52 protein-coding genes (1 of these 52 running past the window's edge) are annotated in these 56,459 nt (G+C 67.0%); 10 read left to right on the top strand and 42 right to left on the bottom strand.

Annotated features, from left to right (window positions below):
• Positions 1-41: 41 nt before the first annotated feature.
• From ACJH6I_RS23825 to ACJH6I_RS23875, 11 genes are all read right to left on the bottom strand, one after another.
• A complete protein-coding gene (locus ACJH6I_RS23825; protein WP_406784580.1) occupies positions 42-356 on the bottom strand; it encodes a hypothetical protein in 315 nt (104 codons plus the stop codon).
• Positions 353-1,114, bottom strand: a complete 762-nt coding sequence (locus ACJH6I_RS23830; RefSeq protein ID WP_406784581.1) for a hypothetical protein — start codon at positions 1,112-1,114, stop codon at positions 353-355. Before ACJH6I_RS23830 ends, ACJH6I_RS23825 begins: the two co-directional genes overlap by 4 nt.
• On the bottom strand, positions 1,114-4,311 hold the full coding sequence (locus tag ACJH6I_RS23835) for a hypothetical protein (RefSeq protein ID WP_406784582.1): 3,198 nt from the start codon (positions 4,309-4,311) through the stop codon (positions 1,114-1,116). The genes ACJH6I_RS23830 and ACJH6I_RS23835 overlap by 1 nt, the downstream gene beginning before the upstream one ends.
• Complete coding sequence (locus ACJH6I_RS23840; RefSeq protein ID WP_406784583.1) at positions 4,308-4,685, bottom strand: Fis family transcriptional regulator; 378 nt, start codon at positions 4,683-4,685, stop codon at positions 4,308-4,310. The genes ACJH6I_RS23835 and ACJH6I_RS23840 overlap by 4 nt, the downstream gene beginning before the upstream one ends.
• 237 nt (positions 4,686-4,922) lie before the next feature.
• The gene (locus tag ACJH6I_RS23845; protein ID WP_406784584.1) at positions 4,923-5,276 is read right to left on the bottom strand and encodes a hypothetical protein; all 354 of its coding nucleotides are present in this window, start codon (positions 5,274-5,276) and stop codon (positions 4,923-4,925) included.
• Between the two features lie 29 nt (positions 5,277-5,305).
• A complete protein-coding gene (locus tag ACJH6I_RS23850) occupies positions 5,306-5,671 on the bottom strand; it encodes a hypothetical protein (RefSeq protein WP_406784585.1) in 366 nt (121 codons plus the stop codon).
• A 68-nt stretch (positions 5,672-5,739) separates the two neighbouring features.
• Positions 5,740-6,063: a hypothetical protein gene (locus tag ACJH6I_RS23855; protein ID WP_406784586.1), complete on the bottom strand. Its 324-nt coding sequence runs from the start codon at positions 6,061-6,063 to the stop codon at positions 5,740-5,742.
• Positions 6,064-6,121: 58 nt separating this feature from the next.
• The gene (locus ACJH6I_RS23860) at positions 6,122-7,189 is read right to left on the bottom strand and encodes a hypothetical protein (protein WP_406784587.1); all 1,068 of its coding nucleotides are present in this window, start codon (positions 7,187-7,189) and stop codon (positions 6,122-6,124) included.
• A 147-nt stretch (positions 7,190-7,336) separates the two neighbouring features.
• On the bottom strand, positions 7,337-7,582 hold the full coding sequence (locus tag ACJH6I_RS23865) for a hypothetical protein (protein WP_406784588.1): 246 nt from the start codon (positions 7,580-7,582) through the stop codon (positions 7,337-7,339).
• Positions 7,575-8,447: a ParA family protein gene (locus ACJH6I_RS23870; protein ID WP_406784589.1), complete on the bottom strand. Its 873-nt coding sequence runs from the start codon at positions 8,445-8,447 to the stop codon at positions 7,575-7,577. The genes ACJH6I_RS23865 and ACJH6I_RS23870 overlap by 8 nt, the downstream gene beginning before the upstream one ends.
• A gap of 128 nt (positions 8,448-8,575) precedes the next feature.
• Positions 8,576-10,249 carry a ParB/RepB/Spo0J family partition protein gene (locus ACJH6I_RS23875; RefSeq protein ID WP_406784698.1) on the bottom strand — a complete coding sequence of 558 codons (1,674 nt, stop codon included), beginning with the start codon at positions 10,247-10,249 and terminating at the stop codon, positions 8,576-8,578.
• 609 nt (positions 10,250-10,858) lie between these two features.
• Here ACJH6I_RS23875 and ACJH6I_RS23880 point away from each other — a divergent pair.
• The 6 genes from ACJH6I_RS23880 to ACJH6I_RS23905 are packed head-to-tail and all read left to right on the top strand — an operon-like array spanning position 10,859 to position 18,087.
• The gene (locus ACJH6I_RS23880) at positions 10,859-11,104 is read left to right on the top strand and encodes a hypothetical protein (protein ID WP_293016974.1); all 246 of its coding nucleotides are present in this window, start codon (positions 10,859-10,861) and stop codon (positions 11,102-11,104) included.
• A 25-nt stretch (positions 11,105-11,129) separates the two neighbouring features.
• A complete protein-coding gene (locus ACJH6I_RS23885) occupies positions 11,130-11,948 on the top strand; it encodes an ESX secretion-associated protein EspG (protein WP_406784590.1) in 819 nt (272 codons plus the stop codon).
• Between the two features lie 26 nt (positions 11,949-11,974).
• Positions 11,975-13,723, top strand: a complete 1,749-nt coding sequence (locus tag ACJH6I_RS23890; protein WP_406784591.1) for an AAA family ATPase — start codon at positions 11,975-11,977, stop codon at positions 13,721-13,723.
• Positions 13,724-13,725: 2 nt separating this feature from the next.
• Positions 13,726-15,138, top strand: a complete 1,413-nt coding sequence (gene eccD / locus ACJH6I_RS23895; protein WP_406784592.1) for a type VII secretion integral membrane protein EccD — start codon at positions 13,726-13,728, stop codon at positions 15,136-15,138.
• Positions 15,138-16,514: a type VII secretion-associated serine protease mycosin gene (mycP, locus tag ACJH6I_RS23900; protein ID WP_406784593.1), complete on the top strand. Its 1,377-nt coding sequence runs from the start codon at positions 15,138-15,140 to the stop codon at positions 16,512-16,514. The genes eccD and mycP overlap by 1 nt, the downstream gene beginning before the upstream one ends.
• Positions 16,515-16,557: 43 nt before the next feature.
• On the top strand, positions 16,558-18,087 hold the full coding sequence (locus tag ACJH6I_RS23905) for a hypothetical protein (protein ID WP_406784594.1): 1,530 nt from the start codon (positions 16,558-16,560) through the stop codon (positions 18,085-18,087).
• A 103-nt stretch (positions 18,088-18,190) separates the two neighbouring features.
• Here the strand turns inward: ACJH6I_RS23905 and ACJH6I_RS23910 are convergent, their stop codons facing one another.
• From ACJH6I_RS23910 to ACJH6I_RS23960, 11 genes are all read right to left on the bottom strand, one after another.
• The gene (locus ACJH6I_RS23910; protein WP_293016980.1) at positions 18,191-18,478 is read right to left on the bottom strand and encodes a WXG100 family type VII secretion target; all 288 of its coding nucleotides are present in this window, start codon (positions 18,476-18,478) and stop codon (positions 18,191-18,193) included.
• 44 nt (positions 18,479-18,522) lie between these two features.
• Entirely contained in the window at positions 18,523-18,834 is a 312-nt protein-coding gene (locus tag ACJH6I_RS23915) for a WXG100 family type VII secretion target (protein WP_406784595.1), read from the bottom strand.
• Positions 18,835-18,914: 80 nt separating this feature from the next.
• The gene (locus ACJH6I_RS23920; RefSeq protein ID WP_406784596.1) at positions 18,915-20,258 is read right to left on the bottom strand and encodes a PPE family protein; all 1,344 of its coding nucleotides are present in this window, start codon (positions 20,256-20,258) and stop codon (positions 18,915-18,917) included.
• 21 nt (positions 20,259-20,279) lie between these two features.
• Entirely contained in the window at positions 20,280-20,597 is a 318-nt protein-coding gene (locus tag ACJH6I_RS23925) for a PE family protein (protein ID WP_406784597.1), read from the bottom strand.
• Positions 20,598-20,786: 189 nt separating this feature from the next.
• Positions 20,787-24,980, bottom strand: coding sequence for a type VII secretion protein EccCa (gene eccCa, locus ACJH6I_RS23930; protein WP_406784598.1), 4,194 nt, complete (start codon positions 24,978-24,980; stop codon positions 20,787-20,789).
• Between the two features lie 17 nt (positions 24,981-24,997).
• Positions 24,998-26,500, bottom strand: coding sequence for a type VII secretion protein EccB (eccB, locus tag ACJH6I_RS23935; protein ID WP_406784599.1), 1,503 nt, complete (start codon positions 26,498-26,500; stop codon positions 24,998-25,000).
• On the bottom strand, positions 26,497-28,329 hold the full coding sequence (gene eccA, locus ACJH6I_RS23940; RefSeq protein WP_406784600.1) for a type VII secretion AAA-ATPase EccA: 1,833 nt from the start codon (positions 28,327-28,329) through the stop codon (positions 26,497-26,499). The genes eccB and eccA overlap by 4 nt, the downstream gene beginning before the upstream one ends.
• Positions 28,326-28,634, bottom strand: coding sequence for a hypothetical protein (locus ACJH6I_RS23945; RefSeq protein WP_406784601.1), 309 nt, complete (start codon positions 28,632-28,634; stop codon positions 28,326-28,328). The genes eccA and ACJH6I_RS23945 overlap by 4 nt, the downstream gene beginning before the upstream one ends.
• 168 nt (positions 28,635-28,802) lie before the next feature.
• A complete protein-coding gene (locus tag ACJH6I_RS23950; RefSeq protein ID WP_406784602.1) occupies positions 28,803-30,395 on the bottom strand; it encodes a PPE domain-containing protein in 1,593 nt (530 codons plus the stop codon).
• A 21-nt stretch (positions 30,396-30,416) separates the two neighbouring features.
• A complete protein-coding gene (locus ACJH6I_RS23955; protein WP_406784603.1) occupies positions 30,417-31,310 on the bottom strand; it encodes a hypothetical protein in 894 nt (297 codons plus the stop codon).
• A 269-nt stretch (positions 31,311-31,579) separates the two neighbouring features.
• Entirely contained in the window at positions 31,580-32,251 is a 672-nt protein-coding gene (locus ACJH6I_RS23960) for a type VII secretion target (RefSeq protein WP_406784604.1), read from the bottom strand.
• Here ACJH6I_RS23960 and ACJH6I_RS23965 point away from each other — a divergent pair.
• Positions 32,250-32,585 (top strand): hypothetical protein, encoded by a 336-nt coding sequence (locus ACJH6I_RS23965; RefSeq protein WP_406784605.1) that lies wholly within the window; start codon positions 32,250-32,252, stop codon positions 32,583-32,585. The genes ACJH6I_RS23960 and ACJH6I_RS23965 overlap by 2 nt on opposite strands.
• A gap of 29 nt (positions 32,586-32,614) precedes the next feature.
• Here ACJH6I_RS23965 and ACJH6I_RS23970 read toward each other — a convergent pair whose 3' ends face one another.
• From ACJH6I_RS23970 to ACJH6I_RS24060, 19 genes are all read right to left on the bottom strand, one after another.
• On the bottom strand, positions 32,615-32,860 hold the full coding sequence (locus ACJH6I_RS23970) for a hypothetical protein (protein WP_406784606.1): 246 nt from the start codon (positions 32,858-32,860) through the stop codon (positions 32,615-32,617).
• Between the two features lie 8 nt (positions 32,861-32,868).
• Positions 32,869-34,695, bottom strand: a complete 1,827-nt coding sequence (locus ACJH6I_RS23975) for a bacterial transcriptional activator domain-containing protein (protein WP_406784607.1) — start codon at positions 34,693-34,695, stop codon at positions 32,869-32,871.
• A 17-nt stretch (positions 34,696-34,712) separates the two neighbouring features.
• Entirely contained in the window at positions 34,713-35,615 is a 903-nt protein-coding gene (locus tag ACJH6I_RS23980; protein WP_406784608.1) for a hypothetical protein, read from the bottom strand.
• A complete protein-coding gene (locus ACJH6I_RS23985; RefSeq protein WP_406784609.1) occupies positions 35,612-35,809 on the bottom strand; it encodes a hypothetical protein in 198 nt (65 codons plus the stop codon). Before ACJH6I_RS23985 ends, ACJH6I_RS23980 begins: the two co-directional genes overlap by 4 nt.
• A 1-nt stretch (position 35,810) precedes the next feature.
• A complete protein-coding gene (locus ACJH6I_RS23990) occupies positions 35,811-36,218 on the bottom strand; it encodes a hypothetical protein (protein WP_406784610.1) in 408 nt (135 codons plus the stop codon).
• A gap of 14 nt (positions 36,219-36,232) precedes the next feature.
• Positions 36,233-39,001 carry an FtsK/SpoIIIE domain-containing protein gene (locus ACJH6I_RS23995; protein ID WP_406784611.1) on the bottom strand — a complete coding sequence of 923 codons (2,769 nt, stop codon included), beginning with the start codon at positions 38,999-39,001 and terminating at the stop codon, positions 36,233-36,235.
• Positions 39,001-39,588 (bottom strand): hypothetical protein, encoded by a 588-nt coding sequence (locus ACJH6I_RS24000; RefSeq protein WP_406784612.1) that lies wholly within the window; start codon positions 39,586-39,588, stop codon positions 39,001-39,003. The genes ACJH6I_RS23995 and ACJH6I_RS24000 overlap by 1 nt, the downstream gene beginning before the upstream one ends.
• Positions 39,589-39,590: 2 nt before the next feature.
• Positions 39,591-39,899: a hypothetical protein gene (locus tag ACJH6I_RS24005; RefSeq protein ID WP_406784613.1), complete on the bottom strand. Its 309-nt coding sequence runs from the start codon at positions 39,897-39,899 to the stop codon at positions 39,591-39,593.
• 14 nt (positions 39,900-39,913) lie between these two features.
• Positions 39,914-41,062 carry a C40 family peptidase gene (locus ACJH6I_RS24010; RefSeq protein ID WP_406784614.1) on the bottom strand — a complete coding sequence of 383 codons (1,149 nt, stop codon included), beginning with the start codon at positions 41,060-41,062 and terminating at the stop codon, positions 39,914-39,916.
• Between the two features lie 3 nt (positions 41,063-41,065).
• Entirely contained in the window at positions 41,066-41,707 is a 642-nt protein-coding gene (locus tag ACJH6I_RS24015; RefSeq protein WP_406784615.1) for a hypothetical protein, read from the bottom strand.
• Positions 41,707-42,381 (bottom strand): hypothetical protein, encoded by a 675-nt coding sequence (locus tag ACJH6I_RS24020; RefSeq protein WP_406784616.1) that lies wholly within the window; start codon positions 42,379-42,381, stop codon positions 41,707-41,709. The genes ACJH6I_RS24015 and ACJH6I_RS24020 overlap by 1 nt, the downstream gene beginning before the upstream one ends.
• Before the next feature lie 46 nt (positions 42,382-42,427).
• A complete protein-coding gene (locus tag ACJH6I_RS24025; protein ID WP_406784617.1) occupies positions 42,428-43,564 on the bottom strand; it encodes a hypothetical protein in 1,137 nt (378 codons plus the stop codon).
• Positions 43,564-45,453 (bottom strand): hypothetical protein, encoded by a 1,890-nt coding sequence (locus ACJH6I_RS24030; RefSeq protein ID WP_406784618.1) that lies wholly within the window; start codon positions 45,451-45,453, stop codon positions 43,564-43,566. Before ACJH6I_RS24030 ends, ACJH6I_RS24025 begins: the two co-directional genes overlap by 1 nt.
• Positions 45,450-45,983 (bottom strand): hypothetical protein, encoded by a 534-nt coding sequence (locus ACJH6I_RS24035; protein WP_406784619.1) that lies wholly within the window; start codon positions 45,981-45,983, stop codon positions 45,450-45,452. Before ACJH6I_RS24035 ends, ACJH6I_RS24030 begins: the two co-directional genes overlap by 4 nt.
• Positions 45,984-46,088: 105 nt before the next feature.
• Positions 46,089-48,590, bottom strand: a complete 2,502-nt coding sequence (locus ACJH6I_RS24040; RefSeq protein WP_406784620.1) for an ATP-binding protein — start codon at positions 48,588-48,590, stop codon at positions 46,089-46,091.
• Between the two features lie 33 nt (positions 48,591-48,623).
• Positions 48,624-49,127: a hypothetical protein gene (locus tag ACJH6I_RS24045; RefSeq protein ID WP_406784621.1), complete on the bottom strand. Its 504-nt coding sequence runs from the start codon at positions 49,125-49,127 to the stop codon at positions 48,624-48,626.
• A complete protein-coding gene (locus ACJH6I_RS24050; RefSeq protein WP_406784622.1) occupies positions 49,124-49,447 on the bottom strand; it encodes a hypothetical protein in 324 nt (107 codons plus the stop codon). The genes ACJH6I_RS24045 and ACJH6I_RS24050 overlap by 4 nt, the downstream gene beginning before the upstream one ends.
• A gap of 2 nt (positions 49,448-49,449) precedes the next feature.
• Positions 49,450-50,481, bottom strand: coding sequence for a hypothetical protein (locus ACJH6I_RS24055; protein ID WP_406784623.1), 1,032 nt, complete (start codon positions 50,479-50,481; stop codon positions 49,450-49,452).
• Positions 50,475-50,675 carry a hypothetical protein gene (locus ACJH6I_RS24060; RefSeq protein ID WP_406784624.1) on the bottom strand — a complete coding sequence of 67 codons (201 nt, stop codon included), beginning with the start codon at positions 50,673-50,675 and terminating at the stop codon, positions 50,475-50,477. The genes ACJH6I_RS24055 and ACJH6I_RS24060 overlap by 7 nt, the downstream gene beginning before the upstream one ends.
• 613 nt (positions 50,676-51,288) lie before the next feature.
• On the opposite strand from ACJH6I_RS24060, the gene ACJH6I_RS24065 reads away from it, so the two are divergent.
• The 3 genes from ACJH6I_RS24065 to ACJH6I_RS24075 all read left to right on the top strand — a co-directional run bounded on the left by ACJH6I_RS24065 (position 51,289) and on the right by ACJH6I_RS24075 (position 53,916).
• Entirely contained in the window at positions 51,289-52,005 is a 717-nt protein-coding gene (locus ACJH6I_RS24065; RefSeq protein ID WP_406784625.1) for a hypothetical protein, read from the top strand.
• Entirely contained in the window at positions 52,002-53,363 is a 1,362-nt protein-coding gene (locus tag ACJH6I_RS24070; RefSeq protein ID WP_406784626.1) for a cutinase family protein, read from the top strand. The genes ACJH6I_RS24065 and ACJH6I_RS24070 overlap by 4 nt, the downstream gene beginning before the upstream one ends.
• A gap of 232 nt (positions 53,364-53,595) precedes the next feature.
• Positions 53,596-53,916: a hypothetical protein gene (locus ACJH6I_RS24075; protein WP_406784627.1), complete on the top strand. Its 321-nt coding sequence runs from the start codon at positions 53,596-53,598 to the stop codon at positions 53,914-53,916.
• Positions 53,917-54,568: 652 nt separating this feature from the next.
• Here ACJH6I_RS24075 and ACJH6I_RS24080 read toward each other — a convergent pair.
• On the bottom strand, positions 54,569-56,459 hold the 3' portion of the coding sequence (locus ACJH6I_RS24080) for a hypothetical protein (RefSeq protein WP_406784628.1). 137 nt of this gene lie beyond the right edge of the window; only the last 1,891 of its 2,028 coding nucleotides appear in the window; the start codon falls outside the window, past its right edge — the gene reads right to left on this strand; it ends in the stop codon at positions 54,569-54,571.

Raw genomic sequence — 56,459 nt, forward strand, 5'->3', positions numbered from 1 at the left:
TGCCCCAGATTCAATGAGAAAGACACGCACTTACCCCAGATTCAATGAGAATGCCCCAGAATCAATGAGAACGGACAGTACAGGTAGCGCCTTTCCTGTTCCTCTTCGGCCGTGTCGGGGGCGCGTTGCAGTTGCCTGATGCGATCGGGTGGGACCCGTGCCGGGGTCCTGCTTGGTGGCCCGTCCGGGTTGTGGAGCCAGCGGCGGACCGTCGCGGGTGTGACGTCGACGTGGGCGGCCACAGCGGCGACATCGACCGGGCCGCGGGCTGATGGCCCGTAGCACTCAATCAGCATGTCCACCAGTCGTTTTTGCGTCCAGCGTGGACCTTTGACCGGCTTGACCCCATCGGTCAAGGGCGCTCCTCGAACTTGATGTCGTGGATGTCGGCAAAGTCCCAGATGTCGTCCACGCCGTGGTAGCGGCCCTCGTTCATGTAGTCGTTTCCGCGGTCGGTGAGCCACCGTTGGAAGCCGTCGTCGCCGTCCTCTTCGTAGGCGCGCAGCATCGCTTGGACGTCGGTGGTGTCGAGGGGCTGGTAGATCGTGCGGTCACGCCAGTAGGTTTGACTCTCTTTGACGGGCCCCTGATAGCCGTACACCGACACGTAGATCGTGCCGCCGCGCTCGGATGCCTTGCCCAGGGCGCTTTTTCGGAATTCATCAGCAGCAGCTTTGCGGCCGCGCTTTGTCGATGTCACGCGCCGTGCAGCGGTCCTCAGCGATGAGAGGTGCTCATCCGAGGGTTTCTGTGTGCCGGCGGCCCACCGTCGAACAGTGCCCTGCGATACTCCGAGGGCGTCTGCGGCTGCTTTGGCGTTGACCGCGCCGCCGCGGGCTCCGCGCCCAAACACGGCCTGTAGTAGTCCTTTCGGTGTGGCTTCATCCGATCTGTCGGCGTCGACTCGTCCGGTGAGACTGCGCAGGACCCGGTCAGAGAATTTGGCTTTACTTTTGCGGATCACGTCGCGGACCGCCTTTTTGGATACGCCGAGGGCTCGTGCCGCCGCATCGACATTGACCGTTTGCCGACCGCCGGCGGAAGCGTCTTCGGTGCGGTAATCGGAGAGGGCCCCCGTGGTGAGACCGGAATTCTTCCGGCGTCCGAAAGCCATTACGCCTCCTCGTTATTGGCAGTCAGGCCGTGGGCCCGGCGCCAGTCGTCGATGGGGTCGAGCTCCTGCTTTCCCTGGTAGCCCCGCCCGTTCAGATACTTGAGCTGGTCGGCGAGCAGTCCTGATCGTTCCGGCTTGTACTGGCCGAAGCCGCGGCCGTAAGTCTTTGGACCTCCTGGCCACGCCTTGTCCGGATCAACTTCATTCGATGTGTAGAACACCGTGTCTTTGAGCACGGCGACCGGGAAGCGTCCGGTTTTCACGCCAATTTCGTTGATGCGGTAGACGATATTGGCGTTGGCCTTGGCCATCACGTGCAGTCGGCGCTCGGGGTTGTAGCCCGTCTTCCCTTTCAGGAAGGTATCTGATCCGATGATGCCGACGCCGCTGTTGCGGACAACCTTTGACTGATTGCGGGCCGCTTGGCAATCGGGGTCGTCGGTATCGAGGATGGTGCTGGCGTCGCGGAGTCGCTCATACCACTGGAGCAGAACCCGGCCGTGCTGTGGCCAGGTGTAGGACTCCAGAATTTCTGGCTCATAGCCTAGTGCGATGGCCCGCTCCAGTCTCGGCGAGCACACCCATTTGGGTTCAGTGAACTTGTACCCGTGGGGATTTAGCACGTAGGGCTGGCGCCAATCCTCTTGGTCGGGAATGAGGGTCAGGTGGTAGGCCGGTACCCGCGGATCGAATGGTGCTCCCTGCGGATGGTGGGTTGGGGCGCCGATCGGCAGTTCTGTTCCCGCGATGCCGGCGACGTATGAACCGCCGCGGTCGTACGCGTGCAGGAATGTCATCGCCCGTTCTTCGTCGGTGGGCTCGCGCGACCAGTTGAAGTCAGCTTCGACGTCGCCGATGTTGAACGGTGGCTCCGTTGTTGACGGGGCCATCACCACGTTCTTCCAGTCCTGGGGCGACCAGGACTTGGGCCGTGCCTGCAGCATGAGATCGATCGCGGTGACACTCGAGCTGATCTTCCATGGAAATTTCAGTGCTTCGGCGAGCAAGTCCAGGCGGCGCGCAAGCTGCGCCGCTGTGGGGTCTCCCGCGAAGATCGGCATGGCGACGTCGTCACCGAGGCCGGCAGTGAGGACTACCCACACCCCTTTGCGTTCGTCGCCTTCGCGGTAGACGCGGGTCCATGCCCCCAGTCCCGCCGGTTCCCCGTCGGCGATGCCACCGAAGCGCCATCCGTCGTCAAGTGCTTTTCCTACGAACGGGATTCCTGCGGTGAGCGTGCGCAGCGACTTCGATGGCTGTTGGTAGTCGATCGAGTCGACATCGACGCCGACGGCTTCGCAAACTTCGACGCTGAGCCAGATTTGGCCGGGCTCGGTGAACGTCTCGGAGACTCGGAAGCCGAGGTTGTGGGTGTAGGCCAGCTCGGCGACCTGCCCGACATGGGTGATCGGCTCGTCGAGCTCCACGCGGGTTCCGTCGGCCAGCCAGAGACCGTCGGTGTCGAGCACTGCCGCCGGCGTTCCACCCAACGTCGCCTTGGGTTTGGCCTTCGTGCGGCGCGGGCCGGCAGGTTTGTCTGGTTGTTCTGGCCCCTGATCTGAGGTGTGCGTTGATGCATCAGGCGCGGCCGCGGTTGTTTTCTCTTCGCCGGCCACGGGTTCGGCTTCGCCGTTGTCGGCAGCAGTGGTTTCGGTTTCCGTTGCGGGAGTGTGCTGTTCGGCGGGGGCAGTGGGTTGATCGCTGGCGACGATGTCGATGCCGAGCGCGTCGGCCAGTGCTTCGCCCACTTGGCTGGTGGTCTCTGCGAGCAGCACTGCCAGGATCGTTTCGCCGGTCAGTTCTGCGCGGGCGGTGACGGTCAGTCGGCCGAGCCGGGTGTGGGTGTCGGACAGGTCAACGGGGCTGCCGTCTTCGGCTGGGGCTGGGCCGTAGATCATCGACGTTCCCTCGATGTACACCGGCCACGCGTGGTATTCGCGGGAGATGCGCATCGCGGCCCGCCGGCCACGCATCCGGTTGTGGGTGGCGATCGCCGCGGCCCAGGCTGGTTGGTAGTGGTGCCGCAGGCTGTCGTCGGTCCAAATGTCCGGATTGGCCAGGGCATTGAGGTAGTCGGCTGCCGCCGTGTCCACCAGTGCCAGCAGCGCCGGGTCGTCGGCGAAGGTCTCGCGGGCCTCCCGCATCCGGGTTGCCCACGCTTCCAGGACGCGGGCTTTCTGGTGCCACACAATGGCTTCGGTGATGCCGAGCTGCTCGATAGTCAGGCCGGCGCCGCCGTCTCGGACGGCGTTGGTCAGGCCGTCGAGGTCTTCGGTGGTCAGCCATGCCTGCACGCGGTGGTCGGGGGCCATGAGGGGGTGCGGCAGCGGCAGGGTGTCGGGCAGCGTCAGTTCGCTGGCGGCCGGCAGGTCGGCCAGCCAGAGACCGAACGCTCGTTTCGGCGCCGCGGCGGCCGCGGCCGCGGCGTCGCCGTCGAGTGCCTCAGATTTCCCGTATCCGAAGGTGAGCATGCCCGCAGACGCCAGTGCGGGGGCCATCTGGGCTATCCGGACAATTTCGTCACTGTGGCGAAACTCGTTTTCCAGCTGGTCCGCGGTCATCGCCCAGGCCGGTTGAACTCGGACTTCGGGTGTCGCCCACGAAGGCAACAGCCCCGGTGCCGACACCACAGCGCCGCGCTTTCCCGCACGACTGGCCATTACATGGTCGGCCAGCACGGCTCCCGACACCGCACCCGTGGTCTCGGGAAGCACTCCCAGCGCGGAATACCAGCAGCCCAGGCGACGGCCGAGTTCGCCGGCGTCATCGGCGACCGCGGTCTCCCCCGCTGCCAACCATGGCTGCGGTTCGGCGAGTACTTCGACGACGACGCGGCCGGTACCGCTGCCTCGCGCGAGGATGAGTGCCGGGCCTGAGCCTTTGCGGAGTTCCCATCCGTCGTCGACGAGCGGGGCGAGCACACTGCCGAGGTGTGCTCCCGGATCCGCGTCGGTGTCGTCGGCTGCGCCGGCCAGTAATGCGACCGCGGCGCCGGCCACCCACACGCGGGCGGGCCTGGGTTCTTCACCGCTGCCGGGAATCGGTTGCAGGCCACCATGTTTCCCGGCGGCCCAGGCGATGAGCTTGCCGAGTTTGTCGGCGCTGTCGACGGGATCGGTCAACCGCCGGCCCGCGACGGTGAACGACCCCGCCGCGGTCAGGATCAGGACGTGGCGCCCCAGGTCGGCGCCGCTCATGATGTCCCGTCCCGGTAGGGGCGCAACCGGGCACTGGCCCCCTGCTGAGTCATACCGAGGACGGCTCCGATCTCGGCGTAGGTAGCGCCGGCGTCATAGGCAGCCGAGGCTGCCGGCCGGTCGTCGAGGCCCGCGGCCCGCAGCAGCGCCGCGCGGGTGAGTTGGACGTCTTTGGTCTCCGCGGCCACTCCGCGTTCGACGCTTTTCATCAGGCGTGCGCGCTGGGCGGGGCTGACTTTGCGGCGCGCGACGCGTCGTAGCCAGATGTCGACGGCCGCTTCCAATGAGGAATCGGCCATCTTGGCGGCGAAGGTTCCGGCATCTCGTTGTGCCGCAGCGTGAATCAAGGCGACTGTCGGATCACCGGTGGTCATCAGCGCACCCTTCCTGCTGCGGTCTTCGTTTCCCGGCGATGCTATCGAGCGGCACGGACACGTACAAGCATTGCTTGTGCGTGTTCACAACTATTACTTGTGCCGCTGCTGTGCCGCGTCAGCTGCAGTCCCCTGCCCTGTGTAACCGTGGCAATGACTGTTGCCCGTGCCGGTCGGGAGGACGCTTGGTTAATCGGTGCTAATCCCCTTGTTGCGCAGCATTATTCGTTGATCTGGCTAGACCCGTCCGTCGATCCGGAGTCGCAGCGTGGCCCAGGTCTGCTCAGCCAGGCCGGTCTTATCAGCCGGGCCGGTCAGCTCCCACACTGGGTGTGCCCAGTCGTCCTCGTCGTACTGTTCGGGTTGTACGCAGGTCAGGGTGAGCGGTTCTAGCCGCGGCGGGCTGCCGGGGACGTAGCGGAACACCGTCGGTGGCTCGGTATGTCCGTAAGTGCTGGCTTCGATGTCACGCGTCAGCAGCGGGGCGAGCTCGTCCAAGTTGACCATGCTCGCCGGGATGTGGACCGGGGTTCCGTAATCGACGATGAATCGCTCGCTCGACCGGTCGATGAGGGTTTCGTTCGTTTCCACGTTCGTTTCCATGACTCGCCGTTTCCTTGTTAGGTGTCGTGTCCCTGCGCCGGAGCCGGGGTGTGTGGCGCCGCGGAGCGGCGGAGGTCGCGTAGGTATGCCCAGAAGCCGATGTAGCCCAAGAGCACGGTGGCGCTGAGGACGGCGATTCCGTCGACGAACAGTGTCGCGACAGTGTCTCCGATCGTTGTCTCGGTCCATGGCTGGGTGCTCAGGCGCATGGTCGCGATCACGATGGCGCCCACGCCGATCAAGCCGGCGAACATCAGGAGCACGACGGTGGCCAGCTGCCGGCGGCGTTGGCTGCGACCGGTCGCCTTCGACGACCACGCCAGGCACACCGACCCGGCGAGCATCAGTGCAACGGGTGAGAGCATCAGCGCTTGTTCGGACATGGCCTTAGTGTGCCCCCGCCCTCGGACATGTTGGGCAATCTCTCACTCCCCCGGCGGGACGGTCGGCGTCAGTTGCCGTCCATCGCCGCGTCCAGGGCGTCCCACCCGGTGTCGGACAGGCGGCCTTTGCCGTTGCCGGCGGCAAGCATGGCGGCCGCCATGTCGGCGAGGGTGTCGCGGGTGGAGCTGAATTCGTAGTCGAGGTTGGGTTCGGCGACCCGGACCCGCTTGGGCAGGTTTCCGGAGAGGATGCCTTGGACGATGGTCACGAGCGTGGGTTCGCCGCCGAGCAGGCCGCCGGCGGTTCCCCCGGGCTCGGTCGGCAGTGGGTTGCCCTTGGTGGTGTAGGTGACCTTGCCGCGGGGCGTGCTGAACGTGATGTTGGTACTCATGGCGCGTCTGGGTTTCTCCTACGGGGCGGCGGCGGGGCGGGCTGGCGCGGTTGGCGCGTTATGGCGCACTCAGGAGTAGTCCGTTGGTGGTGTCGGTGAGGCTCTGGCGCAGTGTCGCCAGCCGTGCGGCGAGGTGGGCGTTGAGGTCGGCCAGCTCGGTGGTGGCCTCGTGGACGTCCCCGCGGTGCAAGGTGTTGCCGGCGGCATCGATGTGCAGTTGGCGCACCGCGTCGTCGGTGATGCGGTGGCTGCTTTGGTCCAGCGCCGCGATCTCGGTAACGACCTTGTCGATCGGTGCGAGTTGGGCGCGGTAGTCCTGGAGTTGGCGCACGAGCTCGACGAGGGTTTCCCACGCGGCCGTTGCCGCGTCGATGATCTCGTGGTTGCGGCGGGCCACCGAGTCAGCGGGGTCTTTCGTGGCCGGCGGGACGAGGTTGGCGCGGGCGCGCCAGATGCGGTGCGCGCGCACGTAGATGTCGTTGAGGGTTGATGGCAGGTCGACGCGGACGCGGTTGATGTCGAACAGGCTGCTGTTCCATGCGGCGCTGGAGCGGATGTCGCGGCCGATCAGTTGGGCGACGGCAACCAGGTGCGGTTCGCGCCAGACCAGGGCCGCGGCGCCGGGCTGCATACGCCACAGCCACCGCTTGTGCCATTCGCGGCGCAGGGTGTCCGCGCTGGCGTAGCGGTCGAGTTCTTCGGGCACGGCGGGCCAGTCCAGCGCGGCGGCGTCGAACGCGGCGATCTCGTCGTCGGTGTACACCCACTGCGGTTCCGGGCGGTGCCGCCAGTGAAGCCAGTCGGTGGCCCGTGCCAGCCGGCCCCGAGGGACGGTCAGTGCCCGGGAGACGGAGATGTCGGTGAGGTCGTCACCGTGCTGGGTCGCTTTACGTTGAAGGGCGATAGGCAGGGCCGCTGGGTCAACGGCGTTCGAGCGTGGAAGGGCGGCCATGATGTCAGTCGCGCTGTAGGTGTACGGCAGGGGCGCACGGACCGCATCGTCGATCGGTGGGTGCAGCGGCACGCTGCTGTCCCGCACGTAGTCATCGACGTCGGGCCACTCCCCCCGCTGGTCGCTGCCGGGTCGCTGGAGAGCCGCGTGGGCCCTCTCTGAACGGTTTTGCACACGTCCACTATGGGTGCTCAGTGCGACACCACGGACAAACGCTCACCCAGGGCTGAGGCGGCCGGCACGGCGGGCGGCGTTAGCCCCTGGTGGGCCGCCGAACTCCACGTATCGAGCCGGGCCCTGCCACCGACGCAGAGTGCCCCGTCACCGGCGGCCGGGGTCCAGCGGCGCGGTGTCGGGGTAGATCTCCTGACCGTTGTTGTAGTCGCGGGCGATCACGGCGAGCTGAGCCATGATCGCCTCCCGCAGGAACTGCGCGATCGTGTAGGACCGGCCGGTGACGCGCCGCACGATGCGGACCGCGGCCCGTGCCCGCAGATGCAGGTCTCGAGGGATGTTGACCTTGCTCAGCCCGTCCACTTTGGAGGGCTTGGCGGTCTCGTCAGGCATTGACGGCCGCGTGGAACATCCCCTGGCCCTTCATGTGGGTAATCACTTTCCAGTAGTCCTGGGTGACCTCTTTGGCGCGGTACCCGTACAGCGGGACGGGTAGGTAGTTGGTGTAGGCCTCGTCGACGATGGAGCTGCGTCGGACCGGCGGGGTGACCTTGGCGCCGAACCCTTCGTGCAGGAATTCCATCTGCTCCTTGTAGACCGCTCCGGTCGCCGGCACCGCGCACGGCACGATGGCCAGCAGCGGAATGTCGATCCGGAACGTCTTTTTGACGATGGCAAGCTCGCGCATCAGGGCTTGAATGCCCTCTGATTCCTTCCCTGAGGGCTTGGTGCAGGTGATCAGGCCCCAGGCGCCCGCGGGGCCTTCTTCGTCGATTGAGGACGCAATCAAAGCAGTTGTGACCAGCGCACTGTTCGAACCCGGGGAATCGATGAGGGTGACGTCGACCGGCTTGGCGGCCTCCAGCGCGTCTCGCAGACGCATCACTCCCCCGACCACCGCCGGCAGCTCGACCATCAACTTGTCCAGGGTCGACCGTGCGGCCGGGACGATGGTGAGGTTCTCGATCAAGCCCTCGGGGTCCGTGTCGTCGTATTCGGGTTCGCCGTCGTTGCTGTAGCCCAACAGAACCCTCGCGGGCCGTTCGACGTCGTTGATCTTGGCCTCCAGCCGCAGCACGTCGGCGATAGTGGCGCCCTTGATATCGGGGTAGCCCAGCCAGGTTGAGGCGTTGGCTTGGGGGTCGAGATCGATGATGCGAACGCGCAAACCTGTGTGGGCGAGGATGACTCCGAGGGTGACGGCGGTGGTGGTTTTTCCGACGCTGCCGGACATGTTGGCGACCGTGTATGTGGCCATGAGCGGTTGTTCTCCTAACGCTGAGAGCTAGTGGCCGGTGATGCAGGCTGCATCACTCAGGACGTGGCTGGACCGGTGATGCATGGTGCATAACGACTGACGGGTGCTGGTTGGTGATGCACGGTGCATCACCGGCTGGCGGTGTCGAGCTGGGCTCGTTCGTAGGCCGTGGGCTGGTATCCGACTCGCTCGATGAGCAGTTCGACGTGGCTGACGGCGTCGTCATCCCACGCCTTGTCTTTGAGTTCGGCGGTGTGCAATTCGGCTGCAGCGACGGCACGGTGGAAGGCCCGGGCGTTGCGGGCCTTCTCCCCCGGCCCTTCGGCGCTGGCGTCCCAGTCACGCAGGAGCGCATTGACTGCCGAGGTTTGGCTGCGCGCGGCGACCCCGGACAGGTACTGGCGGACCAGAATCTTGAGGAGTTCGGCGTTGCTCGGTTGGTGGGTAATCAGTGCCGCGCAGGACTCTCGACGGCGCTTCTGGGCGGCCGCTGAGGCCGCTGCGTCGGCTCGCTTCTGTTCGGCGATCGCCGCCTCTTCGTGGTCGATTTCGTCCGGGTCGTCGTCGAGGTCGTCGTACTCCCCCACGCTCTCCCCCGCGTCGGAATCATCGGCGTCGACCTTGCCACCGGCCTTGGCCGCCGGCGCACCGGGACGCTCTGCGGCCGCCGCGGAACGCTCGGCCTGACCGTTGGTGGCGGATTCCACTGCGCGCTCTTTCGTCGGTGCCGGCGCGGCTGGACGGCGGTACAGATCGAGCTGTCCGGTGTTGGTGTTGATGGCACCTAGGACGTCGTCGCCGGCGTTGTACTCCCCGCGGCTGATGCGGTGATCGACGTAGCCGTCGCCGAGTTCTGTGCGTGGGTCGTCGACGAGGTCGATGCCCAACTCGACTGCTTCGGCCCGGGCGTCACGCTCGGCGATGACGCGTTCGGCGGCCCGTGATGCCGACCAGTTCTGCTGCAGCACGAGGCGCTGCGCTTCGATCTGTTCGGCCCGGCGTTCCTCGGTGTCTTGTCCGGGGTCCTTGCTTTTCTGCCAGCGGCGCAGTGGGCCGTATGGGAGCTTGCCGGCCAGGGCCGCTGCTTCGGTGGGCGGCAGCTTGCCGTCGCCGACGGCGGCGCGGACTTCGGGGGCCAGCAGGTTCAGCGCCAGCTTGCGCTGAACTGTGGACTGATCGACGCCCAGTCGATCGGCGATCTGACGCTGACTCAGGCCCATGTCGGAGTACCGCGCGTACAGGTCACCTTCGGCGAGGTCTGAAAGGTCTTTTCTCCCAAGGTTTTCCGTGGCCATGGCGTCGATGTCGCCATCGTCTTCCATGATGCCGTCGTCGACGACGGCTGGGAGGGTGTCACGGCCCGCCTCGAGTGCGGCGGCCCGTCGACGGTGCCCGTAAACGAGGACGTAGCGCGCATCAGGGGAAATCCCTTCTGCTGCACCGGGTCTCACGGCTGCGAAGGATTCGCGCGGGACGACCAGGACGGGGAGGCGGACGCCGTTGGCTTTGACGCCGCGTAGGAGCTCGTCCCATTTCGGGTCTCCGGGTTGCGGCTCGGAGCGTGCGTGGTCATTGAACGGGTGCGGTGCGATCTCGGCGACGCGGATTTCGACGACGCGGTGCGCTTCGTCGGCCGCGACGGCAGACATGCCGGCGATGAGGCCGGTGTCGCCCGTCTCTTCGGCGGCGATAGTGGGGGAGAGGTCCATATCGCTGGCGGTATCTCCGCCGGCGAATTTTGCAAAGCGGTTGGCGGTCTTCTTGCCGACGGGCTTCGCGGGGCGGCGAGCCCGGGTTGTCATTCCTGCCACTTGTGACTCCTTCCTAAATGCCGGTATTAGGCTATAGGCGTTGTAGGGGTGGGGCTCGGATCTTCGGGGGCGTGTCGGGGCTGGATGTCAGGTGATGCACGCTGCATCACCTGAACAGCCGGTTGCGTGCTTCGGCAGCATGTTCGTCACGTGACGTTTCGGGGGGTAGGTAGATGCATGGTCCCCATCAGCGCGGCGAAACGCTCTGATGGACTTCCTTGGTGCGGCCCAATTGTGGCAGCCCGGTTGGACACGTGCCATAGATCGCCATCCGCCCAGCCCAGATTGTCGTCCGACGCCGTTGCGTGCGCGCATACCCACGTATGCGGCGCGTATGCGCATATGCCATCACGCGGTATGCGCATCGCTCGATATTTCGATATGCGCTTTCCGCCGATTTGTGTAGGTAGCCCTTACGCCAAGCAGGCACACTGGACTCAGTCGGTTTGACACATGCGGCTATTCGCGCACGACCGACAAACGGGGGTAGGGGATCGATATGGACTGTTGCGTTACGCGATCTATTTGTCGTGTCCGGGTTCTGTGCTCTACTGCGGGCACGTGGGGTTGGACCCAGAAAGGGAAGGGGTGAAAGCCACGATGGCCACCGAGGATTCAAAACGGGAGACCGCCGGTAGTGCCCTCGTCCGCGAGCTGTCCCAGAATGCCGTGGAAGCAGCGGACAAGAAAGAGGCGACCACCCTTCGACTGAGGGGCTCCACCCTGCGCCGGCTCAAAGAGCAAGAGCGGCGGTGGAATACCTCCATGTCGCTGATCACCGAGCGGGCACTGTCGCCCGTGCTGGACGAGCTCGAAGCCGCCGAACTGCCCGACATAAAGGAATGAACTGACCATGACTAGGTTCGAGGCGGTGGAGATCACCGCGCAGCAGGCGTGGTTCCTGGCCGAGCACCTTCACGCCGGCAGCTTCCCCTGGAAGCTGGCTATCACTGCTCCCTATTTCGATCCCGCCGAGCGCGACGAATTCAACGCCAAGACCCAGGCCGAGCTCGTCGCATCCGGTGTCATCGATACCCATGAGAACGTTAAAGCCGCTGTTGCGCAGGCGATTCGGACAACATGCCATGCATCCCAGTGGCTGGAATGGCTGACTGTGACCAGCACCGACAACCAGCAGGTCCTGCGTGGTGTCCTGGCCCGGTCCTCCGATTCCGATGCCGTGGTCGCGCTTCGCTACGCGCAGATGGTGACGTTCACACCAATGCAGCTGACACACAGTGAAGCCATCGTGCCGATCATCACCTCGGGCCTGCCCGACGATGTGCGACCTGCGCGTTTCAACGAGTTCGAACTGTCCATGGATATCGGGAAGTCAATCGACTCCCGCATCGGGCGCGGCGCGGACATCGTCGATACCTTGACCGACCTGGGCGTCCCCGAACAAGACGCCGAGATCATGGAGATAGCCCGCACCGGCGAGCGGGTCACCGTGGAGCTCACGGCGCACCAGGCCACCAACGGCTCCCGCCACCAGACCGACGTCAGTGTCAACCTCATCAGCACCGAGGTCGGCCTGATCCTGGTCAGCCCGGTTCCAGGCACCCCCCGCCAGGGCGGCGTGTCGGTGTGGGCACCGGGCGAACCATTCGCTATTGCGATGGCCGTACGTGAACTGATCAGCCGATTGCCTTCCGGCACTTGGTTTCCCGCAGAGAACTTCGACATCTGACCATTAACTGGAATGGACAAACAATGATGAGCACACCACCTGATTTCTTCACCTCCAACGACGACAACGACCCCCACCGCGACGCAACCGGTGACACTGACGCGAATGTGGCCGGCGCCCCGGCCGATGAGGGTCAGCACCGCCAGCCTGAGCCCGGGGACAGCGGACCGCTGCACCGCGCAGCGCCGCACGTGGGGGAGCTGCGGCAGCCTCCGCAGCCTCCGCAGGCGCCGCAGCCTCCGCAGGCGCCGCAGCCTCCGCAGGCGCCACAGCCTCCGCAGGCGCCGCAGCCTCCGCAGGCGCCACAGTGGCAGCCCTCGCCGAGCCAGAGCGGCCCGATCCCGCAGGTGCCCCCGGCCGATCCCCAGGCACCGCAGCGGCCTTACCAGACCGGCCCGCAGGCGCCGTACCAGCCTGTCCAGCCACACAACCCTGGCCTACGGCCGACTCCGCCGCCCTACGGCGCGGCCCCAGCCCACGGCGCACCGCAGCCCGCCCAGCCTCCGACCGGCGAGCCGCGCAACAACACCGGCCAACACCGCCTCGCGCAGCAGGGCTTTGTCTTTCCCACCCCGCCGCAGCCACCGCGCGACCCTTCGGCGCCACGGGCAGACCGCCGCGTCGACGACGAATACGATTCCGAAAAGACCACGACCATTTCGCCCCAAGCCATAGCTCAGGCCCGCGAAATGGCCGGCGTTGGCGAGTTTTTCGACACCCCGACCCCGAACACCGCACCACAGCAGCAAGACTCGGGATCGGCACCCCACCCATTGCTGGGTAGTGCAGGGGGCGCGCCGTTCAATCCGGTGGGCTACGTCAGCGGCTCGGACCCCGCCCAGATCGTGACCACGTCGCGACACATCGACCCGACCGGGTGGCGAAAGGCCGTGTCGGTGATGTCATTTGGGCTCATCAAGCCAGGACCGAGCGCCAAGCAGGTCGAAGCCGAAGAGCTGATCCGCAGTATCCGCGCCTCCCTGGTCAACGTCTTCGTGGTGGCCTTCGTCAACTCCAAAGGCGGCGTCGGCAAGACAACGATGGCGGTAGCCACCGGCAACGCGATCGCTCGCGAGCGCGGCGACCGAGTGATCGTCGTCGACGTCGATACCGATCAGGGCAACCTGTCTGACCGCTTCTATGAGCACGGGGGAGCCACGGCCAACATCCAAGGGTTCGTGGCGATGGAACCACAAGCCACGGGTGTCTACTCGATGATCCGTCGATACACCGTGCAGAACGATGACCGCCTCGAAATGCTGTCCTCGCAGAACAATCCGACCTCGAACTACCGACTCACCAGCGTCGATTTCGAGACGACGATGAAGACCTTGCGTTCGCACTACAACGTGATCATCTTGGACTGCGGCACCGCGATCACCGCCCCCCTGTTCAAGGCGATCGCCAAACAGGTCGACTGCCTGGTCGTGGTCGCCTCGCAAGACAGTCCCGGAATCAACGGCGCTGGCCGAACCCGGCAGTATCTGGCCGCCCACGACATGGGGTGGCTGCAGCCGAAGACGGTTATCTTGCTCAACCAGCAGAGCCCGCAGAAACCCAAGGTCGATATCGAGGACGTCGCCGCGCAGTTCCGAGACGGAGGCGCCGAACACGTGCTGACGGTGCCGTTCGATGACCACCTCAACGAGGGCGGCGCGATCGAGTTCACCCGTATGAAGAAAAAGACACAGAAGGCCGTCACGAAAGTAGCGGGTGCGGTCGCCAGCTTCTATCCGACACGGCAGCAGCCTCAGGCTGAGGGGATGGGGTACTGACAATGGATCCTGCTGTTGCCACCGGGTTGGTGCGCGTCAAGGTTGTGGGGGAGGACAACTCGGCCGATATCGCGCTGCCGACGGGGCTGCCGATCCGTGAGTTGATTCCACGGATACGCAAGACACTGGCCTCGGGCCGCGACGACGATGACCTGCCCGAGCGCGACAACGTCATCGCGTTGCGCCCGTATTCGCTTGCGCCGCCGGGGTCTACGCCGTTCAGCCTGGATGCGACGTTGGAGGCGCTGGCGGTCGACGACGGCGAGCTGCTTCTGCTGCGCCAGCTGCCGCCGGGGCCTACCGCGCCGCCGGTGGTTGAGAACATTGCCGATGCTGCCGCGATCCACTCGGCAAGCCAGTTCAAGCCGTTCACGCAGTCACTGCTGCCCGCGGTCGCTCAGATCGTGGTGCTGGTGCTGGGAGCGTTGGTGTGCGGCCTGGCGTTGGTCACGTGGCACGGTCATCACCGGTGGTGGGCGGCGATCGGCCTGGGTGTTCTGGCCGTGGTGTACATCGCGGCCACTGGGGTGCTGGCTCGCCGGGGCGAACCGGTGGCCGCGGCCCGTATGGGTGTGGCCAGCACGGTCCCGTTGGCGTTGGCGCTGGCGGCGGCCCTGCCGGGCGATGGGGCCGCTCCTCGGGTGTTCTTGGCCGCGGCCGGCCTGGCGGCCTGGTCGCTGGTGATGTTGACGTTGACCGCGACGTGGATTTCCACGTACACGTCGATGATCGTGGTGTCCGCCTCGCTCGCGTTGTTGGCGGCGTTGCGCATTGTGGCCCATCTTCCGTACGTGACGCTGGGCTGCGTGCTGATCACGATCTCGCTGTTGACGGCCCGGTCCGCTCCTACCGCTGCCGCGGTGTGGGCGCGGTTCCCGCTGCCGAACGTGCCGGCCCCCGACGAGGATGATCCGCCGCCGCTGTCGCTGTCCGAGATCGAGGCACTCCCGACAAAGGTGGCTCGTTCCAACGCCTATCAGAACGGCATGATCGCCGCGTCGGTGATCATGACCGTGATCGGCTCGGTCATGGTTGTGTGGCTGCCGGCTGCCCCGTCGCTGTTGGCCTGGTGGTTGATGATCGCCACGGTGATGGTGACGGTGTTGCGGATGCGTGTTTGGGATTCGGCGGTGCCGGCGTTGTGGCTCCTGTCGGCCCCGTTCGTCGCCGCGGTCGCCCTGTCTGCGTCCTTCGCGTTCAGCGGGCATCTGCTGGCCGCGGTCTATGCGGCCGCGGCGTTGGTCGGGCTGGTCACGCTGCTGCTCGTTGCCACCGCGCTCAAGCCGGGGGCGCTGACGATCCCTCAGCGCCGGTACCTCACTCTCTTTGAGGAAACACTGTTGGCGACGATCTTTCCGGCCATGGTGGTGCTGACCGGCCTCTACAGCCTGATCCGTAATCGGGGGGCTCTGTGATGTTTCGCCAGATCGGTTCTGTCGCAGCTGCTGTGGCGCTGCTGGTGCTGAGCAGCCCGCTGCCGGAAGCGGCCGCACTGACCCAGCCGGTGGTCGATCCCGCGGCGCTGCCTGCTGACGGGGCCCCGTCGCCGTCGCAGGAGTTGCGGTTCAACGGTGCGTGCGCGTTCTACGGCGCGCTGCCGGGCTTCGATCCCCACGTTGTCCCGCCCAGCCAGGCGATGCTCAACTTGCCTGAGGCGTGGAAGACCTCGCGGGGGAGGGGAGTGGCGGTCGCGGTCATCGACTCCGGTGTCCGGCAGCAGCCGTTGCTGCCCAATGTCACCGGCGGCGGTGACTACATCGACCCGGCCGCAAATGGCCTGACTGATTGCGACGGCCACGGCACTGCGGTGGCCGGGATCATCGGGGCCCAGCCCGGGCCGGACGGGTTCGCCGGGGTCGCCCCGGAGGCCGCGATCGTATCGATCCGGCAGAGTTCGGCGCAGTGGTCACCGAAGATGCCCTCGGGCAGCGATCCACAGAAGGCCAAGACCGCCGGCGATGTCGCGACCCTGGCCCGCGCGATCCGCCACGCCGCGGACATGCCGGGGGTGCGGGTCATCAACATTTCCCTCACCGACTGCATCGCCCGGTACAAGGAGGTCGACCAGGCCGCGCTCGGCGCCGCGGTGCGCTACGCCGCCGTCGACAAGGATCAGGTGATCGTGGCCGCGGCCGGTAACGCCGGGGAGAACAATTGCGACTCGAACCCGCTGACCGACCCGAACAACCCTGGTGATCCCCGCAACTGGGCCGGCGCCACCACCATCTCCACCCCTTCGTATTGGCAGCCCTATGTGCTGTCGGTGGGGTCATTGACGCCTGAGGGGCAGCCGTCCGGCTTCACGATGGCCGGGCCCTGGGTGGGGATCGCCGGGCCGGGCGAACAGATCGTGTCCCTGGGCAATGCTGACAATTCCGGCTTGGTCAACGGGCTTCCCTCGACCAAGGAACCACTGGTACCGATCAACGGGACCAGCTTCGCGGCCGCGTACGTCTCTGGGGTGGCCGCTCTGGTGCGTTCGGCGTTCCCCGATCTGACGTCCCGCCAGATCGTCAACCGTCTGGTCGCCTCGGCGCACAACGGCCCACGCTCGCCGTCAAACTTGGTGGGCGCCGGGGTGATTGACCCTGTGGCCGCATTGACTTGGGATATCCCCAAGGGCGATGCCAAGCCGGTGAACGCGCCCGTGGTACGCGTCGCGCCCCCGGCACCTCCGCCACCGGATAACCGTTTGCCCTACCTGATCGCCTTCGGCGGCGGCTTCCTTGCCCTGGCCGCGGCCGTCGCCTTCGTCGCTGTGATTGGAATGCGCCGTGGCAACACACGTTAGCCAGCAATCCCGCTTCATTCCCGCCGCGCCGAGCTGGCGCCGGGTGAGCATCTTGGTGACCCTGCTGATGCTGGGGTGGGCTGCTCTGGTGCCCGCCGGCCGCACAACCCAGTGGTGGCACTACCTGATCGGCGGCGTCCTGATCGTGGCATTCCTGGGGTCCTGGCACGGCCAGCACTTGTCGACCACCGTGCACCGCTGGGCGCCCATGGCGCTGTACAACAACCGTCAGCGTAAACGCGGCACGCCGAATCGGCGGCGCCGCAATGAATCCCCGAATGACGCCGTGCCACCGGCGCCGCGCTCGGACACGCTGGAGGCGCGGATCGTCATCCACCTGCGGCCTCATCCGCACGGCTTGACGACACCGTCGGACACCACCGACCAGCTGCCGTGGGAGTTCGTCACCAGCTGGCTGAACCGCTACGGTGTGCGCGCTGATGAGCTGAACATCACCTCGATCACTCGCACCCCGCCGCCCAGTGGTCTGCGCGTCGATGCGGCCTCGCTGTTGACCAGCCGGACTCCGCAGCACCGTGAAACCTGGCTGTCCTACACCTTGCGGGCCGACCAGAACATCGGGGTGTTGACCGCACATCGCACCACCATGGGCACGCCGGCCGGCGACGACGGCGGTGACGGTGACCGTGAGAGGCCGAAGGCGCCGCAGCGGGCGGCACTGGCCGATACCACCGCGCGCCGGCTGCTCGCTGAGCTACGCGAGCGGGGGTGGCTGGCCACTATCGACGACACCGAAGCGGTGCCGCGGTTCGTCCCTTCGACCGCCACGGTGCGTCGCGAGACGTGGACTGCCACTGAGTACAACGACGGATTCCGGGCGATCTACGCGGTCGAGTCGGGCGCCCTGCAGACGGTTCTGGAGGCTCTGCCGGCGCTGGGTACCAAGGCCCTGTGGGTGAGCGTCACGATCGCTTCACGGGGCAGTCAGCCCACCACCGTAGCCGCCTGCGTCGGCACGCTGACCGGGACCAAGCCCGACCGTAACCCGTTGCCGGGGTTGGCCGGTTTCCACGGTCTGCACCGCCACGTCGCCGCGGCGATGACCGCCACCGGTATGGATTACGAGCTGCCGACCACGCAGGTCGATCCGGCCGAGTTGGCTTCGCTGCACTGGCCGACGTCGGCGCCCGGCGTCCCGATCGGCTTCAATCGGCAGCGGCAGCCCGTCTATCTGGGTCTGGCTTCGCCGGAGCCGGTGCGCATCACGGTCACTGGTACTCGAGAATTCCATGTCGGCGTCGTGGCGCGTCTGGCGTTGTCCGGCTTGCCGATCGCGCTGGCCACCTCCGATGTCCGGCAGTGGGGCCCGCTGGCCAACCACGGTGCACCGCAGCAGTTCAGTCTGCCGCCGACACTGCCGCCTGCGGATGCGATTGTGGTGACCGACGGCAGTATCGAGGCGCCGGCCAGTCAGGTCACGGTGACCCTTCGTCGGCCGCAGGCCTCCAAGGCGCCGGCGACGACCATCGTGATCACTCAGGACCTCAAGCACGCCAATCTGTTTCAGATCACGACCCCGCAGGGGCATCAGATGTTGAGCACGCGCGTCTGATGGAGATTCCTGCCAGCTGTTGAGTGCTGTAGCCACGCGAATGGGGCGGTCACCGTAATCGGTGACCGCCCCATTTCTGTAGACGAGCTCTGCGGCTACGGGGTTAGACCCACTTGCCGCCCTCGGCCGCATCGCGGCCCTGCATCGTCAAGGTGTTGTTCTCGTGGGCGTCGGTCATCGCCTTGTAGGCGGTGACGAGCTCGTCGAGAGTCGAGTTCCACTGCTGCTGCCAAGCCTGGTAGCTCTGGCCGGTGTCGCCGGTCCAGCCGGCGGCCAGGGCGCCCTGCTCGCTGGCGATACCCGAACCCACCGACCGCAGTGCGGCGCCGTAGCCGTTCATTTCGCCGGCGTGGGCGAGCATCGCCGGGTAGTTGAAGAGAATTTGCGACATCTGTTTGTCCTTTCAGAGGTGAGAGTCTGTGCCCTGCAGGCGGATTAGACGGGCAGTGCGCCGCCGGCGGATGCGATGTCGGACGCGCCGGCAGCATCCTGCGCGGTGTAGGTGCCGGCACCCTCGTGGATGTTCGCGCCGGCGACGTCCAGCAGGGTGTTGATCTTGCCGGCCGCTTCGACGAAGCGGGTGTGCGCGACCTGGAAGGCGACGGCGGAGTCGCCCTGGTGGGTGGCCTGTGCCTGCTGCGCGGAGGCGTCGGCCTGGGCGATGGTGCTGCGCATCAGGCCAGCCTGATCGGCGAAGCTCGACGAGGAGCTGACCATCTGCGGAACGTTTGCGTCAAGCAATCCCATGGTGAAAGTCCTTTCCTGACTAGGGATTTCGGAATGGTGTTGAGTTGTGTTCGATTCGCGTTAGGTGTGCGCGGCTGGTGTCAACGGGCCATCGCGAAAGTCCCCCCGTCAACGTCGTCGTCTTCGTCGAGCGCGTCATCGGCATAGGTGTCGACCGCTTCCGACCGGCTGTTGCGCTTGCGGTGCGCCCCCGAACCCATCATGCCGCCACCGGCGCCGCTGCCGCTGGCACCGGCACCCGAAAGTGGTGTTGCCACAGGGGAAATCCCGCGTGTGGCGCCGCCGGCCATCTCGGCTGTCGTTGCCGGCGAGGCACCCCAGGTGGAGGGCATCAGTGGCCGTGACGGGCCCGAGCCGAACGCCCCGCCGGCCAAGCTGGTCATCCCGGCCGGGTTGAAGCCTTTGATGGCGCCGGTGCCGGGAAATCCGACGGGCATCGCCGCGCCGGGTTGACCGCCCAGTCCTGACGCCCCGTGGCCGCCCATCTGGGTCAGCAGCTGACCGAGGGCCTGTGGGGCACTCTGCAGCATCTGGGGGGCCTGGGTGGCCAGCTGGGCGGGCTGTTGGATGGCCGAGGCGGCCGCCTGAGGCGCGCTGCTGGCCATCGAGGCGGCTTGCTGCATGAAGTTGGTGGCAGCGTTCTGGGTGCCGTCTTTGAGCTGGTCTTGCTGCTGGGCGTTGTCCTGCGCCGACGTCTGAGGCCCGGGCGCCTTGTCCGCGATCGACAGTGGGCTGGTTGCGGCTTTCTTCACCAGCAGCGCGTTGCTCATGGTGTCGGCGCCGGTCAGCGAGGCCCCGCCGGCCGCGGCTTCCCCTTGGGTGAGGAAGGACGCCGCGGTGGCTGCGATGTTGCCGGATTCTCCGACACCGGGGATGAGGGTGATCGGGGACGGTGGCGTTTCCACGATGGAGTCCAGGCCTGCTGTTGAGGCGCCGTCCCAGCCCGCCATCACGTCGCCGGCCTGAATCCACATCCGCTGGTAGTCGGCTTCGTTGAGGCCGATCGGAATCGTGTTCACCCCAAAGAAATTGGTGGCGTTCAGCGTCGCGTTGACGACGTGGTTTTCGATCAGTTCAGGCATCGTTGGCATGGCCGCCACCGCGGTGCCGTAGGCGGCGGCAATCTGTCCGTGTGCCATTGCCGCGCCGGTAGCTTTGGCCACCACGGCGGCCAACCACGCCAGCATCGGCTGGTGGGCCGCGATGAACTGTTGAGCGGACGGTCCCTCGTAGTTGGCCTGGATGTAGGACAGGATTCCTTCGAGTTCGCCGATCGCACCGCCGTACTGGGCGGCCAGGTTCGTCCAGGACGTGCCCGCCTCGATGATGCCCGCGGCGGTGCCGCCGGTGGTCAGAAGTGTGGAATGCACTTCCGGCGGCAGGGCGTGCCAGATCGGGGGTATCGGTGGTGCTGGTGCCAGCATCGGTTCTGTTCCGGCCTGTCGTTAGATGCCGACGCCGCCGGCGGCCGTGTAGATCGCGGCGCCTTCGGCATCGCCGATTTGGTAGCTGATCGCGGTTTCGGCGACGCCGGCCGAGGAGCTGGTCAGCTGCGCATTGCCCATGGCGGCGGTGGCCTGGTGCTCGGCGCCCTGAGCGATCAGCGACATCGAGGTCTTGATCGACGGGAGATCGGAGCCGGGCGGCAGGATCAGGCTGGTGGCCACCGCGTGCTCGGCGTTGGTGGCGATCAGTCGGCCGGTCAGGGCGGCGACCTGCGCCGATGCCGAAGCTAGAACTTCTGGAGTTACGTCAAGAATCATGAGTGAAGCGTCCCCTCTGTTTTGCTGCCAGTTCAATTATCGCCGCCGGTAGACCCCCGGCCTGACGCTTTTTTGCTGGTCTGGTACTCCCCGAAAACGACGGTACCGTCAGCAAACGACACATGCCAGACATTGCAGCACGCGGATTTAGCACCAAACCACCGCTGTAGTGCTCATTTAACATGCCGGTTACATTCCGTGTGGTGCGGCCAGTTGGATGTAGTCGCAGTTCTCTTCGCGTGAAGCGATCAGATATCCACGTCCAGGCGCCAACAGCTCGAACTTCACGCCGCGAACCTTGTCGGTTTGCGCCGACGACCCGAGCAGAATCCTGTCGGCGTTCTGCGCGTGGAATGCCCCGGGCAGGGTGCTGGCGTTCATCTCCAGGTGGCCCAATCCGGTGGCCCGGTGGGTCACGATGACGCGCAGTCCGACATCGCGGGCGGTCGCCAGGTGCCGCAGCAGCGGTTGGAAGACCGGCACCAGCTGTCCGACCGGCTGGACTCCGGCCGGGGCGCCGGCGGGCACCGGGGCGTGAACGGTCACCTGTGCGGGGATCACGTCGACGTCGTCGATGAACAAGTAGATCTTCGGACCATCGAATGTCCACTCGTGCAGCTCATCCCAGCCGGCTCCGGAATTCACCTTCGGTTTTCTGTTGTCGCAAATTTGTCCGATCGCGGCGATCATGCGCGCCATGCCCTCGGCGGTCGTTTCGTAACTGTCTTCGCCCGGCACCAGCAGCGACGTGAGCGATCTGAGTTCACGCCGGGGGCTGAACACTGCGACGATCGCGTCATCGTGGTCGCGGCGGCGGGCCACCACATTGCGCACCATGTTGTCGATGAACGGCGTCTTTCCATGGTGGTCGTCGCCGTATACCGCCAACAGCGGGGACTCCGCGAAGTCGAACACCTGAGGTTGCAGGTCGCGGCCGCGGATACCCACCGCGTACTTCTCCCCGCCCAGGTTCTGGGGCAGTGACGCCGCCGGCAGCAGGGTCGGCAGCAGCTGCGGCGCCGGCACCGGCCGCGCCCCCTTGTGCCGATCCACCAATGCGGCCACGGTGTCACGAACTTTGACGTCCAGCTTGTCCATGCTGGCTTGGCCATCGGTGCGACCGACGGCGAACCGGATCACGTCCCCCGTCTTGGTGATGCCTCGACCGGGCATCCCGGCCGGGATGCGGTCTTGTGGCCGCAGCAGCTTGTCGTCGACCGAGCCCTTCACCTGGGATGTGTTGGCATTGGCCAGCTTGAGCTCGTAGTAGACCGCCATCGTGTTGGTGACCTGTCCACTGATCCTGACCCAGTCTGCGGCAGTGATCACCACGTGAATCCCGTTGCCGGCGGCGGCCAGGCGTTCAAGGTTCTTCTCGTGGGGGTTCCGCGGATGCATGATGTCGGTGTTGTCGGTATAGAAGTTCTCGTAGCCGTCGATGATGACGAACAGATCGATGGGGTAGCCGTCGTCGAGCGCGGCCTCACCTGCCCGCCGCCGGCGGCGGTATTCGTCTACTGAGCCGATGTTGTGCAGCTCGAAAATCCGCCGGCGTCCGGCCGCTACTGCATCCAGGTCGGTGAACAAACGCCGGTTGAGCTGGTCACGGTCTTTTCCACCGATTGCCCCCACATGCGGCAGGTCCCGAACGGCTCCCAGCGCGGGACCGCCATAGGCGAACGGGAAGAATCCGACTTCGGTCGGTGCATACCGCGAGGCGGCGGACAGGATGAAACTCTGTACCACCATTGACGTTTCGTCCTTGTTCATGCCCAGCACGAACATGTTGCCGGTGCCGTCGTCGCAGCTGTAGGTCAACAGGCCGTGGGTGAGCCGCCGTGGCATATCGATCTCGCCCAGCGGCCACCAGGGGGCATCCGAGCGCGGCGGCAACGTCTGCGCCTCGGCGAGCACCTTGTCCAGTGGAATCGGGTCGTCCAGGGGCGGTGCCCACAGCTGGGGGGCTTTCTTACCGTAGTGCGCGGCCAGCTGCGGGCCGACCGTCAGCACCAGGGAGCGTTCCTCACCTTTCTTGAAGAACGACTCCGCTTCGATCTCTTCCTCGATCACTGTCGCTTCGTCGGGCTGCACCCGGCCGGCGGTGAAGACCCGCGCCCGGGGATCAGCCGAGATCACCCGGCGTGTGATCGTGGTGGGCGGCTCGTAGCGCGCGGGCAGCATGAAGCTGCGGAATTTGACCGGTTCAGCGCCCGGGGCGCGCACGAAATAGCCTGTGCCCTTGGTGTTTTTGCTGTCGGGGATGTGGAAGGCATCGCCGTAGCCGATGACCTGCCGCGAGATCGAGTCGGAGGCCACTTTGAGGGCGATCCTGTACTGGGTGTTCTTGTCGATGTCCTTGATCTTGCCGACGTCCAGGGTCTGGCTGGCGAACAGGAAGTAGATCCCCTGCGAGCGGCCCTTACGGGTCACCTTGTCGAACACCTCAGCCATGTGGGGGTGATCTTCGAGCAGCAGCGAGAACTCATCGACCCACACCAGCATGTACGGCACCGGTGGCAGGTGGGCACCGGCCGGGGTCGCTCGGGCCTCGTTGTATTCGACGATCGACTTGAACGGTTCGCCCCGTACCTGCATGCCGGCGTCGTAGAAGATGCGGCCGCGCTGGTCGAGCAGACCCAGCAGGGTGTCACCGAAACGGTTGACCTCGGACTTTTTCTCTTCCAGGTTGGTGATGATCGCCGCGACATGCGGGTAGCACGCGAACGCCTCGAATCCCGCGCCGTCTTTGAAGTCGGTGAGGATCGCCTGCACGACGTCGGGGGAGTGCAGCGCAAAAACACCCAGCGCCAGCGACGCCAAGGTCGTCGACTTGCCGGACCCGGTCATGCCGATCATCAGGCCGTGCGGCCCGAATCCACCATCAGCGGCGTCTTTGAGATCGTGCATCAGGGGGGCGCCGTTGGGCTGCAGTCCCATCGGCACCTTCAAAATGGGCTCCAAGATGACCGGCTCGCCGGTACCCACGGGCAGCATTCGGGGCTTCCATAGGGAAGCGACGTCGATCTTGGCGGCGTTGTCGATCCCCAGCATGGCCAGCATCGTCTGCGCCGCTGCTGAGTCGGCATCTTGACCGCCGGCTGGGGCACTGTCCCACTTGGACATCCGTCGCGCCAGATGATCGATCACGGGCATGCCCAGCGTGTCGGGCTCTGAGCAGAACGCTTTCCAGCGGAACTCGCGCCACTGATCCATCTGCAGCGCGGCGCCGTCGCTGTACGGGTTGATCTGCATCCGCAGCACCAGTTCCCGTTCATGGGGCGCGTAGTCGCGGTCGGGGCCGGAGCCATCGCGGTAGGCGATCACCGTGACTCCATCCAGGGCAGACAGGCGTCGCACTACGGCCAGCGGTGCGGCCGGATCGTCGATGATGATCACGAAGTGCTTGTGCGACTTGGTGACCCCGGACGCGTCGACCGCACCTTTTTCGTCGACGACTTTGGCGCGGCTTTTGAGCAACGGGTCCAGCGCCGCCGCCACCTCGCTCAGGTTGTCCGACAGGTACCGGGCCGGTCCCGCCCCGTCGATGTCCTGACTTTCCGCGTGGGGCAACCACTTTGCCCAGCCCCACTGCTTCTCCAGCGTGTCCTTATCCGGCGCGACGACTGCCAGGCCGAGGTTGTTCGGGTTGTGCCAGCTGACCATCTGTGCGCTCCAGGCGCGCAGCGCGCCACGAAACGCTTCCCGGTCGCCGTAGAACCCGATCAGGCCACGCCCGGCAAGGTCAATTGCCTTGGGGCAGTGGGGAACTACCTGTTGAACTGCACGTAGGTGTTGCAGGGCCAGCTTGGTCACCGGCTCGGAATCGAGTTCGGAGGACTCGACGGGTTTGACCCTGATTTTGTTGGCCAGGCGGACCTCGTCACGGCCCACCCGCACCATCAGGAAATCCGGATCCGTGATGCCGCGTTCCCACAGCCGTGGCGTGTCGAACACCGCTTCCAGCGCATCAGGGTCAGGGTGGGACCACTCGGCAGCCGCACGCTGTGTCGAGGCGGCCTCGCGGATGAGTTCGGATTTGCCGGACAGGTACCGCAGATATTCGGCCCGTTCGGAGTCGATCTTCGGTGTGGTCACGTCATCTTCGGTGGCGCCCTGCGCACTCACCGAGGAGTACAGGCCCAGGCCCATCATGGCCATCATCAGCAGATACATCGGGTTCATCTGCCGGAACCCCATGTAGATCATCATGCCGACCATGCCGACCATCACCAGGCCGAACACCCAGGGCAGGGCCTTTTTGACGGCGGGCTGCGGGATCAGCCGGGGCAGCTCCGGCGGCGGGTCCAGCATGAAGTCGGGGGCTTTGTTCGCCTCCCATCGCGGTCCTTGAATCCGGCGACGCGCCTTGTGTTGAGTTCGCATCAGAGATCGTCTTTCGATCAGTGCGCTACCAGCGCATCGGTTTTGGACAAGGTGGGGCCGGCGGCGAACAAGCTGAGCACCGACCAGGGGATCGGCAGCGGCTCCGCGGTTAGGCCGAGGGCTTGGGCTGGGGTGGTGGGTTGGTTCTTCTCGGATTCCAGCCCGTATCGCACACCCAGGTCAGAGACCCAGAACTCGGATTCTTTGGTGGTCGACGTGGGCTGCTGCCCGGTGACCTGCACAAGGAAGCCAGTTCCCTTCGGCAGCAGCACTTTTGCTGCACCCCCGGGAGGGGTCAGGGGCTTGGCGTCAGGGGCGACCGGCACGCTCGGACCGGCCAGCAACGTCAGGCTCGAGGTCGGCGCACCGGCCAGCTTCACCCACTGACCGCAGGTCACCGGGTCGGTCGCCGGATCGAGCACCTGCAGCGGACTGGTGGGGTAGCTGTCGACGGCGACCACATCGGTCTTGGGGGCCTTGCCGACTTGGTCGGGGGTCAGCGCTGGCGGCTCGATCAGCCCGTAGGCGTTGTTGGCTCGCAAGATGGCGGCCACCACCGCGGAGATCGGCTGAATGCCCTCTGGGCCCACCACGTAGTACCGCAGCGCGTTGTTCTCCTGGTGATCGACGACCACCGATCCGATCAGCGGTGCGGCCTGGCCCGGGACCGGCCACGGGAACCGGGGCGGGTCACCGGCGTTGGGGATGAACGGCACCACCAGTGGAGGCGATTCCGGGATCAGATTGAGCAGTGTGCGGTTGATTGGCCGTGCCACGGGAGTGTCGACGCTGATGCCGACCGCCGACGCCACAGGTGCGTTGGCCAGGTCGATCTTGCTGCGCTTGTTGCCCCAGATCAGCCAGGTGCTCTTGCCGCCGTCGATGCTGGCCAGTACCGCCGTGTTGGCGGCCATGGCGCTGGCGTGGCCAGGCCCGGGTACGGGGTCTCCGGCGATCACGGTGGTGCCGGCGTCGGGGCCGCCTGCGGCATCGCATACGAGCCAGCGTGCATCGCGGGTGGCGTTTTGCACCATGCGTGACGGGGCGTCGGGGATGCCCACCTTGTTGCCCAGCGGGAATCGGTCGATCTCGCTGGGTTTGACCGGGGTGGGGTCGTCGGGCTTGCCGGCGATCAGGCGTGCGCTGGCCAGGTTGAGTACCGGGTGCAGGGTGTCGTTGATCCGCACGTACAGCTCGTTGCTGCTGCGTTCGGCGAGCACCACCTGGTTGCCGCTGATGCCGGCGGGTTTGAGGATCGACAGGATGAAGGCGAAGGCGCACATGACTGCCGCGAGCAGCGCACCGACACTCAGGGCCCGGCCCTGCCGGCGCAGTGGGTCGGTGAGCATGCGGGTGTCCCTGAGCGCGACGGCATTGCTGATCCGTCGGATCAGGAACCGCCACCCGGAGATCTGATGGCGGGTGACAAAACCCCAGGGCTGCTCGCGCTTGCTGGACGAGCTCAGCAGGGGGCTCTTGGATTTGAAGCCGCGGCGGGGCCGCCTGTCGGGCATGGTCATCGCGACGCTCCCGTTGTGTCACTGGACAATTCGATGTGGTTCTCATGTTCGGCGCGGGCGAGTTCGCGGGCCAGCGCCGTCTTGAGGTCCGCGCTTGTGATGAGCTGCATTTCTTCGTCGGTGGCGTCGTCGCCCTTGCCTTCGCGATGCAGGCGGAAGTCGCGCTCCTCCTCGGCGAAACCGATGAGGTTTTCGGCCAGGCGTCCGTTGCCGAGCACGTCGATCGCGGGGCGGCGCGTTTGGGTGCTGTCCAGGGCCGTGGACTTGGACAAGCTGGTGTAGGCGTCGCGCAGCGGCTGCAAGTCCTCGATGACACTGCCGCCGAGGGTCGCTTTGAGGACGGTGATCTCGACGAGCTCGTCGACGGTGTAGGTCGGCAGGGTGATGCTGCGCGTGAATCGGGACCGCAGACCATCGTTGGAGTCGACGAATTGATCCATCAGGTCGGCATATCCGGCGACGATCACCATCAAGATGTCGGCGTGGTTGGTCAGGGCGGGCAGCAAGATACCGAGCACGATCGGCCCAAAGTCGTTCTCGGAGTTGGTGCTTGTCAGTAGGTAGGCCTCGTCGATGAACAGCACACCGCCGCCGTTTTCGACGATCTTGTTGATCATGGTCGTGATCTTGTGTTCGGAGCCGCCGATGACCTTGTCCACCAGGTCGGCGCGACCCACTTCGAGGAACATGTAGGCGGGAATGATGCCTGCGGCGCAGGATTTCTTGGCGACCGCGCGGGCGAGAGTGGTCTTACCGGTCCCGGGCGGGCCTTTGATCACTAGGTGTTTGGACTTGTGGCGCACCGGAAGGCCCCGCTTGGCGCGGCGTTCGTCGGCGACCGCGCTGGCCACCTGCCGTTCGATCTGCTCTTTGACGTCGGCCATGCCAACGAGCTGGGCCAGTTCTGCGTCCGCTTCGGCGTTCAGTTCTGCCCGCCGGTCAGCGCCGAGTTGGCGCACGAAGTCCTTTTCGCCGGGCTCGGTGGCCGCATCCCAGTAGTCGCTGCGGGCGTCGATGCGTGCGGCAGTGGTCGGGATGATGCCGTAGCCGGGGTCACTGAGCGCTGTGGCGATCGTGGAGCGGACCGATTCGTCGATCCCATCGACGGCATAGGCCTCGTTGAGCAGCGTGGTGGCCTCGTCGGTGTGGCCCAGCGCCCGGGCCGACACCGCGGCGGTCAGCAGTGCGTCGCCGCTCGCTGAGGCGATCGGCCCGCGGCCCAGCGACCGCAGTCGCTCATAGGCCTTGTCCCACATGCCCAGATAAGCCTCGGCCAGGCCTTGTGCGACCGACATCGCCTGGTACAGATACGGGTCGCTTTCCGGGGTGAGCTTCGGGGTCAGCGGGGCCAACACGCGGCGGACGTCGTGCCAGCGCTTGGCCTTGAAGTAGATGACGGCGAGCATCCAGCCCGCGAGTACGGGTTGGGCGTGCTGTATCCGCTGATCGATCAGTGCATGCGCTGCCTCGAACTCGCCGTCGGCGACCCGGGCGGCGGCCAGCGCCAGGATCGCTCCGTCGGCGCCGCGGGCCGGCAGACTCACGTACAGGCCGGTGTCGAAGGTGAAATCCAGGGCGTTGGCGGCGACATCGGACCCGGCGATCAGTTCACCGGCGGTGTCGATCGCCCGATAGGCGTGCTCGAGTATGTCGCGCTGGGCGCCGCCGGCGGCGGCCAGGCCCAGCCAGCCGTCACACTGGTCCGGGTGCTGGGCGGTCAGGCGCTCAAATGCGTTGCGCGCGACGCGTTTATCGGGAATCTGGCGCCGCCCGTACACCTCGGCGCCCAGCGCGATGCAGCTGTGCTCGAACTGTTCGATGAGGCTCATCGCTGCTCCAGCGCGGCCGCCACTTCCCCGGTGACCTTGCTCGACACCTGCGCGTACCCTTCGGCGGACATGTCCAGCAGCAGCTCGCGGAGCTCCTCGCCGGGGTAGCGGTCGAAGATGTCGTCGACGAAGGTGGCGTCGGTGACCATCCCGTCTCCGGCGAAGGTGATCGTGTTGTCGCCGTCGGGGCAGGGGATGGTCACCTTCAGCGCGGCGACATTGCGGCGGGCCGTGCGTACGCGTTCCAAAAGCTCACGGCCACGCGCGATTTCGGCGGTGACTGCGGGGTGAAGCGGAATATCCATGCTGCGCCTAACGGTGGTGGACTGGTGTGGTCTGAGCGGCGTTGGGCTCGTCGATGACACCGGCCCCCACTGCTGTGTGTGTGCCGATCCGGTGTCCCGGATTCCCCTGTCGAGCACTCATGCCATCAGCGTGGCACAGAAATGCGACACGACGGCCAACGTCTCTTCCTAGCTCTGGCTGTCGACGGCCTCGGAGCGTTTGCGCTTGGCGATGCGCTCTTTGATCGCACTCGTCGACGCAGGGTTGACCACCGGCGCCGGCTGCGCTTGAACCTGGCCGTCGATCCCGTCGCGGCCGGCATCTTCCACCTCAGGCAGCGGGCTTTCGTAGCTGCGGATTCTCTCGGCTTTCCCGTCACCGCCGGGCTTGTGCCCCATCGGCATCATGCCCATGCCGCTGCCAGAACCAGCACCCGCGGCGCGCGTCGCGGCGGCCGCGGCGGGCTTGATCGGCTCACCGGTGGCCTTGGTCGCCGACGGCGACCCCGACAGCGACGAAGCGTGCACACCGCCGAGCGGGTTGGACGGTTTGATGGGGCTGCTGCCGCCGCCGCCCTTGCCGGCGCCGCCGCTGCCTTTACCCAGGCCTGCCGGTTTGGCCAGCGCCGCCGGTTTGATCGGGCTGGCGGCTTTCTTGGCGGCCTCCCCGCCGAGCTTGGATACCTGCTGGCCGATCTGCTGGGCGGCCTGCCCCAGCGTCGACAGGGGATTGTTCTGGCCGAGGGATTGGGTCAGCGGGCCGAGCGCACCCATGAGGGGGCCGAGCATGTCCTGGAGCCCGCCGCCTTTGCCGTCCTCGCCGCCCAGGGGGTTCTTCGCGGCCTTGTCGGTCTTACCGGCGTTCTTGTCCGAGCTGGCCTTGCCTGGGTCCAGTCCTGGATCGGGCAGATCACCGGGTGGGGTGCTGACGGTTTCGCCGCCGACCTGGTAGCCGTTCATCGCCGCGGTTTTCTGGGTCTCTTTGTCGGTCAGGGCCGCTTGCAGGGCATCGACTTTGGGCTGGGAAAGGCCCCCGGTCATCTGGTTTTCCATGACCGCGTCGGTGTATGCGGTCTTGAGGGTCTGCCATTCGGCGGGGTGTCCGACGGCCGTCATGGTTGTGGTGTGCAGATCACCGGCCGCGCCGTATCCGGCGGCCAGCGCATCAGCGTGTCCGGCGACTCCAGCGGTCCACGAGATGGCTTGGGTGAGCCGACGCATGAGGCCGGGGTGCGCTTCGGACTGCCCGGCCGCCACGATGTGGCCCTGCGCTTCGGTCAGGCTGGCGTTGGCCGCGTGCGCGCGACCGGCCAGCGTTGTCAGCTGGGTGGCCGCCGCTGTCGCCGGGGCCGGGCCGGCGCCGGTGACCAGTTGGGTGGCCAACGTCTCGCCTTCGGTGCCGCTGATGTCGGGAATGGGGGAGACCGTGGGCATGCTGACCGGGCCGGGCGACCCGGACGCCGGCGCGCTCGAGGTGGATGCCGGAGCGGCCGGTGAGCCACCGCCGCCGTATCCGGCCGCGCCGGCGGCGTCGGTGGCCTCGTACGCGCCGGCGGTGTCGGTGATGGCCGCCGAGGCGTTGGATGCCTGGGTTGCGCCGGACTGCACGTGAGCCACCAGCCAGCGCCGGCGCGCGTTGAGGTTGTTCATCACCGCCTGGGACACCGTGTCGCTCCCGCACGGGGGAACGTCCATGGTCAGGTCGGGATGCAGGAATTCGCCTGCGTTACTGACGAATTCGCTTGCCCGACGCAACGCGTCGGTGTCGATGTCCAGCGCCACGACGTCCCCCTAACCTCACGCCTACGCGGAAAACTGGACCTGCTGATAGCCGGCCGCGCCGGCAGCGTCCTGCCCTCGATAGGTCGCGGCATGCTCGTTGAACCGGTCGGCGTACACGCCCCACTGCGCTGTCTTGGCTTCCATCGCGGCCTGTTTTTGGGCCAGGCCCGCGACCACACCGACAGCCACCGGGTATCCCATCGCCCCATGGGTGGCGATGATGCGGTTGACCTCGTCGACGGCCGCCGGCCCGATCGCTGCGGCTTGGCGCTGCAGGTCGGCGTACTGGGTGGCCACATTGTTCAAGTCCGCCGGGTTGACGTCGAGCTTGTTGGCCTGCCCCGCGCCGTCGGCTTTCTTGGCGTCTTTGTTCGGGTCGTAGGACGCGGGGTGCGTCGAGCCGGGGGCGTCGGGCCGCTTGTCCGGCCACCACAGATCCGGGTCGTTCTTGTCTTGCACGTACCTGTTCATCCAGTACGGCGGCAGCTCCCCGGGATGGCTGGGGTGCCAGCGGACCGGGTCGTCATCGCGGGTGCCGTGAATCCCGTCGAGGGTCGAACGCGGCATCGGGGCACCCGGAGCACCGTCCGGGGCCTTGGGTGTGGTGGTCGGCCACAGCGGCGACATGCCCATCGGGCCGTGCGATCCGGGAGGGCCGTCCGGGTAGACGATGCGCGGCGGCGGTCCGGGGTCCGGCGCCGGGGTGGTGTGTGCCGGGGCTTGAGGTGTGACCGGCCACAGCGGCGACATGCCCATCGGGCTTTCGCCGGGGTTCACCGGTACCGGCGGGGGCTCGGGGGCCGGCGCGGGAGCCGCGGGCTTGACCGACGGCCACAGCGGTGACATGCCCATCGGGCTTTCGCCGGGGGTCACCGGCGGCGGTGTGGGCTGGGGAGTCGGGTTGGGCTGAGTCATCGTGTGTTCTCCTGCGTTCTAAGCGATTTCGGTGGACCGGTACCCGGCGTCCTCGCCTGGGTTCAGCGGTTCAGTGCTCGCCATGTTTCTCCCTCCCTGTCACTGCCGGCGACGCCGGCGTATGGGGCGCTCGTCGGTCAGCACCGGCCGCGCGGCGTGCGCCGCACCCGGGCAGATACCGCGGGCGCCCAGCCCCCTACTGCCCTTTGTACCTGGTGAAGGGCACTTCCCGCGAGGGTTGCGGACCGTTTTGACCGCATCAGCTGACCTCACCAACTGATCTTCCCCGGCGGAAACACGCGCATCTTCGGCGGTTCACCGCTCTGCCCCCCGCTCTCCTGGACCAGGTTGCCGTTCTTGTCGGGCCACAACCGGTCGGTGATCCCCGGCGGCGGGGGGCCGGTCGGTGGGCCGGGCAGGTACTGCACTCCCGGTCGGGCGATGTCGTTGAGGTTCGTTTCGGCGCCGGTCTCGACGTCTTTCTGAATCCACTGGCCTTTGCTGTCGACGTACTCGATCCGTGTGGTGTCGGCCGGGCAGTAGCGGGCCGGGTCGGCGTCCGGGCTGGGCAGCCAGCACACCACCCACTTCGTCGGTGTGTCCGGTTTCGGCTTGGGGTCCACGTGCATCTCGGGGAAGACGATCGCGTTGAGCTTGGCGGCCGCGGCGCGGTCCTGCTCGACGTAGGTGGCAGCGTGCCCGTTGAGCCGATCCGAGTAGGTGCTGAACTGGGCCGCCTTGGCCTGTACCGCCGGCTCTCGGTTCGCCAGGCCCATCGCGATCCCGACCGCGGTCGGGTACCCCATCGGGCCGTGCGAAGCGGCCACCGCCTGAATCTGCGCGACAGCCTGGGGCGACAGCTGCGCCACCTGGGCTGACAGGTCCGTATAGTCGCCGGCTGCCTTCAACAGGTCAGCTGGGTTGACGTCGAGCTGCCCCATGGCTTCCTTCCCCCTGCTCGGCTACCACTGCACCGGGGGACGGGCCCCACCCAGCAAGAATCTCGTTGGCCTCGCGCTGTGCCTCACGGCGCTTCTGCTGCAACGCCGCCGCTGCCCGAAACTGTTGTCTCTTAACGATGTCGGGTCGCCCAGGATCGCTACCGCAGCCGACCGGGACGAAGCACGTTCACCGGTCGTGGCGCGCTCCGATCCGGCCAGATGCGCCGCCAGCTCCGGCAGGGTCGCGCACCCGCTGGTGCGCACCAGCCGGCGCAGGTGGTCGGTCGCGGCTCGATTCGTCCCGAGCAACGCCGAGAGCGCGTCGGTGCTCTGACTCGCCAAGCCCTGGGACACCACCGTCATCTAGTCCTCCATGAGCGGGTCGTATCGGTGGGTGAACGCCGACTGGGCGCACCCCACGAACAACTCTTTGAGGCCTTCGCCACCCAGGGGCCGCAGCTTGCTCGCCTGGGCATCGACATCGACGATCTCGCCGCAGGTGTTCACCGAGACCGATAAGGCCTCCGGGTCGGTCGATGCGGTGGTGATGACGTCGTCATCATCGGTTTTGAACTGCGACAACACGATCGAGTGCATGGCGTTATCCACGGCAATTCCTACCCTGCTTGTTTGGTCAGATCGAGTACCGCCGGGTCCTGGTCGGCCCCGGCGACGGTGTTGAGGTATTGGCCGCGCAACTTTTTGAAGGCGTCGTGCTCGTGGCCGTCGAGCGCGGCCTGGAGCGCAACCTGCCACAGGTCTTGGCGGGCGTTGTCGTACCACAGGCCTTTACGCGCGATTTCCACTGCGTCACTGAATCTTTGGGCGTCGTAGTGGTGTCGAGCCAGGACCACCGCGGCGCCGGGGATGCGGTCGCGCAGCTGCTCGCGCAGGTTCGTGGCCCAGGGCCATTCCTTGGGGGTGACCCCGCCCAGCGGCGGGCCGGTGACCAGCGCCATGGCCGCGATCAGATGTCCGGGGGCGGTGGTTTCGGGGCGGATTTCCACCAGCCGCTCGAATTCCATCCAGTCTGAGCGAACCGCGCCGTCGAGGCGGTAGGCGCCATCGCTCATGGGGGGCAGGGCTTTTGGCCCGCCGGTGTGGATGACGCCGAGGCGGGCCCGCAGCAGCGATATCTGCTGGGTGACCGTCTTGTCCGAGGCGCCGTCGCGGTAGACGCTGCGGACGATGTCGGTGGTGCTGACCCATGGGTTCATCTGCAGGTACACCAGCAGTTCGTTGAGGCGTTTTTCCCGCACCCCGGGTTCCTGGCCGGGATGTGGGGGGCTCATGGTCAGCTGGCCGAGCAGACGATTCCACATCGGCGCCACCACCGGAAGCGCTGGGGGCTCCTCGGGCACCGGGGCCACGGCCGCCGGTGCGGGGACCGCTACGGGTGCCGGCACGGCCGGCGGGGCAGGTTCGGGCTGGGCGGTGACGGGCGGCTCGTCGACAACCCATGGCGGTCCTTCATCGACCTCATCGACGTCGTCGACGAGGTCGCCGCCGGCGTGGGGCTCGAAGAAATCGATCGCGTCGTCCCTCGCGTCGATGTCACCGGCTGACTCCGCCACGGCCACGGGCATCGCCGGGTCGGTGACCGGGTCGTCGTCACCGGCGACCGACGGCGCCGGCGGGGCCGGCGGGGCCGGCGCACGCGGAGGCACCGTCGCGGTGGGGGAGGCGGTGAGCAGGTCGGCGCAGCGGTCCACGGTGTCCCCGGTGGGCAGGATCAGTGTCGCTGTAATCGACTGTGCCCCACCGTTGCTGAGCTGGCCGACGCGGTCGGGGCCGCAGCTGATCGTCCATTTGGAGTCCACCGCGGCGTCCTTGCCGAGGTCGACCATGATCCGGCTGGTGGCGTTGGACACGATCTGGGCCCGGTCGGTGTAGGACAGGTCCGGGCCGCAGACGAGCACGTCGACATCGGGCACGGCCCCGACCCGTACCGGCCTCACGCGTGTGGTCAGCGGGCCTGACCACACGTCATCGGTCACCCCGATGGTGATGCTCGGGTGCGTCGCGAGCAGCTCCAGCACCCAGCGACTGACCAGTGCGGTCGTGGTGGCCCGGTCGCCGTCGATGCGGATACGGGCGAACGCGGCCAGGTTCATCGCGATCAGCCCGCCGTCCTCAGTGGTGCCGAACACCACCAGATACACCGGGTGCAGCGGGTCCGGCTCGGTGCCGGGATCAACTGCATCCCAGGCGATTCGGGATTCCGATCCGCTGTCGAGAGGGTGCCACGGCTGCGGCAGCGGTACCCGCAGCGCCTGCACGAAGGTCGCGGTGAGCTCGTCGAGGCGGGCGGTGACCAGTCCGGCGGTCGCCGGCGGGGGGTTGAGTGTGTACAGCGCTTCAAGGCGCCGTACTACCCCGACTGCGCCGCCCTGCCCGTACCACCAGGAGGTGACCGGTGCGCTGCTGACGGCGGTGGATGACATGACGATGGGTGACCTGCCTATGACGTGGCCGCGGCCGGGTCAGCGGGCACGGCAGAACCGTCCGTGCCGGAGAACGCGCCAACGTCCACCCCGCTCGACGGCCCACCGGACGCGGTCGCGGTGGCATCGCCGCCGCCATCGGTCTTGCTGCCATCGGACTTGCCATCGGGCTTGCTGTCGCTCGTGCCCTCGCTGGTATTGGCGGCAAATGGGTCCGCCGAGGTGGTGCTACTGGCGTTGGTGACCGTGCCCGTGCCCGCGGAAGGGGTGGAGGCGAAGGGGTCGGCTGCCGAGTTGTAGGCCGCGGTTTGGGTGGCTGGGGTCGCGCCGCCCGGGGTGGCGAACGGGTCGGCGAATGGGTTGGCGGCCTGCGTGGCTCCTGCCTGTTGAGCGGCGTAGGGGTCGCCAAATGGGCTGCCGCCCATGCCTTGGCCGAACGGGCTGCCGCCCATGCCTTGGCCGAACGGGTTCATTCCGCTCATCCCTGATCCGCCGCTGCCGAGCAACGCGCTGAGGACGTCCGCCAGGCCGCCGCCTCCGCTGCCCGAACCCGAGCCGTCGCTGCTGTCGTCCTTGCTGTCGCTCTTGTGATCGTCCTTGCTGTCGCTCTTGCCCTCGGCGGCCTGGCTGCCGTTGGACTGCTCGGTCGCCGCTGAACTCTCCACCGTCCCAGCGCTTTTGCCTTGATACTTCTCGATGATCGCCAGGATGGCCGCTTGACCGGCGGGGGACTGGGGATCGGGAACGGCGGCGATTTCCTTGGCTTCGGCCGAGGAGTTGGCCGCCACATCGTTGGCGCCGTTGACGTTTACATCAGCGCTGGCGTCGGTGGCGTCCGCGCCGGCGTCTGCGCCGTTGCCGAACGCGTCCAGCGGCAAGTGGTCGCGTCCGGTGGCCAGGGCGAAAGGTCCGCCGCTCATCCGGTCACCTCCGTGGAGAAGTTGAGATTGAGGACTCCCTGGCGGACCTCGATGGCCCGCAGGGCCACCTCGCGGCTCAGGCGGGCCACGTCGCGCAGTCCGTCACCGCGCACGGGGCTGGTGCCGTACAGCTGGTGGTACCGCAGATGCTGCTGCTGCGACTCCTCGGCGAGAAGTTCGATCGGGCTGCTCATCTCAGTGCTGATCCTCTCCGCTGGTGGCGCCTACCGACGCCAGTTGCGGTGCCCCCTCGGCACCGTTGCTGCTGTGATCTGCCCGCCCCTGCTCGCCGCTGGTGGCGGGTGCGGCTTTGGCGCTGTCGTTCTTGGCCGGCTCCTCGCCGCCGCGGGCCGGCAGTGCAGGGATTTTCGGGGATTTCTTGTAGCCCATGGAGTCGAGCTGGTCGTTGGTGACCGCGCCGGCCTTGACCGCCGCGGTGCGGGCGTCCTCGTACCTCTTCTGCAGTTCCGCTGCCTGCTTGAGTGCGCCGTCGAGGTCGTCCCACGCTTCCCCGACGTCGCCGACCAGGGCGGTGTTCTCTTTGTGCAGGGCGGCATATGCCGCTTCCGCTGCGGATCGGCCGGACTTTCTCCTGGCAGCCATGGGGCTCCTTCTGGTCAGTTCATATGCAGTTGGCGAGCCTGCATCACTTCGTACGGATCGACGTCGATGTCGGCCACATTGCCGCCGTCTTCGAGGTCCCGGAAAGGGATCACGAGCCGGTCAGAACCGTCTGCGTCGTCGCTGAGGTAGGGCTCAGCGTGAACGTATCGCCAGTCCTGGACACCGTCAACGGAAACGTCCACCAGGTCACCGCGGCGCAGTTCGTTGGCCGTGACCGGAATGACGGGCCCGTATTCCTCGTCGGTGGTCGGCTCGTAGTCGTCGTCGAAACCGTCGACCGGGCCGGCGAATGTCGATGGCACCGCCGCACCGTCGGCCGCTTTCGGTCCCCCGGACAACCCCAGCGGCCGCCACGTTGCGGCCTCTTCGTCAGGGTCGGGCTCGGCGTGATCGTCATCCATCGTGGGCCGCCGTTCCGGCGGCAGGGGCCGCACATACCGGTCGGACATCGGGTCCAAATCAGGCCGATCGGAGGCCAGCACGATTCGCGAGTCCCGGATCTTTTTGAACGACATTTTGTTGTCTTCGTCGTCGTCCTCCGGGTCATAGCCCCGCAGCGCCGAATCAACCACACGTCGCGGCCAGAAACTGTCGACGTTGCGCAGCTCGTCCAGAATCTCTTTCTCGTGATCGGTCAGCGCGGCTTCCTGCTCGGCGGTGGCGGGCACGCGCGGGGTGTAGAACGCCTGCATTTCCCGGAATGTGCCATCGGGAAGCTGCACCGTGCCGCGGCCTTTGATCCCCGGCTGCAGCCGGGTTCCGGCGACCGCATCGTTGAACATCATGATGGCCGCATCCTTCGACCGCAGCCGACCCATCGCGACCCGCAGACCGGTGTTGTCTCGGGCCTCACCGGCGACGTACATGGTGTCCGGGCGCTGGATGCCGATGGCCATGTGAATGGCCACCGCACGCGCGGTACGCAGCAGGATGCCGACGTCCGTCGAGGTCGGCGGTTCGCCCCGTTCCTTGGTGGTGCGGTAGGTCTTGTAGAACTCCGCCAACGCCACCACCAGGTTCGAGAATTCGTCGGTGATCAGCACGATCGGATCGAAATCGTCGGCCTTGTTCGGGTTGATCTTCACCTGGCTCAGCCGGTCACGCATGGTGTCGGCCAAGAATCGTAGCGCCGCGGTGTGACCGACCAGACCGTCCTCGTCGGTGCCGGCGGTCACCAGCGAGCAGTTCGGCCAGTTCCGCATACCGGGGGAGTCAAAGCCCTTCGGGTCCACCCACACCACGTTGATGCCGCGGCGGGTGCACTGGGTGGCGACCGTCATCAACAGTGAGGTCTTACCGGTCGAGGTGGCTCCGGCGATCAGGAAGTGCGGCGACTGCCGGAAATCCCACTCCATCACGTTGCCGTAGGCGTCGATACCGAACGGGATGCAGGTTTTCTTGTACAGCGAACGGATCGTCGACCGGGTCACCACCGGGAACTCCAGCGGCGGGTCGACCATCGTGGGCAGGCCCGGGCTGCGCACGAACCGCACCCGACGCGACGCCATCGACCATTCGGCTTCCCAGGACCCGCCGAGCGAGTCGCAGACCATGCCCTCGATCACCCCGCGCCGGTACGCCGAGCTCACCTTGATCGTGTAGGCGAACGAGATCGTGAACTCGCGAATCTGTGCGGCGATCGCGTCGTTGCCGGTCACCGCGGACCGCTGCGCGAGCTCCTCATCGATGTCGACGTCCTCCAGGCCGTCACCGTCCTCGTCGACGACCGGCGGGGACACCACCACCGACACGATGCGCGCCGCGGCATCGAACCACAACGCCACCATCGGTCCGAGCACCGATTCGGCGTCCTCCACCGGGTCCTGCTCGACGATCACGGCCTCGGTCGCCGTCAGCGACCGCGTCATCATGTCGTGCTCGAACTGGTAGGTGTGGCCGGTGATGTCGGTCATGACCGCGGAAATCTCGGCGATCATCTCGTCGCTCACCTCGCGGGGATGCTTGCTGTAGAGCAACCGCACCACACTCGGGAACGCTTTCTCCCCGCGGGGGTAGGCGCACTTGACCGGCTTGACCCGCCCGGCCCGAGGGTCGGGCCAGCCCAGTGCCGGGGTCGCCAGGAACGTGATCTTGTTGATCTGGCTGGTGATGCCGGCGCGGGCGTAGGCCCAGCGGGCGAACTGCACGAACCCGAACCCCATCACCGCCAGCACGGCCACCAGTAGCAGCCGGCCGACCAGCAGGGCCGCGATGTGACCAGACCACCGCAGCAGCGCCCCACTGGTGGCCAGCAGCAGCGCCGCGGCGGCCAGGATCATCGGCACCGCGGGGTACTGCTCACCAGGCCAGACCTGACCGGGACGCAGGTGCCCCACATGTCCGGTGCGCGCCCGGTGGTTGGCCATGGCCTGCAGCGCCCACCACAGCGCCGCGAGCGCGGCCGCCGCCAGGGGCACGGCGATGAACAGCAGCCAGAACCACCCGACGCCGACACCGGCGATCACATACAGCGGGTGTGCCGACGGAGGCAGCACGTAGTCCCGCGCTGGCGACGGCCGGTACAGGAACTGCTGCAGCAGCGGCCATCCCCGCACGTAGCCCAGCAGGGCGACGACCCCAACCGCTGCCAGGATCAGCCACGGCCAGGTCTCGGCGGCCTCTTTGAGCTCGGCGGGGCTTTCCCCGGGCACATAGGGCTTGTTGAGTTCGGTGTTGACGGTGGCGAACGGCCGGCCGGACGCAGCCGACCCTCCCCGCGCGCCGTCCCCCTTGCCGGGGACTGTCTTGCTCGCCGCGGCCATCAGCGGCTCCCTTCATCGGTGGCGGGCGCTTCCGGGCCCGCCGGGTCGGTCAGGTCAGCTGAGGGGGCCGGCAGACCGTTGGCGCTCAGCGGCAGCACGTTGACCGCTTTCCATCCGTCCGGACCGGGCTCCACGCGGACTTCGATGCGCGATCCGTCGTCGTAGGTGACGTCGAACGTCATGCTCGCGGGTGCCTGGCGCACCGGGCCGTCGACCACGGTCACCGAGGCCTGGGTGACGTTGCGGATGTCGGTCAACCGGAACTGCTCGGCCAGCTGCATCGACACGTCGGGGGTGAGGCGGGCCAGCCAGAGGTCGTGATTGCCGTTGGGGGACCCGAAATTCGTGGCGAAGCGGGTCACCACCGCTTTGGCGTCCGCAGCCGAGTTCGCATCCAGGCTTACCGTCGGCGGGGCGAGCTGCTCGAAGCTGTCGCCCGGGTCCTGCTCGGGCGCGCCCGCGCTCGCCGGCGGCGCAGTGGCTGTGCCGGCGACCGGCTGCCGGTGGTAGTGCTGCCAGGCCAGTCCGGCAATCGCCGCGACGGCGATGATGGCGGCGAGCAGGACCCGGGGACGGGGTAGATGCATTGTCAGGTCCACCATTCTGTATGCGGGATCAGGATTGGCCCGGGTGCGTCGTTGCTGTGGGCCATCAGCCATGGCAGCGACCAGATCAGCAGCAACATCGACCCGAGGATCACGAGGATTTTCGCTATCCCCCAGGACATTGAAAAGAGTTCGCTGGTGGGGTTATCGGTAGCGACGGCCGGGCGACGCGCTGCCAACCATGTCGCGACCACGACCACCACGGCGGCGACTCCCAGTGCGGTCAACCCAACGACGCCAACAACGTCGCGTGCGGGACTGGGGATCAGTCCATTCGCATTCCAGAGAGCCATAGTGAATTCCTTTCTCAGAGCACGCGTTTGATGACCATGAAGTGCTGGGGGAAGGGGGACAGCTTGACCGGGACGCCGAAGGTGGAGGCCTCCACGACGGTGGTGGGGTTGACGACCATCTGCACGTGGCCGGGGCCGGTCACTCCGTTGTTCGGGTTCGCTTCCGGCATGGAGAACACCAGGTCGCCGGGTGCGACGGCGTTGCGCGGAACCGCGCGGCCGTAGCGCACCATGTCAAAGGTCAAGTGGGGCAGGGCGATGTGATGACCGGAGGCTTGGAAGATCGCGTACAGCACCAGTCCGGAGCAGTCGAAACCGCCACCTGTGGGCCCGTTGAGGGACCCGCCGCCCCAGATGTAGGGCAACCCGATCTCGGCTTCGGCGAACTTGACCGCAGCCACTCCAGCGGGGGTGCCGGGCTTGACCCCGGCGGTGTCGGGGTTCTCGACAGCGCCGCACACGTCGCGGCCCTCGGGGTCCTGGGTTGCCGCCGGCGGCGCGGGCTCACCCGAGCTCGCCTGCACCTCACGCACGTGCTGGCGGTAGAACAGGGTCGCGGCGGCGACATCGTCGGCGTAGGCGTCCGGGAACGCCGAGCGCTGCACGGATTGGGCGGCGACGGTGGGGGCCATGTTTTCCCAGCCGCCGACTTTGAGCAGGGCGATGTAGAACTTCTGCGCCGCCACCCCGGGGGTCATCAGGTCGCGGATGGTCCCCCACCAGGGCTGCTGCTGCATGATGCCGACCGACTTGTGGTCGTGGCCTTCACCCTCGTGTGGAAATGCTTCTGACTCAGGAACATTCGGGTTGGCCAGGTTGCGCAGCCCCGATTCCTGCAGTGCGGTCGCGAGCGCGACGATGATCCCTTTTTCGGGGATTCGCATCTGCAGACCGGTGGCGATGACGGCCTTGCCGTTGTTGATCGGGCCGGGGCCGAACGACTTTCCGGTATCGGCGCTGATGCCCTGGGACTGCAACTGCTGCTGGCAGCGTGGGGTCACGACGGTCGCTGCCGGCGAGGACGCGCCCCCGCCGGCCAATAGCACGAAGACCAGCAGCAGCATGGTCACCACGAACGGCACCAGCAGGACGGCAGCGGCGTAGAACTTGCGGCGGTGGCCCCAGGCCAGCCGCAGCGCCGCTACCCATTCCATGGGTTCCATGGGTCAGCCGACCTCATTTACCGGGGTCGCGGCCGCCGGGGTCGGGACAGGAACATCCGAGGCCGGGGCGTCGACAGGGACGACGCTGCTGACCTTCCAGCCGGTGCTGTCCATCTCCAACGTGGCTTCGATACGGGAGCCGTCGGCGTAGCTGACCTGATACGTCGGGACCGCAGGGTTGCTGCCGATCGGGCCATTGACCTGAGCCACCGCGGTCTGCGGAATGTTGCGGATATCGGTGAGCCGGTACTGATCGAGCAGCTCGGGCATCACGTCCGGCGTGATCCGCGCCAACCAGTCGTCGTGGTTTCCGTTGGGGGAGGCGAAGTTTGACGCGAATCGGGACGCTGTGACGCGGGCCGCGTCGGGCGAGAAATCCGGGGGCGGCGCCATCGTGGACGGGTCGGGCTGGTACTCGCCGTGCGCGTGCCCGTCGCTGCCGTGGTCATGGCCGTGGTCGCCGCCGGCGTGTTCGTCAGTGGCCTCGACAGAACTCTGGCCGCCCTGCGCCGCGGGGGTGTCCGTGCCGGTGTAGTGCTGCCAGACCAGGCCGGCGATCGCGACGGCGGCGATCGCCAACCCCAACTTGGTGCGGCCCGGGATGCGCCGAAGCTGCCACCGCAGCTGCGCCCAGCGCGCCCGCATCAGGCTCGTCCCGCTTCACGTGCAGGGCGACCCCGGCGAAAGGCGTTGTGCCACAATCCATGGACGGCACCCCCCATCACCTGCATACGGTTGGGGGAGTCTGGTTCGTCCGAGACCGGTTCGGCAAGCCACGTCAGCAGCACCAATCCGGTGATCACGATCAGCAGTGCGGCCACCAGGTACAGGAGCTGTACGACGAAGGCGACAAGGACCATCGCGAACCCGTAGCTGACGGCCCACCCGGAGGTCAGCGGCTGCGACCACCACTGCGTTGCCGGGATGACATCGTCGATCACGAGTCCGAGACCGGTCGCCCCCACGAGCATCAGCACCAGAGTCGCCATGTCTCTGGCAGTCGATGCCGGTCGGCGGTTGTCCGGGAGCACGACGCGCAACTCCCCGTGGCCGTCAGACAAGACGTGCAGGACGACCGGATACATCTGGCCGGACGTTGTTTCCCTTGCGCCGCGGCGACGGCGGTGTTCCTCCAGCGACCAGACGTTGCGCCAACGTTGAAGCCGGGCGACGGGCGCGCAGGCTGTTCGCAGCGACGCGACGACCCGGGGAGCCATGCCGGCGACCCGGCGCAACGCCATGAACACGAATGGGTAGGCCACCGCGGCGGTCACCCATGGGGTCAGGAATTCAGAAATGAGGTGCGGTGTCATGGTCATCGTTGGTGTCCTTTCGTGGATGGGGTGCGGCTCGGGCTGGTGAATGTCACGGGTAGCCACCGCCTTTGGTGGCTACGTGGACGTGGTCGAAGTGGTTGGCGGTCAGTCCGCCGCGGTCCTCCATCGCCTCAGAGGTGCCGTCGGGGTAGTACATGCGTTGGCGCCAGATGACGTGGTCGACGCCAAGCGTTTTGGCGTTCTTGAGCAGGAAGTCGCGAATGCCGTTGCCCAGCGCGATCCCTTGCGGGCTCAGCGGCGGGTAGGCCGAGGACACCATCACGTCCAGCGCTAGGCCCTGGGGGTGCCATTTCATCGAGTCGGGCCGGTATCCGCCGATGCTCTTGATCTGGGGGAAGGCGGCGCTGACCGCGCGGTTGGTCAAAATGGTGTACCGCTGCAGCCGGTATTCCGAGGCCTTACCCGGAGGCAGTTTGGACAGCTGGTAGACCGACCGGGCGGCGCGGGGACGTGAAGCGGCACACAGATTTTCGGTTTCGCTGTCGGGCATCGAATCCGGTTTGACCGCGCCCGGGCCGGCCGCCGCGAGGACCTCGTTGAGGTGCTGGCGGTAGAACAGGGTCGCCGCGGGCACATCGTCGGCGTAGGCGTCCGGGAACGCCGAGCGCTGCACGGACTGGGCGGCCACGGTGGGCGCCATCTGTTGCCAGCCGCCGACTTTGAGCAGGCTCTCGTAGAACTTGCGGGCCGCGATACCAGGGGTCATCAGGTCGCGGATGGTCCCCCACCAGGGCTGCTGCTGCATGATGCCGACCGACTGGTGGTCGTGGCCCATGCCCTCGTTCGGGATGTGCAGAGACTCCGGCACATTCGGGTTCGCCAGGTTGCGCAGGCTCGATTCCTGCATAGCGGTGGCCAGCGCGACGATGATCCCCTTTTCGGGGATCCGCATCTGCAGACCGGTGGCGATGACGGCCTTGCCGTTGTTGATCGGGCCCGGCCCGAACTGCACGCCTTTGGCACCGACGCCCTGGGCGGCCATCTGCTGGCTGCACTGCGGGGTGGCCAGCGCCGTTTCTTGTGTCGGGCCGCTGGTGCCGCCGCCGGCGAGCAGCACGAACGCCAGCAGCATCGTTGTCAGCGCAAAAGGCGCCAGCATCGCCGCCGCGGCGTAGAGCTTGCGACGGTTCGCCCATGCGACGCGGGCGACCGTCACCCAGTTCATCAGGCGGCCTCAGACATCGAGTAGCGGCCATCGGAGCCGTGGCCGGCGCCGCTGTAGGCGCCGTGCGGGTCGTCACCGGCGCCGCCTCCGCGGGTGGCCCGGTAGATGCGGATCGCCGCGGCCAGGCGTCCGCCGCCGGCGTCACTGGCGTAGGCCGGCTGCTGCTCGGGGGCTGCGTGCTCCCTGCCGGCACCGTCGCCTCCGGAGTCGCCCGAGCCGTCGGTGCCGACGCCGCCGGCATCCGAATCCGCACCGCTACCGGTGGGGGCACCGCTGGCCGCGTCGCCGACGGTGGGCGCACCCGACGGCCCACCGCTACCGCCGCCGTCTCCGCCACCACCGCCGTTGCCGCCGTCTCCGCCCGATGCGCTCGAGGATTCGGACTCGCTGTCGACCCGGCCAGGAGCGCGGGCACCGCCGTCACGGCCGCCGCGATTCCATCCGAACTGGTCGGCGATCTCGCTGCGGGCCCGCGAGAAGTCCGCGATGTTGTTCAGCAGGCCCCGCCCGGAACCGCCCGAGCTGCCGTGGCCGGAGAGCTTGGCGGCCATGGTGTCGCGTTGACGATCGAACATCCGGCGCAGCGGCCCGAACACGGCGAAACCGAACGCGAGCACCAGCGCGGTCATGAACATCGACTCGATTGCGTTGCTCGAATCCTTGAAGACCTGGTCGAGGATCACGTTGTAGGCGCCGAACGCGGCGGTGTAGATGACCATCGCCGCGTAGGCCATGAACATGTCCAGAACGGTTTTCCACGCGAACATCTGCGCCCCGCCGGGGATGACGCCGATCGCGAACGCCGGCGGCGCCAGCGCGGCGAACAGCATCGCTTGCACCGCGGCCTTGACCACGTGCCACACGAAGTAGCAGGCGAAGGCCACCAGGAACAGGGCGAGCAGCCCGCAGATTTGCAGCGGCACCAGGATCGCGGCGGGATTGCCCATCGACTTCTGGTGCATCGCTTTGCCTTTGACGGTGTCGCACCCTTTGATGTCGTCTTTGAGCTTGTCGCCGTGTTCTTTCTTGATGCCTTCGGACCATGCCTGTCGGCAGGCCTTGGACACCGAGTCGCTGACCTCCCCGAAATTGATCATCTGGGTGGGCTTGCGCAGGAACCGGTCGGCCAGACGCGAGACCATCGCATCGACGTTGGCGCCGTCACCGGACTTGGACATGTGCCCGTCCGAGACGGAGGTGGCGATCTCCAGTCCGGTGTCGCGGCCCTTGGCCAACAGCCCGTCCGGGCCGACCAGTTCACTGATCGGATTGGCGAAAATCGTTGCGGCAACGCCGATCATCAGCATGCCCATGGCGATGTTGGAGAACGCCTTGGCCGTGCGGCCCGCCAGAGCGGTGCACACCACCACGATCGCCAGGATCGCCAGCGCCGTCGCAGCCAACCCGAAACGGTCCATCGCGTGGTTGACGCCGTTGCCGATCGTCTGGAACGGAACGGTGAACAGGTTGAGCCACTTGAATTCCAGGACAAACTTGATCAACCACAGAGCGGTCGTGGTGACCACGAGATAGACCTCGTACGAGATTGAGGCCACCTTGGCGAAGATCGTCGAGGTCACGTCATTCCAGCCGCCCTCGTTGAGGGTCAGGTTGTACTTGGCGACCGGTGTGTTGTCGCTGTCCTTGATGCCCATCCACGAAATGAGGACGTCACCGCCATCGGCGTTGGCCGTGCCTTTGCCGTCATCGGCCCAGGCCACCGCCGCACCCAGGACCAGCAGCAGCGCCGCCACCGCAAGGGCGGTCATTACCTTGTGGCGTCCGCACCAGCGCAGCAGCAACGCCGGGCTCCACGCCCGCACCCAGGCACTGGCCGACGCCAGGACCTCGGCGCGTCGCGTGAGCTCAATGTTGTTGGGGCGGTTCATGAAACCGCCCCCGTCCCAACCTTTTCGCCCGACAGGCACGGCGCCGCGCGCACTTCGTCGATGTGGGCGCGGTAGAACTGCCGAGCCGCGGGCACCTGATTGGCGTACGCATCCGGGTTCGCCGCGCGCTGCACGCCGGCGGCGAGCTCGTCGGCGGTGGCGAGCGAGTCGTGACCGCGCTGCCATCCTTGGCGCAGCGCGGTGAAGAACTTGCCCGCCGCGACCGACGGCGACATCAGCTCCTCGACCGAACCCCATGACGAGGTCTGCGCCAGCACACCGAGCGAGTTGCGATCAGCGGACAGTCCGTCGTGAGCCACCGCCATCGACTCAGGCACGTTGGGGTTGGCCAGGTTCTGCATCCCGGTCTCCTGCATCGCCGCGGTCAGCCCGGCGACGATCCCGTCCTCGGGAACATCCCGTGCGATCCCGGCCGCGATGATCGCCTTGCCGTTGTTGACCGGCCCCGAACCCAGGCACGCCGGCGCCGGCGTGCCTGACAGGGCCACCAGCGAGCTGCCGGCCACCACCAGGGCGACGAGGGCCGCGATCAGCCACAGCCGCAGCCGACGGCGATGCGCTTCGATGACCTCGGCGGATTGTTGGTTGCGTACATCGGGGACTCCTCGTCTTTCTCAGGCGACGTCGGCCTGCAGGTCGGGGGGAGTCGTGCTCATCGCCTCGCGTCGCACCGCCGAGGACGGGCCGAGCACTTTGATGCGGCCGATGTCACCGCGGGCGTCACGCATGTAGCCCTCGCCCTCACGGCCGCGGATGACCTTCCCGTCCGGGCCCTTCGGGGAGGTGTTCTTGGTCAGGTCGCGCACGATGTGCGGGTTGCGGTCCGGGTCGATACCCAGCCACGCCAGGGAGCGGCGAGCCAGGTTCTCGTCACGGTGACGCATGACGTACCGCGTCGGGATCAGGTCCAGTGCGGTACCGGCCGGGTAGTCCGAGACCGGGTCGTGGCTGCCCAGAATCAGCGAGATGTTGTCCTTGCGGCCGTCTCGCGCGAGCCGCGCAGTGCGCGCCAGACCGGTCGGCGTGGACGTCACGTGGTAGGCCTCATCGAGCCCCACCGCCGCGGGCCGGGCCTTGTTCAGTTGGAACGCCTGGCGTCCCAGCTCCATCGAAAGGCCGTAGATCGCGCGACCGAAGATCTTCGACGGCGCCAGCGATTCGCGGCTGGCGACCTCTTCGGTGGTGGGCACCTCAACCCGGTTGGTGCGGATGACGATGCCTTCGGCGTTCAGGTCGATCGCCGGCAGGTTCGGATCGAACAGCGAGCGGGCGTAACCGCGGCCCTCCCAGAACGACAGATGCCGGTGCAGCTCGTCCCAGCCCGCCGGCAGGCCCTTTCCGTTGGGCATCCGGCCGGCGTCGACGCCGTCCTGCAGGACCCGCAGCAGCGACGGAATCGAATCGACCTGCCACTCGGGGCGCAGTACTTCACCGAGGGTGATGCCCATCGGCGAGTTGGCCTCGCACTCGAACAGTGGGGTCAGCAATTCGACGGCGGCGTCGACACCCAGGTCGGAGCGCAGGGTCCGGATCGGATCGATCGACCACTGCGGCCGGCTCAGGTCGACGATGACGTGGTGGGCGAGGGTGGACGCCGGCCGGGCGTACTCACCGGAGTCGGTGCGGTCGATGACGAGAAACTGGCCGCCGTTGTCGACGAGGGTGAACAGCATGTACATGATCAGCCAGGTTTTGCCGGCGCCGAGTTCACCGGCGATCGCCACGGCTGAGGACGCGTCTTTCACCGTTTCCCGCCACCATTCGGTGTGCACGGGCTGGTTGCGCCGACCGGACAGGTTCAGCGCGAGGATCGGGCCCTTGGCATCGCCCAGGTGGTTGGTCGCCAGCGGGACGCTTGCGGCAGCGAACTGGCTGATGGTGACGTGCGAGAAATCCGCCACGGACCGGTGGCTGGTGCCGCCGGGGTTCATCGCGGCCCACAGCTCCCGCTGACCGCCCAGCGGCGCGACGACCTTGATGCGCGGACGCTCGAACGCCTGGACCAGTTTCAGCGCGCCATCTTCACAGGCCGCCCGGGTCGGCCCAGCGACGGCGAAGATGGGGCACAACGACACCTCGACCTCGTCGTCGTTGGTCTCCAGGTGCGAGTTGTATTCGCGCAGCAGCATGACCTGCTCGGACAAGGTGTCGTGAGCGAAAGAAATCTCGCTGTCGCGCTCGTCGACCTGCTCGGACAGGCGCCGCAGGTTCTTGCCGTTGCGGGCGATCGCTTGGTCGCGACTGGTCTTGCTGATCCGCACCGCCCAGTCGATGTCGAACCCGTCCACACGGTCGGCGATGGTGAAGAACTCCGAGCCGGGAAACTGCAGGCCCTCCAGGGGCAGTGCCTCGATCGCCAGCAGGGTCTGCCACGATTCACCGCCCCCGATGCGGCCCGGCTGGGTGATCTTGACCAGTGGGGCGAAGCTGGTGGGCAGCCACCGCTTCTTCTCGGGCCGGCGTTCGCCTTCGTCGAACTCGGCCATAGCGAAAGCGCCGGCCGGTGAGGACACGTTGGACCCCACAGCATTGGGGAAAATTTCAGCGGGTCCGCCCCGGGACAGGGCATGGTTCCACAGCCACACCATCTGCGCGGCGGTCATCGGCTCAAAGCTGAACACCGACGGCAGCTGAGTGATGATCGCCGCCGCCAGGTCGCCTGCCTTCATCAGCTCGGCGCGATCGCGCTCGCGTGAACGCCGACCCGCGGCGCCGATGCCGGTCCAGTCCGACACAGCGTCCGAACTGATCACCGGGAATGACAGCGTGAAAATCCGCTCTGTCGAGCGCACCGTGGATGAGAAGAACTCGTGCTTGCCCTCGCATTCCTGGCGCCAGCTGGGCCGGGTGTTGAGGTCGGTTCCGGCGATAACCCGAGCCATGATCTCGTCGGGGTTCATCGCGGCGATATGGCCGGCGATCACCGAGTGGTCGGGCAGCTTGCGGAACAGGTTGCGGTGATGGACAAGCGCGTCGTTCTTGCGTTCGTCGCTGGTGTATCCGTACGCCAGACCTTGCATCCGGTAGTCGGCCCAAATGGAGCCATCACGCATCCGGCGCAGGTTTCCGAAGACCGACACCGTCGGCTGCAGGTCCTGGTCAAGTTGGTTGGCCATGAAACGGATTCCTTCGTGTGGGTCGGTGGTCGGTCAGCTGAACAGGTCTGCGGCGGCTGAACGCTGATCGCCGAACGTGTCGGCGAACCCGGGCTGAGCGGGCTGGCGGGCAGCGGCCGGGCGCTGATAGGCGCGTGACGCGGTAGCCGGTTCTGGCGCGTCGAGAATGTCGATCTGCGGCCGCACGCTGGAGGTGGTCGTCGGGGTGCGTGTCAACGAATTGGTGCTGTAGCTGACCGGGCTGTTGTAGAGCCGAAGTACGCGGTGCGCGCGCGTCCCGAAAGGGACGGGCGAGTACGGCATCAGACGCATTGCTCCGACCGCCATGACGGTGGCCGCGATTCCGACGAGCCCGGTGAGAATCGGGTGGCCAAGGCGGGGGAGCAGGAACAGGGTGGCCAGCACGCCCGCAACGAGTGCGATGAGTTCCGGGATCGGGTAAGGGCCACCGGGCAGCTTCCAGCGCCCGTCGAACTTCGCGATGACGATGCGGACACGGCTGGCCCGCGTGTACCACTTGGCGACGAACTGGCTCATCGCGTCCCGCCGCTATTGGTGATGCTGCCGATGGTGTCTTTGGACACCACTCCCAGCGACGGCAGTGAGCCCACGAGGCCGATCAGGATGACACCGACCGCCAGCGTCTTGAGCGCGCCGGTCTTGTTCTTGCCGATGAAGTACATCGCCGCCGACACAAGCGCGGTTCCACCCATCAGCAGGTAGACCGCGAAGGTGATGCCCTGGTTCTTGATGTTGGCGCCGACATCCCAGATCGGTGCGGCGACGTACTTGACGCTGCCGGCGGCGGTAACGGCGTTGATGTTGTCCATCAACAGTGGAGCGATGGTGGTGATCATGGTCAGTTCCCTTCGGGTGCGCTGGTTGCGGTCGGACGTGGTGCGGTTGTCGTGCTGGTTGTGGTGCGGGTCGGCGTCGTTGTCGACGAGTCGGATTCGGAGCTACTGGGGACGGTGATTGAGGGCGAGTCGTTGATCCGGTCGACCTGCCAATGACCCGCAGCGACCGACATCGACAGCGGGAAATCCATCGGCATCAGAACCCCGCTGGCGGTCTGCACGATGGCGCGCACATTCACCTCGATTCCGGAGGCTTTCGGCGGCACCGATTGCGCGGTTGCGAGTTCGGAATTGGTCTGCACTCGTTCGATCGACAGCGTCGAGAATCGAGGCGGATTGGCGGCGGTCAATGACGACCCGGCGGCGACGTAAGGGGTGACATCACCGACGCCGGTCAACATCGCCGAAAGGAAGCCCGAGACTGTGGCATAGACCGGCCGGTCATCGGCCACCGACATGGTCGTCGCCAGCGTCACCGGTTTGCCCGAAGGTCGATCGGTTCGGGCGAAGGGAAGCGTGACTGCCCGGAACCGGTTCTGCAGGTCCGCTGAGATGTATGTCTGCAACCGGATGGGGACCATCGAGGTGGAATTCGCGGCCTTGGGAACCTCGGCGGTGACGATCACCGAATAGGTCCGATAACCGTCGGTGAATGTGCCAGGTAGCGCCGAGCCCGCCCACAGCGCGCGGCCCCCCGGGGGCAGGGGGGAGGCGGGCACATCTCCGTCGTAAAACTGCTTGAGCGCCGCCGTGTTGGACGGGTCTTTCAGATAGGTGTTGACGTACCGCATCGAGTAGTCCTCGATCGCGGTGATCTGGTCCCGTGCCTCGTCTTCGTTGACCGGCTGTGGGCGGTTGGCAACGAGCAGCAGCACGGCCACGACCAGCGGCACGTAGGTGAGCATCATGAAGGCCAAAAAGGACGCGCTGAATCGTGTGCGTGTCTCGTCGGCGCGGATGGGGTCATTGCCGCTGATCCACAGGAAGAATCGGTCGGAGAATTGGCGCAGCGGGTGGGCCAGGAATGTCAGCACGAGACCCCCATCGCCTGGGTCTGTAGTTCCTCGTACAGCTCGGCGGCGGCGGCGCGGTTGTTGACGATGTGGACGACCAGTGCGATCGACTTGTCTTCGTCGAGCGGATCCTTCGTCACCTGCTTCATGAGTTCGAAGAGGTGCTCTGAGTACGCGCGGACCGCGGTGGAGCTGCGGCGGATCGGCTGAGCCATGGGCGGGGGCCTCCAGGGAGTGCTGAGACTCGGACGCCCCCTTATGCGGGGTAAATCGGCGATTTCCCGACAACCGCATAGGTAACGAATTGATAACGCATATGCGCATATGCGCCGCGTATGTTTGCCCTAACGCTTGACAAGGGGATTACGCTCGGCGCAGGCCGACGAAGGAGAGCCGAAGCCGAGCGGCCCCCCTTATTGCCTTAGCTCGTCAACTATTCGCCGACCGCATCACCAGGTATGCGGCACACGGCGAGCAGCACGAATCCCCACCGAATCCCCGCCGCGCCCCCGCCTATCGCGGGGGCGCATCGCTATGCGCATGCCACCGACGCACCCGGCGCACACCACCTGCCCTTACAGCCGCACACGCGGCGCGCACCAGGCGCACAGCCGGTAATGCGCAGCAAACACGACTCCGGCCGCTCACCAGTTTCCCGTCAACCGGTTTGTCAACATCATCAGCCCAGGTCACGCCATCGGAAAGTGACCCAGGTCACACCTTTTCGGGGCGTTTGTCAACAGCCCCGGGAAGGTCTGCGTAAACCCCTGCAACAACGTCCCCCGATTCCATGGGCCTCGTCAGCACCCCGCGAAGCCAAGGAATCCGATGACCATCTGGGATCAACTCGCCGAGCAGGCCCACCACCTGCTCACCCGGCCTCGCCGCGGCGACCTCACGCCCGCGGTAACGCTCGTCCAGACCCTGCACCCGCAGCCCCCGCACTCACCCGACGCCATCTGCACCCACATGGACACCATCAGCACGGTGCTGCCCCAGCTCGCCCGATATGCCCGCAGCGGCGACCGCCATGCCCTCCTGATGGCCGCCGTTCTCATGCGCCGGCCGCTGTGCCGCATCGCTGACATGGCCGACCCCGACGGCTATCACTCCACCGACCGCGACGCGCGCTACAACGACACACTGCGCATCTTCTTCGAGCTGCTACGCACCGCCGCCGAACCGCACATCCTCACCACGCGCTACGTCTACAACCACGTGCTTCGCAAGGCGCTCGCTACCCGCCCTCAGGCCAATTCGCCCGCCGCCGCTCATCGCGTCGACCCCCACTCGGCGATCCTGGACCGCGCCGACTACGGCACCGACCGCGACCACACCGCCACCGTCCTGCAGCAGGCCTGCGACCGCGGCATCATCACCGCCCTGGAGTTCAAGACCCTGACCGCCATGTACCTCAACTCCGACGTGTTCAGCCCGTCCACCGCCGCCCGCGACCTGTCCTCAACGGTCAGCGCCGTCGAACGCCGCGCCCAACGGGCGATCCGCAAGCTCGCCCGGTACTTCGACGAGGACGTGGCGGCATGACCCTGCACACCCGGGTCAAGGCGCTGGCGGCCGCGCTGGCCACCGCGGCACCGCCCCTGCTCTTCGCGGCCCCAATCGCCAGCGCCGAAGCCACCTGCCCCGGCATCTATTCAGTCGCCATCCCCGGAACCACCCAAACCAGCGTGGACGCCGATCCACTCAAGCCGGTCGGGGTCCTGGGCAAGATTCTCGAACCGCTCCGCGAGCACTCCAAAGTCCGCATGGCCACCTACTACACGCCGTACCCGGCGACCATCGTCGGCGGCACCGACGGCGGCGGCTACAAGGCCTCCAAAGACGCCGGTATCGACGCCTCCAACGCCCGCCTCAAGACCGTCGCAGACAAGTGCCCCAAGACCGTTTTCATCCTCTCCGGATACTCCCAAGGCGCAGACGCCGCCGGGGATATCGCCGCCGCCATCGGCCACAACAGAGGGGTCATCCCCGCCTCCCGACTGCTCGGCGTCGCCCTACTCGCCGACCCTTCCCAATCACCAGTTGGTCAACCCACCATCGGGCTCAGAGGCCCCGGTATGGGCTTCGCCGGAGTTCGCTCCGGAGGCTTCGGCTCCCTGACTCAACGCAATGGCGTCATCTCGGTCTGCGCTCCCCAGGACTTCTACTGCAACCTGCCCCAGGCCGATCTGGTCATGCGGTTCATCGGACACCTCGGATCACATCTGGACGCCTCCGACCCCGCCGGCTCCGCACAAAAACTCGCCACCATCTTCATGGCCGGCCTCGTGGCCCCCGCCACCGCCGCGATCAACCAAATCCTCACCCTGATCAACGACCCGAACCTGATCCCCAACCTGGTATCCCGCGGCATCGCCTTCGCCAAGGCCCTGGCCACACAGCTGTTCTGGCTGGCCGGCCCCCAAGTCGCCGGACCCGCCACCGACCTCGTCAACGCAGTCACCGCCGTCATCGGCATGGTCGGCAACAAGGCCTGGACCTCGATCCCCGCGGCGATCACCGTCATCGCCAACAAGGCCGCCACCGTCAACGCCGCCCTGTCCACGATGAAAGACAAGACCTCCACCATCAACGTCGGCGGATTCGGCGCCGTCGGCACCGCCCTACAGCAAGGCGGACTCAACCTCGGAGACCTCGCCACGGCCGTCCTCAACGCGATCAGCGTCGCCACCGGCGGCGCCGCCAACATGACCACCGGCCTATTCGGCCCCACCTTCAGTCAGTTCTCCGCCGCCAACGTCGCCAAGGCGCTCACCCACTACGCCGAATTCATCAAAGGGGGCTTCCACGAGAACTACGACACCACCGCCCTCGACCCAGCTGGCCACAGCGGCACCCAGATCATTCAGCGCTACCTCGTCAACCAAATCCAGAAACTCTGAAAAGGGACAGCCACATGCCCAACACCTGCGCCCGAGACACCGGCACCCTGACCCTGTACCCCAGCACCACGCCACCGCTGGAAACGTTGAACTGCCCACACAAGCGACCTCCGCGCCCCACAACCGGCCAACTCCGAGCCGCTGTGCACGTAGTGGTCGGGCCTCGCGGCATCGAACTGTGGCCAGCCTTTGTGCCCCTCACCCCGACCCATCTCGCCGGCGGGCTCCGCTGATGCAGAAAGGACTACTCTCCATGGACTACGGGCTGTGGCTCCTCGCCGAACCCTCCGGCACGATCACCCTCACCGGCTGGTCCGAGACCAGCTCAGAGGCCAGCCCCGACGCCCCCGCCAAGACCGACCATTGGCCCACTTACGTGCTGTGCTCTACCCGCGACCAACTGCCCGCCAGGATGCTCGAACTGGGCCTGGACCTCGACGCCGGAGCCGACCTCGACGACCTCGCCAAAGGCTGGGACGTGTACCTTCGCCACCCCGATGTCACCGCTCTGCGCACCCAGCTCGACCGTGACCGATCCACCGCCGCGAAATAACCCTCGCCACCGTGCGCCAGGGCGACCCACGCCGCCAGCAGGCACCGCCAATCCGGCCCTACATCGAACCCGCTTCGCCGTCCCCCGCTCACGCGCTGCCGCCCCTATTCGGCGGCCTGAGACCGTCCCGCGCCACCGCGCGCCACGGCGCGCAACCGTGCGCCATACGGGGCGCGCCGCCGCCCCAACAAGGGCGCCTGCCCCGGCCCGTACACAACCCCAGGAGGAGCCGATGCGCCGACAGTCCGCCCCGCGCCGACGGCGCACCGAGGCGTGCCGATGGCACGGCCGGCACCGTGGCGAAACCGGAGTTGGAGTGCTCATCGGATGGCCGTGCGGCCACACGGATCGACACCCGACACCCACCTGCGCCGGCCACCTGGACCATCTGCTCTCTCAAGGCGGTCGGGCGGACAACCCAGTCCCATGCCCGGTCTGCCAGACCGTCGGGTCAGCCGCCGTCACCGGCACCCACGACCTCAACACCTGACCGCGCCACGGCGCGCCACAACCTGCCTGGGAGGCGCCTCGCGTGGTGCCCCTTGCCGGTCTCCGGAAATGACTCGGCGGGCTGACTCACAACCACCGCAATGGGGCGCGTCATGCGCTCTACAGGGTGGCGGAATCAGCCCGCCGAGTTGTGCGGGGAGGGCTAGGCAGCGCCCTTGGCGTGCTTGCCCGCTCCGGTGTCGCTCTTGGCGCTCGGCGCCTGGTGCCCCAGGCGCGAGGTGATCGAGCTGACCGACGACCTGGTGTCGCTGGCACCGGCAGCGTGCTTGGGCTGTCCCGACGGCTTCGGCGCACCGTCCGCCTTGCCACTGCCACCGGTGGTAGACGTCGCGCGCGAGATACCGGTGCTGGCGCCCTTGCCAGCGGCGGCACTGTCAGAGCCGCGGCCTTGTCCAGTACCCGACGAACCCTCCGACGCAGGGGTGGACGCGCCCTTGACGTTCTTGGCCCCGCCAGCAGCCTGCGCACCCGTCGCGTCGGCACTTTCGGCGGTGGAGCTGGCGGCGGGCTTGGACGTGGTGGAGGACGGCTCAGCCTTGGTCTCCGCCTTCGTTTCGGCCTTCGTTTCGGCCTTCGTTTCTGCCTTGGCTTCCGCCGTCGTTTCGGCCTTCGTCTCTGTCTTGGTTTCGGCCGTGCCGTCCGTCTCCGCCGCGGTGACCGCGGCCTTGCCTGCGTCCCCGGTCTTACCTGTTCCGGCCCCAGCGCCGAGCTCAGCGGCGGGCTTGGCGGTAGCGGACTTGGAGGTGGTCGGCTCACCAGCGGTGGACGTCGCGGCGGCGGTGGCGGCGGTGGCGGCCAGCGCCTGGACCTTGACGGGGGATGTGGCCGCCGCGGCGTTGGTTCCGGTGACGGTTCCGACGATCGACGTCGCGACGCCCAGGGCCGTGGCGATGGTGTTCAGCCCGGCCACCGTCAGGGTGGCCGCGGTGTTGACCGCCGCATTGAACACCGTCGCCATCGCGTAGGGCAGGTGGCGCACGTAGGCCGGTAGGCCGGCCATTTGCATCAGGCCGCTGACGACCTGCGCCGCCGAGCTGGCCAACTTGGTGACGACGTCGGCCCCGGTGCGGACGAAGCCGGAGGTCAAAACGACCGGCACCGCCGCCAGTGACGCTGCCGTATGGAACAGCTGCAGCCCGGTGGTCGCTCCCGCGCCGGCGAGGACGCTCAGGGCCCTGACGTAGCTCGCCGGGTCCAGCGGGGCGCTGCCGACGGTATGCAGGACGTTCAGCAGGGCTCCCGAGTGGGTGCCGTCCCCGAGCCAGGTTCCGGCGACTTGCGCCGCACCATCGGCCACGCGCGACAGTGTGTTCCCCAGTGCGCCCGCGATGGCGGGGACACCGCCCCCGATGAGGGCCACCGCCGCGGTGACGGGAGCGGAGACGATGCCCTGCACGGCAGTGAGCGCCCCGTCGAAAAGGTCGATCGGGACCGCGGTCTTGGTGGCGTCGACGAGGCCATTGAACACCGCGAGGGCGTTGCTGATCTGGCTGGTGACCGCAGTGGTCAATGTCGACACCAACGACAGCCCGTTCTTGCTCAGATCGCCGAGCGCCTTGAGCCCGTTGGTCACGGCCAAGCCGAGCACGTTGACCGGAACGTCCAGCAGGCCGGTGTAGCTGGACACCGACAGGGGGTCGTTGAGCAGGTTGGTCACCGCGTGCAGCGCGGTGCTCAGCGATCCGGTGAGCACTGAGCTCAGCAGGTCGGCGATCTGGCCGGTGGTCAGGGTGAGCGGTGTGTTGGCGTCGGTCACGGTGGCGGCCAGGCTGGTCAGTCCGCCGTTGGACGACTTCTGCAGCGCGGTGAGCACCTGGCGCAGCACCGGGTTGGTGGTGGCCGAGGTGAGTTGGTCCCACAGGGAGTTGTTGAGTCCAGCGGCGGTGGTCAGTGCCGACGCCAGGGTCTGTCCGGGGATTCCGACGATGCCGGCGACCGTCGAGCTGGCCGAGTCCAGTGCGCCGTTGAGGTTGGCGATCAGGGCGTCGATGTCGGCCGGGTTGATCACTGCCGTGAGGGTGACCGCCGGCGCG

Source organism: Mycobacterium sp. SMC-13, assembly GCF_045311035.1.
Classification (GTDB): Bacteria; Actinomycetota; Actinomycetes; order Mycobacteriales; family Mycobacteriaceae; genus Mycobacterium.

What these genes read in the sequence shown, in the direction of transcription:
- ACJH6I_RS23920 (WP_406784596.1), bottom strand. Translation starts at nt 20,258, where the DNA reads ATGCTGGCACCAGCACCACCGATACCCCCGATCTGGCACGCCCTGCCG.
- ACJH6I_RS23890 (WP_406784591.1), top strand. Translation starts at nt 11,975, where the DNA reads ATGAGCACACCACCTGATTTCTTCACCTCCAACGACGACAACGACCCC.
- ACJH6I_RS24045 (WP_406784621.1), bottom strand. Translation starts at nt 49,127, where the DNA reads ATGAGCCAGTTCGTCGCCAAGTGGTACACGCGGGCCAGCCGTGTCCGC.
- ACJH6I_RS24070 (WP_406784626.1), top strand. Translation starts at nt 52,002, where the DNA reads ATGACCCTGCACACCCGGGTCAAGGCGCTGGCGGCCGCGCTGGCCACC.
- eccA (WP_406784600.1), bottom strand. Translation starts at nt 28,329, where the DNA reads ATGAGCCTCATCGAACAGTTCGAGCACAGCTGCATCGCGCTGGGCGCC.
- ACJH6I_RS23835 (WP_406784582.1), bottom strand. Translation starts at nt 4,311, where the DNA reads ATGAGCGGCGCCGACCTGGGGCGCCACGTCCTGATCCTGACCGCGGCG.
- ACJH6I_RS24030 (WP_406784618.1), bottom strand. Translation starts at nt 45,453, where the DNA reads ATGAACCGCCCCAACAACATTGAGCTCACGCGACGCGCCGAGGTCCTG.
- ACJH6I_RS23830 (WP_406784581.1), bottom strand. Translation starts at nt 1,114, where the DNA reads ATGGCTTTCGGACGCCGGAAGAATTCCGGTCTCACCACGGGGGCCCTC.
- ACJH6I_RS23925 (WP_406784597.1), bottom strand. Translation starts at nt 20,597, where the DNA reads ATGATTCTTGACGTAACTCCAGAAGTTCTAGCTTCGGCATCGGCGCAG.
- ACJH6I_RS23880 (WP_293016974.1), top strand. Translation starts at nt 10,859, where the DNA reads ATGGCCACCGAGGATTCAAAACGGGAGACCGCCGGTAGTGCCCTCGTC.
- ACJH6I_RS24060 (WP_406784624.1), bottom strand. Translation starts at nt 50,675, where the DNA reads ATGGCTCAGCCGATCCGCCGCAGCTCCACCGCGGTCCGCGCGTACTCA.
- ACJH6I_RS23965 (WP_406784605.1), top strand. Translation starts at nt 32,250, where the DNA reads ATGGCTTCCTTCCCCCTGCTCGGCTACCACTGCACCGGGGGACGGGCC.
- ACJH6I_RS24000 (WP_406784612.1), bottom strand. Translation starts at nt 39,588, where the DNA reads ATGCATCTACCCCGTCCCCGGGTCCTGCTCGCCGCCATCATCGCCGTC.
- ACJH6I_RS23995 (WP_406784611.1), bottom strand. Translation starts at nt 39,001, where the DNA reads ATGGCCGCGGCGAGCAAGACAGTCCCCGGCAAGGGGGACGGCGCGCGG.
- eccCa (WP_406784598.1), bottom strand. Translation starts at nt 24,980, where the DNA reads ATGCGAACTCAACACAAGGCGCGTCGCCGGATTCAAGGACCGCGATGG.
- ACJH6I_RS23915 (WP_406784595.1), bottom strand. Translation starts at nt 18,834, where the DNA reads ATGGGATTGCTTGACGCAAACGTTCCGCAGATGGTCAGCTCCTCGTCG.
- ACJH6I_RS23865 (WP_406784588.1), bottom strand. Translation starts at nt 7,582, where the DNA reads ATGCCTGACGAGACCGCCAAGCCCTCCAAAGTGGACGGGCTGAGCAAG.
- ACJH6I_RS23980 (WP_406784608.1), bottom strand. Translation starts at nt 35,615, where the DNA reads ATGAGCGGCGGACCTTTCGCCCTGGCCACCGGACGCGACCACTTGCCG.
- ACJH6I_RS23985 (WP_406784609.1), bottom strand. Translation starts at nt 35,809, where the DNA reads ATGAGCAGCCCGATCGAACTTCTCGCCGAGGAGTCGCAGCAGCAGCAT.
- ACJH6I_RS23975 (WP_406784607.1), bottom strand. Translation starts at nt 34,695, where the DNA reads ATGTCATCCACCGCCGTCAGCAGCGCACCGGTCACCTCCTGGTGGTAC.
- ACJH6I_RS23855 (WP_406784586.1), bottom strand. Translation starts at nt 6,063, where the DNA reads ATGAGTACCAACATCACGTTCAGCACGCCCCGCGGCAAGGTCACCTAC.
- ACJH6I_RS24065 (WP_406784625.1), top strand. Translation starts at nt 51,289, where the DNA reads ATGACCATCTGGGATCAACTCGCCGAGCAGGCCCACCACCTGCTCACC.
- ACJH6I_RS23945 (WP_406784601.1), bottom strand. Translation starts at nt 28,634, where the DNA reads ATGGATATTCCGCTTCACCCCGCAGTCACCGCCGAAATCGCGCGTGGC.
- ACJH6I_RS24010 (WP_406784614.1), bottom strand. Translation starts at nt 41,062, where the DNA reads ATGGAACCCATGGAATGGGTAGCGGCGCTGCGGCTGGCCTGGGGCCAC.
- ACJH6I_RS23955 (WP_406784603.1), bottom strand. Translation starts at nt 31,310, where the DNA reads ATGACTCAGCCCAACCCGACTCCCCAGCCCACACCGCCGCCGGTGACC.
- ACJH6I_RS24050 (WP_406784622.1), bottom strand. Translation starts at nt 49,447, where the DNA reads ATGATCACCACCATCGCTCCACTGTTGATGGACAACATCAACGCCGTT.
- ACJH6I_RS24020 (WP_406784616.1), bottom strand. Translation starts at nt 42,381, where the DNA reads ATGACCATGACACCGCACCTCATTTCTGAATTCCTGACCCCATGGGTG.
- ACJH6I_RS24005 (WP_406784613.1), bottom strand. Translation starts at nt 39,899, where the DNA reads ATGGCTCTCTGGAATGCGAATGGACTGATCCCCAGTCCCGCACGCGAC.
- ACJH6I_RS23910 (WP_293016980.1), bottom strand. Translation starts at nt 18,478, where the DNA reads ATGTCGCAAATTCTCTTCAACTACCCGGCGATGCTCGCCCACGCCGGC.
- ACJH6I_RS23875 (WP_406784698.1), bottom strand. Translation starts at nt 10,249, where the DNA reads ATGACAACCCGGGCTCGCCGCCCCGCGAAGCCCGTCGGCAAGAAGACC.
- mycP (WP_406784593.1), top strand. Translation starts at nt 15,138, where the DNA reads ATGTTTCGCCAGATCGGTTCTGTCGCAGCTGCTGTGGCGCTGCTGGTG.
- ACJH6I_RS24025 (WP_406784617.1), bottom strand. Translation starts at nt 43,564, where the DNA reads ATGAACTGGGTGACGGTCGCCCGCGTCGCATGGGCGAACCGTCGCAAG.
- ACJH6I_RS23840 (WP_406784583.1), bottom strand. Translation starts at nt 4,685, where the DNA reads ATGACCACCGGTGATCCGACAGTCGCCTTGATTCACGCTGCGGCACAA.
- ACJH6I_RS24040 (WP_406784620.1), bottom strand. Translation starts at nt 48,590, where the DNA reads ATGGCCAACCAACTTGACCAGGACCTGCAGCCGACGGTGTCGGTCTTC.
- eccB (WP_406784599.1), bottom strand. Translation starts at nt 26,500, where the DNA reads ATGACCATGCCCGACAGGCGGCCCCGCCGCGGCTTCAAATCCAAGAGC.
- eccD (WP_406784592.1), top strand. Translation starts at nt 13,726, where the DNA reads ATGGATCCTGCTGTTGCCACCGGGTTGGTGCGCGTCAAGGTTGTGGGG.
- ACJH6I_RS24075 (WP_406784627.1), top strand. Translation starts at nt 53,596, where the DNA reads ATGCAGAAAGGACTACTCTCCATGGACTACGGGCTGTGGCTCCTCGCC.
- ACJH6I_RS23870 (WP_406784589.1), bottom strand. Translation starts at nt 8,447, where the DNA reads ATGGCCACATACACGGTCGCCAACATGTCCGGCAGCGTCGGAAAAACC.
- ACJH6I_RS23990 (WP_406784610.1), bottom strand. Translation starts at nt 36,218, where the DNA reads ATGGCTGCCAGGAGAAAGTCCGGCCGATCCGCAGCGGAAGCGGCATAT.
- ACJH6I_RS24015 (WP_406784615.1), bottom strand. Translation starts at nt 41,707, where the DNA reads ATGCGGGCGCGCTGGGCGCAGCTGCGGTGGCAGCTTCGGCGCATCCCG.
- ACJH6I_RS23960 (WP_406784604.1), bottom strand. Translation starts at nt 32,251, where the DNA reads ATGGGGCAGCTCGACGTCAACCCAGCTGACCTGTTGAAGGCAGCCGGC.
- ACJH6I_RS23850 (WP_406784585.1), bottom strand. Translation starts at nt 5,671, where the DNA reads ATGTCCGAACAAGCGCTGATGCTCTCACCCGTTGCACTGATGCTCGCC.